We start from the raw sequence: 56454 nt of genomic DNA, 5'->3' as shown, positions 1-56454 counted from the left end.
CTCGATGGCCCCGCGGCTGGCCGCGGAGGGGACGACCATCTCGGCGATCTGCCCGGGCTTCGCCGACACCGCGATCATCGACCGCATCCGCGACCAGTTCACCGCGGCCGGCTTCCCCGTGCTCACCGCCGAGGAGGTCGCCGACGCGATGGTCATGGCCTGGGGGCAGGCCGAGCCGGGTGCGGCGTACGTGATCCAGCCCGGGGTCGGCACGGTGCCCTACAAGTTCAAGGGCGTCCCCAGCGCGAAGACGGCGACCGGCGAGACCGCCGTCGTCCCGGAGGCGCTGCGCCCGCCGTCGATGCGGTAGGACGTCGGGGGCACCCACCGACATCCCGGAGGCATCGGATGCAGCACCCGATCGAGACCGGCATCGACATCGCGGCGCCGCCCGGGACGGTCTGGGCGCACCTGACAGATCTGGCGTCCTACGCCGAGTGGAACCCGTTCATCCCGAGCGCCGCCGGCACCGCCGCGGTGGGGGCTCGGCTGTCGATGCGGTTGCAGCCGCCCGGCGGCCGGGCCCTGCCGATCAGGCCGGAGGTCACCGAGGTGGTCCCGGGCGAGGTGTTCGAGTGGCTGGGGCACCTGGGCGTGCCCGGGCTGTTCGACGGGCGGCACCGCTTCGAGCTGACCGCCGTGCCGTCGGGGACCCGGCTGGTGCAGAGCGAGTCCTTCAGCGGCCTGCTGGTGCGGCCGCTGAAGGGCTTCCTCGACGGCGCCACGCTCGCCGGGTTCAGGGAGATGGACGCCGCCCTGGCCCGCCGGTCGGAGCGGACCGAGCCCGCCCCCTGATCAGCCCTCGACCGGCTCGGTGCAGGCGAGCAGGAACGCCGGCGGGACGTTCCACGGGGTGACCCGCCACTGCACCGACGCGAACCGCTTGCGCAGCTCGGGCAGCAGCAGCGGCGAGTACTGGATGACGACGGTGGTCCCACCGGGGGCCACCGCGCCGGGGAGCACGTCGAGGATCCGCCGCCTCAGGCCCGGCTCGAGCGAGGTGTAGGGGAGCGCCGAGACGACGACGTCGGCGCGCGCGTCGCCCAGGTGGGCGGCGAGGTTCTCCGCCGAGTCGCAGACCACCTGGACCCGCGGGTCGTCGAACCGCTCGTCGAGCAGCTTCGCCAGCCGCGGGTCGATCTCCATGGTGATCAGCCGTGCGCCGGGGCGCAGGCGGGCCAGGATCTCCTGCGTCTGCGCCCCGGTGCCGGCACCCAGCTCGACGACCAGGTCGGCGGCGGGCACGTCGGCCATGTCCAGCATGTCGCGGACGGCCGCGCGCGAGGTCGGCAGCACCGCGCCCACCTGCCTCGGGTGGGCCAGGAACGCACCCAGGAAGCGCAGCCGGTCGGTCACGCGCTCGATCATCGGTTCCCCCTCCCGGGGCCACCAGGAGGGCGACCACCGCTGCGCACCCTGGCACGGCGGACCGCCCGGGGCCAAGCCGCCCCCGTGACGACGGTCACCGGGCATCTGGCAAGGTCGGGCCATGCGTGCATGGCGGGTACACGAACTCGGCGATCCCTCCAAGGTCATGAGCCTCGACGAGGTGGACCGGCCGACACCGGGCGAGGGCCAGGTGCTGGTGAAGGTCCGGGCCGCGGCCCTCAACTTCCCCGACGTGCTCATGGCCATGGGCATGTACCAGGAGAAGCCGCCGCTGCCCTACACACCCGGCGTCGAGCTGTGCGGCGAGATCGTGGAGACCGGCCAGCGGGTGATCGGCTCGCCGGCCGGGGGCCCGGGCGCCTTCGCCGAGTACGCGCTCATGGATGCCGCGGCCGCCTTCCCGGTGCCCGACGAGATGACCGACGAGAAGGCCGCGTCCCTCTACCTCACCTACCAGACCGGCTACGTCGGCCTGCACCGCCGGGCGCACCTGCAGGCGGGGGAGACCCTGCTGGTCCACGCCGGCGCCGGGGGCGTCGGCACCGCGGCGATCCAGCTCGGCAAGGCCGCCGGGGCCACCGTCATCGCCACCGCCGGTGGGGCCCGGAAGACCGAGGTCTGCAAGCAGCTCGGTGCCGACCACGTCATCGACTACACGACCGAGGACTTCGTGCCGATCGTCAAGGAGGTCACCGGCGGCCGGGGTGCCGACGTCGTCTACGACCCGGTCGGCGGCGACGTCTTCGACAAGTCCCGCAAGTGCATCGCCTTCGAGGGGCGCATCGTCGTCGTCGGGTTCACCAGCGGCCGCATCCCCGAGGCCCCGGCCAACCACCTGCTGGTCAAGAATTACAGCGTCGTCGGGCTGCACTGGGGGCTGTACCGCAAGCACGACCCGTCGGTCTTCACCGAGACCCACGAGCAGCTGGTCCGGCTGGTGCAGGAGGGCACGGTCGACCCGCTGGTCGGCGAGGTGCTGCCGCTGGATCAGGCGCCGCAGGCGCTGCTGAAGCTCGCCTCCCGCGACACCGTCGGGAAGGTCGTGCTCGTCCCGTAGGCGGTCGGTGCGTGTGCGCCGGCCCGGTTCTCGTCGGGAGGACCAGGCGTGGGCGCACACGCTCTAGGCTCGACGGCGTCATGCCCCGTCGATCGCTCCCGCTCGCCGACGTCCGCGCGCGCTTGCGGGCGGACTGCTCGCGCTGCGCCGGCCTGTGCTGCGTCGCCCCCGCGTTCGCCGCCTCCGCCGACTTCGCGGTCGACAAGCCGGCCGGGACGCCCTGCGTCCACCTGGCGGACGACTTCCGCTGCGGCATCCACGACCGGCTGCGCGAGCGGGGCTTCCCCGGCTGCACCGTCTTCGACTGCTTCGGCGCCGGTCAGCGGATCACCCGGGAGACCTTCGGCGGGCGGAGCTGGCGGGAGGACCCCGGGCTGGCCCGGGCGCAGTTCGCCGTCCTGCCGGTGGTGCGGCAGCTGCACGAGATGCTCTGGCACCTCACCGAGGCCGCGGAGCTACCGGCCGCGGCAGCGCTGGCCGGCGCGGCGGGGCAGCTGCGCGCGGAGGTCGAGCGCGCCGCGTCAGGGGACGCCGACGAGCTCGCCGCGCTCGACCTGGTCGCCCTGCGCGGGCGGGTCGGGGAGCTGCTCGGCCGGGTCAGCACGCTGGCGCGGGGCGGCAGCCGCGCCCGGGACCGCCGCGGGGCCGACCTGGTGGGCCGCGACCTGCGGCGCACGGACCTCCGCGGGGCCGGGCTGCGCGGCGCCTACCTGATCGGGGCGGATCTCCGCGGCGTCGACCTCGGGACGGCGGACCTGCTGGGCGCCGACCTGCGCGGCGCCGACCTGCGCGGGGCGGACCTGGGCCGGTGCCTGTTCCTCACCCAGCCGCAGGTGTCGGCCGCGCGGGGCGACGGCGGCACGCGGCTGCCCGCGGCGGTGCGCCGACCGGCTCACTGGGCGGCGCGGGTGCCGCCTAGGTGACCGGCTTGGGCAGGTAGGAGAGCCGCGCCCGGCGGCGCAGGATGACCTTGCGGGTCCCGTCGGCGTGCAGCTGGAGGCGGGCGAGCTCCCAGCCGCCGACGTCGGACTGCAGGCTGAGCATCGTGGCCGCTGCGGACCGGGAGGTACCCGGCGGGATCCGCAGCGGCGCGAACTCGTAGTCCCCGGCGGTGTCCATCGGCCCGATTGTGCCTGCCGTTCGCGCGACGGGCACGTGTCCGTCACCTCCCTCACACCGCCCCGGCCTGCCGGGACGGCGCCCGGGCGGCACGATGGGTCAGGAACGCACCCGCTTCTCAGGAGGACGACGTGACCGAGCCCGGTTTCCCGACCGACGTGCCCGACGCCGACCGCGCGGAGCAGGAGGCGTACCTCGAGCCGCCTGCCCCTACCCGCGCCGCGGAGGCGAGCTCCCCCTCCGGCGACGTCCCGGAGGCCGACGCGCTGGAGCAGCAGCTCGCCGCCCGCCCGGGGGAGGCCGGTGCCCCGCGCGGCCCCCTCGGCACGCGCGAGGCCGACGACGCCGACGTCCTGGAGCAGGACGCCGACGTGCCCCTGGACGACGAGGACCAGATCGGCTGAGGCACCCTCCCGCCCCTCGCGCCGCCGGCCCGCGCCCTGCCCGACGGCGCTCGCCGACCCCGTGGGCGAGCCGTCCGCCCGCCGGCCGGGGGCATGGGTAGCGCTCTGCCCACTCCGGAGGGGCAGAGCGCTACCGGCCGCGGGTCAGCACCCGTCGGTGAGGGCGCCGACCCGCAACCGCTCGTTCGCACCCGACGGGTGACATCCGCCGCTCCGACCTGCCGCGCCGGGCGCCTGCCACCAGAGTGGACGGCGGAACGCGGGGAGGAGCACCCATGACGACGGGCAGCGAGGGGCGCACGGTGCACGCCGCCGAGGTGCGTGCGGCCGAGGCCGGTGCAGGCGAGGGACCCGAGGCCGAGGTGCGCGCCGCCGCCGAGCGGTGGGCCCGGGCGGCCGGGCTGCCCGTCTCCGTGCTGGACGAGCCGGCGCGCCCGTCCACGGTCGCCCGCCTCCTCCGCGGGCTGCTGCTCGGGGCGGTCGTCGGGGGCGTGCTGGTGCTCTCGCCTGCGCAGGGCCTGGACGCCGCGCTGTGGGCCGTGCTCGCGCTGCTCGTCGGCCTCCTGGTGGGCCGCATCGCGCGTGACCGCCGCCGCCCGGTGGCCGGGGCGGTGCCCCCGCGCCCCTGAGCGCGCGCGGCCGTGCCATTAGTGCACAAAGCGCCGCTCGGGGAGTCAGGCTGGCTGGCCGACACACCGTTCTTAGGTTAGGCTGCCCTAACTCACCGAGGAGGGGTTCATGCCCAGCAGCCCGACCCACCCCGCAGCCGAGCGCCGCCCGGCGGACACCGGCATGCGGCCGGAGCCGGCCGAGCGCGCCCGCACCGTCGCCACCCGGACCGCGGCGACGATCTGCGCGCCCGGTGTCGAGGGTGGCCGGGTCCTGGCGCACACCGTCACCCGCGCCGGGCAGGTGCTGCTGGTCGTGCCGGCGGACGGGGACATCGCGGCAGCCGTCGAGCAGGCCCCCGACCAGGACCTCTCCGCGCTGCTGCTCGTCAGCGACCACGCGCCGGTGCCGCTGCACCGGCCGCTCCGGGCGCAGCTGTGGCTCTCCGGCTGGGCCACGCCCGTCCGCCCCCAGGACCAGCGCGGCGCACTGCTCGCCTTCGCCGAGACCCGCCCCGCGGAGGTGCTCCTCGACGTCGGCCGCTCCGCGCGGCTGCTCCGGCTCGACCTCGCCGAGGTGGTCCTCGGCGAGGGTGGGGAGGGCGTCGACGTCAGCCCGCAGGACTTCGCCGAGGCCCGCCCCGACCCGCTGGCCGGGGTCGAGGCCGACCACCTGCGCCACCTCGCCGGCAGCCACGCCGACGTCCTCGAGCTGCTGGCCGCACGCGTCCCCGCCGAGGTGGTCGGTCCGGCCGGCGTCGTGCGCCCGCTCGGGCTGGACCGCTTCGGCTTCCGCCTGCGCGTCGAGCGGCCGCTCGGGCACACCGACGTCCGCGTGCCCTTCGCCCGGCCGCTCACCTGCGCCGGGCAGCTCGGGGCCGCCGTCGGGCAGCTCCTCCGCGCCTCGCGGGGGGCCCGGCGGAGCTAGCCGGCTCCCTCGCGCAGCAGCTCGGCCAGCCGCGTGCGCCGCGGCCGGACGTCGACGTCGCGCACCGCCCGGGCCAGGGCCGCCCCGCTGGCGTGGACGACCGACAGGTGCTTCTGCGCCCGCGTGAGCGCGGTGTAGACCAGGGGGCGGGAGAGCATGCCGCCCGCCTCGGGCGGGAGCACCACGACGACGCCGGGCCACTCCGACCCCTGTGCGCGGTGCACCGTGATCGCCCACCCGTGGCGCAGGTCGAACAGCGCCTGCCCGTTCACCGTCACCGGGCCGGAGCTGAAGTCGACGGTCAGCGTGCCGTCGCCGGTGCCGGTGACCACGCCGACCTCGCCGTTGGCGAAGCCCACGGGGTCGAGGTCCATGTGGTTGGCGGTGGCCACCACGCGGTCGCCCGGGTCGAACCCGAACACCGCGCCCTCGCCCGGGTTCAGCTGCGCCTTGAGCGCCCTGTTCAGCTCGATCGTGCCCGCCGGCCCGCGGTGCACCGGGGTCACGACCTGCACCGCGCCGGGGTCGATGCCGAGCGCCCGCGGGATCGAGTCGGTGACCAGCTGCACCACCCGGCGGGCGGCCTCGGCGCTGCCGGTGGCGGGGACGACGACCACCTCGCGGTCGGGGGAGTCCACCGGGGGCAGCTCGCCCCCGCGGACGGCCGACGCCAGCCGGGCGATCGCCCCGCCCTCCGCCTGCCGGTAGAGGGTGGTCAGCTCGGTCACCGGGACCGCCCCCGAGTCGATGAGGTCGCCCAGCACGTGCCCGGGGCCGATCGAGGGCAGCTGCGCCGGGTCACCGACCAGCAGCAGGTGCGTGCCGTCGGGGCAGGCCTCCAGCAGGGCGGCGGTGAGCTCGACGTCGAGCATGGAGGCCTCGTCGACGACGACGACGTCGGCGTCCAGCGGCCACTCCTCGTTGCGGGAGAAGCCGCCCGAGGCGCCCTGCGCGCCGAGCAGCCGGTGCACGGTGACCGCCGGGTGGTCGGTGAGCTCCTCCAGCCGCTTGGCCGCCCGGCCGGTGGGGGCGGCCAGCGCCACGTCGGTGCCCTTGGTCCGCAGCAGCTGCACGATCGCGGCGACGGTGCGGCTCTTGCCGGTGCCCGGGCCCCCGGTGAGCAGGCTGACCCCCGCCGAGAGCACCTGGGCCACGGCCTTCTTCTGCGCCTCGTCCAGCCCCTTGGCCACCGAGCGCACCGAGGCGGGGTCGGCGATCCGCTCCGCGGCGGCGGCCAGCCGGGCCACGTTCTCGGCGACCGCCTCCTCGGCCATGCCGTACCGGGCCAGGGAGAGGCTCCGCAGCGCGGGGTCGGGTTCGGGGAGCTCTGCGTCGTCATCCCCACCCGCCCGGTCCTCGTGGAACTCCGGCTCGGGCGGCTCGTGGTCGAGCACCTCGCCGGAGTCGACGGCGGCCACGATCGCGGCCGCGGGGTCGGCGATGCCCTCGGCCTGCAGCGCCGCGACGACCAGGTCGACGGGCAGCACGGTGTGCCCGTCGCGGGTCGCGGTGCGCAGCGTGAGCCCGACGATCGCCCGCCCGCGCCGGGCGTCCTGCCGGTCGGCACCCTTCAGGACGGCGATCGCCAGCCGGTCGGCGTCGGTGAGCGTCACCCCGGAGAGCCCCAGCAGCGCCCACGGGTCGTCCCGCAGCCGGCGGGCGGCGTCGGGCCCCAGCGCATCGGCGACGCCGGCGGCGAGCTTGGCGGGCAGCCCCGCGCCCACCAGGAGCTCGACCACCTCGTAGGTGGGCGCGGCGGCCAGGAAGCTGGAGAACAGCCGCTCGGCGCGCTGCCGGCCCACCCGGGGCAGCTTCAGCAGCCGGTCGGCGGTGACGTCGTCCGGGGTGGTGATGCCGGCGGCAGGCAGCTCGGCGGCGGCGCGCTTGCCGAGCCCCGGCCACAGCCCGGCGGTGCAGAAGGCGGCGAAGACCAGGTCCGGGCCGGGGCTCGTCGGGTCGGCGCTCACCGGTCCGACCGGCGATCGGGGTAGCTGAAGTGCGGGGCGGAGACGTCCTCCAGCGCCGTGCGGATCGCCGCGGGCAGGCGGACGCTCTCGGCGTCGAGGCTGGCCTGCAGCTGCTGGGCGGTGCGGGCGCCCACCACCGGAGCGGCGACGCCCGGCCGGTCGCGCACCCAGGCCAGCGCCACCGCGAGCGGTGTCGTGCCCAGCCCCTGGGCCGCGGTGATCACCGCCTCGACGATGCGGTCGGAGGTGGCCGAGCGGAGACCGTCGATGAAGCCCTGCCACTGCGCCGAGGCCCCGCGGGACTCCGAGGGCGTGCTGTGCCGGTACTTGCCGGTGAGCAGCCCGCGGCCCAGCGGTGACCACGCGAGCACGCCCAGCCCCAGCGCCTCCGCGGCGGGCACGACCTCGCGCTCGACGCCGCGCTGCAGCAGCGAGTACTCGACCTGGGTGCTCACCAGCGGGGTCCGGCCCGGCCACGCCTTCTGCCAGGTGGCGGCCTGGGCGGTCTGCCAGCCGGTGAAGTTGCTGACGCCGACGTAGCGGGCCCGGCCCGAGGAGACGGCGAGGTCGCAGGCGGCCAGCGTCTCCTCCAGCGGCGTCGTCTCGTCCCAGGCGTGCAGCTGCCAGAGGTCGACGTAGTCCAGGCCCAGCCGCTCCAGCGACGCGTCCAGCGCCGAGACGAGGTGGCCGCGGGAGGCGCCCCGCCCCATCGGTCCGGGCCCGGTGCGCCCGACGGCCTTGGTCGCGACGAGCACCTGCGAGCGGGGGACGACGTCGGCCAGCAGGTGGCCCAGGGTGCGCTCGCTCTCGCCGTGGCAGTAGACGTCGGCGGTGTCGACGAGCGTGCCGCCGGCGTCGACGAACGCCGTCAGCTGCATGGCCGCCTCGTCCTCGTCGGTGTCACCGCCCCAGGTCATCGTGCCCAGCGCGAGCCGGGACACGACCAGCCCGCTGCGCCCCAGCGCCCGTTGCTCCACGACCGGCCAACCTACCGCCGCCGACCGCCCGCCACCCGGGACCACCGGCGGCTGCGGGGCGGCGCGCCGGGCGTCCGGGGCCGACGCCCTAGGGTGGGCACCCGTGCCCGAACGCTCCCGCTCCCGTCCGGCTGCCCGCGTCCTGACCGGGGGGTGCTGAGGTGGGCTGGCTCGAAGCCGTCGTCCTGGGCGTCGTGCAGGGGCTGACCGAGTTCCTGCCCATCTCCTCGAGCGCCCACCTGCGCGTCGTGGGGGAGGCGTTCGGGTGGGAGGACCCCGGCGCCGCGTTCACCGCGATCACCCAGATCGGCACCGAGGCCGCGGTGCTCCTGTACTTCCGCAAGGACATCTGGCGGATCGTCACCGCCTGGGTGGCCTCGCTCGGCGGGCGCCGGAAGGGTGACCCCGACGCGCGCATGGGCTGGCTGATCATCGTCGGGAGCATCCCGATCGTCGTCCTCGGCCTGCTGTTCCAGGAGGACATCGAGACGACCCTGCGCGACCTGCGCCTCGTGGCGTTCATGCTGATCGGCTTCGCGCTGGTCCTGTGGTGGGCCGACCGGGTGGGGGCCAAGAAGCGGGAGCTCGCCGACCTCACGGTGCCCCACGGCATCACCTACGGCTTCGCGCAGGCGATGGCGCTCATCCCCGGCGTCTCCCGGTCCGGCGGCACGATCACCGCCGGCCTGTTCCTCGGCTACTCCCGCTCGGCGGCGGCGCGCTACTCGTTCCTGCTCGCCATCCCGGCAGTGCTCGGCTCGGGGTTCTTCCAGGCGTACGAGGCCCTCAGCGGGGACGTGGCCGGTCCGGGCATCAGCTGGGGGCCGACGATCCTGGCCACGGTCATCGCGTTCGGCGTCGGCCTGACCGTGATCGCCTGGCTGCTGCGCTACCTGGACCGGGGCAGCTTCCTGCCGTTCGTCGTCTACCGCATCGTGCTCGGGCTGCTGATCCTGGCGCTGGTCCTGGCCGGCGTCCTGGACCCGGTGACCCCCGCCGAGGTCGCGCCCACGCCGATCCCGCGCTGACCGCAGCGGCGCCCCGGAGCCGGTCGGGCCCCGGGGCGCCGCGGGTCGTGCGGCTCAGCCCTCCGGGGTGGCGTCGAGGTCCAGCGTCCCGATCATCGCGTCGAGCACCTCGACGTTGCGCGGGTGGTCGAACCGGGGCAACCCCACGGTGTCGGCGACGAGCGTCTGCGGGCCGTCCTCGCCCTCCTCGAGGGCGATGGCGTACCGCGTCGACGGCGTGCCCTCGGGCCAGAACGTCTCCCCGGTGGCGGTCCGCTCGATCCGGACGGCGTCCCGGCCGTCCACGGTGAGCTCACGGCGGTCCTGCTCCCCGGGCTGCTCCTGGACCGCCCGGTCGAAGGCCACCGGCTCGACGGAGAAGGCGATGGCCGCCACGCGGACGTCGGTGGCGTCGGGCACGTCGAAGTCCCTCGGCGAGAACCGGCTGCAGGCCGGCACGGTCTCGCCGGCGTTGACCGACCAGTCCGCGGGGTGGTCGACCGCGAACCCGGCCGGGCTGGTGCACCGCTCGCCCAGCGGCACGCCGTCGGGCTGCCGGTCGAGGACGTCGACGACGATCCGCTGCGGGTCGGACAGCCGGGCGACGGCGAACGGCCGGCGCTCGTCCAGCCCGGCGTAGAAGGAGTACCGCCCCTCGAAGAGGGTGTCGGCGACCAGCGCCTGCAGCGTGCTGGTGCCGGCGATCTCCAGCCGCTCCCGGGCCTCCCACGGCTCGACACCCTCCGGGGCGTCGGGCGGGAGCAGCAGGCCGGACAGCGTGATGCCCAGCGTGGCGTCGCCGGGGACCTCCAGCGGCTCGCCGGAGCCCGCGCTGCGCGGGTCCTCGGTGTAGCCGATCTCGTAACCGGCCTCGCCGTCACCGGCGAGCTCGAACACGATCCGGTCGAAGCCGTCGTGGGCACCCAGCCGGACGTCGGTCAGCACCACCGGTGAGCCGCTGGCGTCGACGTCGACGTCGGTGGTGCCGCCCTCGCCGACCGGCTGGAGGCTGCCGCTGCCGTCGGGCTGGTGCAGGACGTCGACGACGAGCCGCGCCGGGTCGGTGAGGGTGGTCACCCCGAAGGGCACCCGCTCCTCGAGCCCGATCGTCCAGGCCAGCATCGCCTCGAAGTCACCGGTCCGGACCGCCTCGGTGATCACCTGGCCGCCGGGAGCGGTGAGCTGGTCGCGGCCGGTGTAGGTCCGGCGCGGCTGCTCGCCGGACAGGTCGACGCCGCTGGCCGGGCTGACCCGCACCTCGAGGAAGGCCGAGCCGGCCACGCCGACCTCCCGGCCGGATCCGTCCTCGGTGATCGGGGGCTCGACGTAGCCGACCCGGTAACCGGGCACGTCGTCGCCCTCGAACTCGAGGACGAACCGGTCGAAGTCCTCGTGCCCGGCGGCGCGCACGTCGGTCAGGTAGGCCGGGGAGCCCCCGCCGGGGAAGTCGCCCTCCTCCACGGTTCCCGTACCGGGGTCACCGACCGGTGGGAGCGGCGAACCGGCCGCCTGCGGCGTGCCGGGGGGATCGGACAGGGCGGTCGGGGGTGGGACGGTGGCGCCGGCGGTCACCAGCAGGGTGCTGGCGCCCAGCCCGGCGAGCAGCAGTCGCATCATCGCGATCTCGCTTCCGGTCTCGGGGGTCCGGTCCCCCTGGTGCCTGCCCGCCCGCCGCCGCATGCCGAACCCGGCTCGGCCGCTCGTCACCGGATCGTCACGTGCACCCGGGCGGTCCGGCCCGCGCCGTCGGGGTCCCGTCGGCGGGGGCCGGACCGGCGGGCGGCCGGGGGACGCCCCGGCACCGCCTACGCTCGCCCGGTGACCACCGTCATCCTCCTGCGGCACGGACGCAGCACCGCGAACACGGGCGGGGTGCTCGCCGGCTGGACCCCCGGCGTCGAGCTCGACGAGACCGGGCAGGCCCAGGTGCGGGCGGTGGGGGAGCGGCTGGCGCAGGTGCCGCTGGCCGCCGTCGTCAGCAGCCCGCTGGAGCGGTGCCGGCAGACCGCCGGCGCGCTCCTCGCCGGGCGTGACCTGGAGCTGGCCACCGACGACCGCCTCGGTGAGGCCCGCTACGGCGACTGGACCGGAAGGCCGCTCAAGGAGCTGGCCAAGGAGCCGCTGTGGAAGGTGGTCCAGCAGCACCCCTCGGCCGCCGTCTTCCCGGGCGCGGAGGGGGAGGGGCTGGCCCAGACCCAGGCACGGGCCGTCGCCGCCGTCCGCGAGTGGAACGCCCGGCTCGGGCCGGACGCGGTCTGGCTGGCCTGCAGCCACGGCGACGTCATCAAGGCGGTGCTCGCCGACGCCCTCGGGCTGCACCTCGACCAGTTCCAGCGCATCGTCGTCGACCCGGCGTCGATCTCGGTCGTCACCTACACCGAGACCCGCCCGTTCGTGGTGCGGATCAACGACACCGGCGGCGACGTCGCCGCGCTGGTCCCGCCCCCGCGCAAGGGCCGGCGCCGGCGCCGGGCGGGTTCCGACGCCGTCGTCGGCGGCGGGGCGGGCGCGACCGCCTGACCCCGTCCGCGGCGCACGGCGCGCGGGAGGCGGGGTCGTCCCACCGCGTAACCTGGGCGCGTGCCCCGCCAGGTCCATCTCTTCGATCGCCCCAGCCGGTTCGTCGCGGGGACGGTGGGGCAGCCGGGGGACCGCACGTTCTACCTCCAGGCCACCGACGACACCGGGCGCACGGTCAGCGTCGCGCTGGAGAAGAACCAGGTGCAGGTGCTGGCCGACCGGATGAACGACCTGCTCGACGAGGTCAGCGGCCGGGCCGGCACGGTCATCCCGCGGGAGGCCGACGTCGACGACCTCGAGCCGCTCACCGCGCCGGTCGACGAGGAGTTCCGCGTCGCCGCGATGGGCCTGGCCTGGGACGGCACCGAGGAGGCCGTCGTCGTCGAGGCCGTGGCCGCCGGCGAGGAGCCGATCGAGGAGGACGTGATCCTCTCCGACAGCGAGGAGGGACCCGACGCCCTGCGCGTGACCATCACCCCCCTGGCCGCGCGCGCGTTCGTCGCCCGCGCCCGCCGGGTGGTGGCCGCCGGTCGCCCCTCGTGCCCGCTGTGCTCGCTCCCGCTGGACCCCGTGGGCCACGTGTGCCCCCGGCAGAACGGCTACCGCCGCTGAGCGGGGACCCCGCCGAGGACGTCGTCCTCCGGCCGCCCGCCGGGGACGAGGAGGCGCGGCACCTGCTGGTCGAGGGCGAGATCGACCTCGAGGGCCGCATGCTCGACGCGTCGAACGTCACCCTGGTCGGCAGCATCCGGTGCGGCGACGTGGTCGCCGAGTGCGTCTACAAGCCGGTGGCGGGGGAGCGGCCGCTGTGGGACTTCCCCGACGGCACCCTCGCCGGCCGGGAGATCTCGGCCTACCTCGTGTCGGAGGCGACCGGCTGGCGGGTCGTCCCGCCCACGGTGCTGCGCGAGGGTCCGTTCGGCCCCGGGATGGTGCAGCTGTGGGTGGACGGCGACGAGACGGTCGACCTGGCCGCCTTCGTGCGCCGCGACGACCCGGCGCTGCGCCGCATGGCCGTGTTCGACGCGGTGGTGAACAACGCCGACCGCAAGGGCGGGCACATCATCCCGGTGCCCGGTGGCCACGTGCACGGCGTCGACCACGGCATCTGCTTCTCCGTGGACCCCAAGCTGCGCACCCTGCTGTGGCGCTGGGCCGGCAAGCCGCTGACCGGTGAGGCGGTCGAGGTGCTGGAGCGGCTCGGCGACGAGCTGCGCGGCGACCTCGGGGAGCAGCTGCACGAGCACCTGACGCGGACCGAGGTGCGCTGCACCCAGCGGCGGGTGGCCGAGCTGCTGCGGACCGGCCGCCACCCCGAGCCCAGCGGTGAGTGGCCCGCGCTGCCCTGGCCGCCCTTCTAGCGTTCTGCCGAGCGGGGGCCGGAGGCTCCCCGAGCCGTGCCGAGGAGCGGCTCGATGGCGGCCGGGACGGCACGTGGCTGCGGTCGGAGCCCGGAGGGCGGCAAAGATGAGGGATGCCGCATCGCAGCCGTCTGTCGATCCTGCTCCTCGACCTCCCGCCGGAGCACCACGCCGCGGGGACCGCCTTCTGGGCGGGTGCCACGGGCCGCACCGCGCAACCGGACGCCGAGGACGAGACGTGGGCGTCGCTCGGGTCGTTCGCCGGCGGCTGGCACGTGGAGGTCCAGCGGACCGGCGAGGGCACGCCACCGCGCTGGCACGTCGACGTGGAGACCGATGACATCCCGGCCGAGGTGGCCCGACTGGAGGCGCTCGGCGCCACCCGGCACCGGGACATGGGCTCCTTCTGGCAGCTGCTCGACCCGGCCGGCCTGGTGTTCTGCGTCGTCGGCGTCCAGACCGGGGACGAGTTCGACCGCCATGCGGTGACCTGGCCCTGACCTGCGCCGCGGTCGGTGCCAGGATGCCGGCATGCTCGTCGAACCCATCGGCACGGTCACCTCGGCGCGGGCGGAGCCGGTCGACGACGACTGGGACGCGGTCGCGGCGTCGATCACCCTCGACGCCGGGCGGTTCGGCCCGGAGGCGCTGGCCGGGCTCGACGAGTTCTCCCACGTCGAGGTGGTCTACCTCTTCGACCGCGTGGACCCGGCCGCGGTGCAGACCGGGGCTCGCCGGCCGCGCGGCAACCCCGGGTGGCCCGAGGTCGGCATCTTCGCCCAGCGGGGCAAGGGGCGCCCCAACCGGATCGGCGTCACGGTCTGCCGGCTCCTCGGGGTGGACGGTCGGACGCTGCGGGTGCGCGGCCTCGACGCGATCGACGGCACCCCGGTCCTGGACGTCAAGCCGTACATGGCCGAGTTCGGCCCGCGGGGCGAGGTGCGGCAGCCGGCCTGGTCCCACGAGCTCATGGCCGGGTACTGGTCGGCCGCGGGCACCTGAGCGGGCACCCCGTCATTCGAGGCGGACCAGGTCGATCATGGCGGCCGCCTGCAGCCCGTCGCCGTCGACGGTGAGCACCTCCAGCGGCACCCGCCGCCAGACGGCCAGCAGCAGGTCGCCGGCGGTCCCGGTGAGCGCGGCGATGGGGAAGGGCTTCGTGCCGGGGAAGAGGGTGCGCTCGGCGTCGGCGTCCACCGCGTGCAGGACGACGGGGTGCGCGTGCTCGGGCGGGCCGTCGGGGAGCGTGCCGGGGACCATGACCTCCAGCCACTCGTCCAGGCCGTCGAGCGCCACCGCGGTCGGGATGGGCCGCACGTCGCCGAGCACCTGCTCGACGTCGACGGTGTGCACGGTGGCCTCCTGCAGCTGCCGGCGCAGGACGAAGGCGACGTCCTTCCGCGGGGCCCAGGTCCACACCCGCTCCGCGGGGTCCGCGCCGGCCAGCGCCGCCTCCAGCTCCGCGCTCTGGGCGATCACGTAGCCCAGCAGCTCGTCGTCGGCGTGCCGCTCGGGCTCGACGTAGGCGGAGGGGTCCTGGGCCCGGGTGCGCACCACCCAGGCCCAGAAGTGCTGCACCTCGCCCAGGTGCCACACGAGGTCGGCCAGCGTCCAGTCCGGGCAGCCGGGGACACGGGCGCGCCAGCCGTGCGCGAGCACCGCCTCGGCGGCGGCGTCGGCGAACCGGGCGTCGACGCGCCGCAGGGCCGGCAGGTACTCGGAAAGCTCCATCGCTCCTCCTCGTGGACGCCGGGTGCGGTGCGCCGGCGCCTCCGACGTGATGACCCGCACGGGCGTGCGGGCAGGTGCCGTCGGACCACGCCTCTAGGCTCGTGCCGTGCTCTCCTGGCCCGCCCCGCTGCTGCCGACCCTGCCCGGCACCGGCCCCGTCCTCAAGGTCTACGACACCGCCCGCGGCGAGATCGTCGCGACGACGCCGGACCGGACGGCGCGGATGTACGTCTGCGGCATCACCCCCTACGACGCCACCCACCTCGGCCACGCGGCCACCTACCTGGCCTTCGACCTGGTCAACCGGGTGTGGCGCGACGCCGGCCACGCGGTCCACTACGTGCAGAACGTCACCGACATCGACGACCCGCTGCTCGAGCGCGCCGAGCGCGACGGCGAGGACTGGATCGTCCTGGCCATGCGCGAGACGGCGCTGTTCCGCGAGGACATGACGGCGCTGCGGGTGCTCCCGCCCGAGGACTACGTGGGCGCGGTGGAGTCGATCCCGCGGATCGTGGCGCACGTCGAGCGGCTGCTCGACGACGGGCTGGCCTACGTGCTCGACGACGGCACCGGCGACGTCTACCACGACGTCGCGCAGGCGCCCGGCTTCGGCACCGAGTCCGGCTACGACGAGGCCACGATGCTGACCTTCTTCGCCGAGCGCGGCGGCGACCCCGACCGGGCCGGCAAGCGCAACCGGCTGGACCCGATGCTCTGGCGCGGCGAGCGCCCCGGCGAGCCCGCGTGGCCCGGCCCGCGGGGTACGCGCGGACGCCCGGGCTGGCACGTCGAGTGCGCCACCATCGCGCTGGACACCATCGGCATGGGCTTCGACGTCCAGGGCGGCGGCAGCGACCTGGTCTTCCCGCACCACGAGTACTCCGCCGTCCACGCCGAGGCGCTCACCGCCACCAAGCCGTTCGCCCGGGCCTACGTGCACGCGGCGATGATCGGCCTGGACGGCGAGAAGATGAGCAAGAGCCGCGGCAACCTCGTCTTCGTCTCCCGGCTGCGCGGCGAGGGCGTCGACCCGATGGCCATCCGGCTGGCGCTGCTCTCGGGCCACTACCGCACCGACCGCGCCTGGACGGGGGACCTGCTCGCGGAGGCCGAGGAGCGGCTGGCCACCTGGCGGCTCGCTGCCGGCCGGGAGGCCGGAGCACCCGCCGGCCCCGTGCTGCACGGGCTGCGGGAGCGCCTCGCCGACGACCTCGACAGCCCGGGCGCGATCGCCCTGGTCGACGCCTGGGCCGCGCGCACGCTGGCCGGCGGGGAGGACCTCGAGGAGCACGCGCCGCAGGTGGTGGGCGACGCCGTGGATGCGCTCCTCGGCGTGGACCTGCAGGCCGGCTGGTGACCAGCGCCCCCGGCCCCTTCCGGCTGACCGACCGGGTGGCCCGCGAGCGGGCCGAGCAGCAGCTCGCACCCGCCGCCACGCGCGCGGCCGGCACCCGGGGGCGGGCCCGGCCCGAGCCCGAGGACGCGCTGCGCACCGCGTTCGAGCGCGACCGCGACCGCATCCTGCACGCCAAGGCGTTCCGCCGGCTCAAGCACAAGACGCAGGTCTTCCTCCACCCCGACGGCGACCACTTCGTCACCCGGCTCACCCACACGCTGCAGGTGACGCAGGTGGCCCGCTCGCTGGCGCGGGCGCTCGGGCTCAACGAGACGCTCGCCGAGGCGATCGCGCTCGGGCACGACGTCGGGCACTCGCCGTTCGGGCACATCGGGGAGGAGGCGTTCGACCCCTACGTGCCCGGCGGGTGGCACCACGCGGCGCAGGGGGTGCGGATCGTCGAGGTCCTCGAGGACCTCAACCTCACGTGGGAGGTGCGCGACGGCATCCGCGCGCACAGCTGGAAGATCGACCCGCCGCCGGACACCCGCGAGGCCGAGTGCGTGCGGTACGCCGACCGCATCGGCTACCTGTCCCACGATGCCCTGGACGCCGTCCGGGCCGGGGTGATCCGGGTGGCGGACCTGCCCGCCCAGGCCCTCGCCGTCTTCGGGCAGCCGGGCAGCGAGATGGTCGGGTCGATGATCGACGCCGTCGTCGCGGGGTCGATGGCCGACGGCGGCCGGGTCGTCATGGCCCCGGAGCCGCTGGCGGCCATGCACGAGCTGCGCGCCTTCATGTTCGCCCGCGTCTACGCCTCCGACGTCGCCGCGGGGCAGAAGCACCTCGCCATCGACGTCATCCGCCGGCTGGTCGACCACCACCTGGCCCACCCGGAGCTCATCCCGGCCAGCTACCGCGACACCGCGGCCGAGCCGCTGACCCAGGTCGTGGACTACGTCTCGGGGATGACCGACCGGTTCGCCCTCGCGACGCACGACCGGCTGTTCGACGCCGACGCCTCGGCCCAGATGCGCCCGCTGCTCACCGAGCGCTGACGGCCGGGAGCCGCTGCGACGGCCTCCTGCCGGGCGATGAGGTCGTGCAGGTCCGGGTCGTCGAGCCCGGCGGCGATCGCCCGGGCGGCCGCCACCCCGCCCCGGGAGCCGGCCCGGGCCCGGTGCAGGTGCGCCCGGGCGAGCAGGGGCCGCATGCTGCCGTGCGCAGCGATGCCGACCAGCCGGTCGATCCTCGCCCGGTCCGCCTGCCCGGTGCCCGCGGCGGCGGCGCAGGCGGTGTCCAGCAGCCGGGCGTGCGGCCAGAGGTACCACGGGGCGGGGGCCAGGCCCAGGTCGCACCAGCGCCGGGCCCGGTCCGGATCGCCCTCGGCCAGCGCGAGGCGGGCATGCCCGTGGGCGACCGTCGCCATCCAGCAGTGGTCGTCGCTCTCCGCGGCCAGCACCCAGGCGTGGTCGAGCAGGTCCCGTGCGGTGCCGGCATCCCCCAGCCCGATGGCGGCCTCCGCTCGGAACGCCTCCGGCCACGGCAGGAACGCCGGCCAGGAGTCGTCGGCGAGCAGCGCCAGGGCGCGGTCGAGGGCGGGCACCGCGCGGGCGTGGTCGCCGCGCAGCACGTGCACCCGCCCGGCCATCGCCAGCGACCACGCCTGCTGCCGGGTGTCGCCCGCCCGCGCGGCCCGGCCCAGCGACTCGTCCAGGCTGTGCAGCGCCCCGCCGTGGTCACCGCCGTCGGTGAGGCACATGCCGCGCACCCCGAGGGTCCGGGCGGTCTCGCCGTCCCCGTCGGTGGCACGCCGGGCCTCGTCCAGCCACACCAGGGCCCGGTCGTGCTGCCCCCGCTGCACGCCCAGGAAGCCCAGCTCCCGGCACGCCGCGGCGACCAGCTCGCCGGCCTCGGCCGTGCGCGCCAGCGCGGCCGCCTCGTGCAGGAGCCCGCGCACCTCGGAGCCGCGCTCGCCGGCGCCGTGGACCCGTGCGCCCGCCAGGGCCAGGAGGGCGCCGGCGCGGACCGCCGGATCGCCGACACCGGTCGCTGCGGCAGCGGCCCGCTGCAGCTGGTCCAGGCCGCGGTCGACGGCGCCGGCCCGCATCGAGGCCCGTCCGGCGTCGAGGTAGGAGCGCACCGCAGCGGCGCCGGCCACCGGGAGCCGCGGGGAGGTCACCGGCCGGGTGGCCGCGAGGACCTCGACCGGCGGGGCGCAGCCGAGCTCCCGGCGGAACAGCTCGGCGCACCGGACCGCCTGGCGGCGTGCCCCCGCGTGGTCCCCGGCCGCGCCGAGGCTGCGCACCAGGACCGCGTGGTGCCCGGGGTCGAGCGGGTCCAGGGCCACGGCCCGTGCGGCCAGCCGCGCCGCGACCCCCGCCGAGCCCCGGGCGAGCTGGTCGAGGGCGCACTCCACCAGCACCGTCCCGGTGCAGGTGCGGATCCGGCAGCGCTCCGCCGAGAGCCAGGCCTCGAACCCGGGCGCACCCGGCAGGCTCAGGCCCTCCAGGAGCTCCCGGCCGAACCCCGCCAGCTCCAGCGCCCGCGCGGACGGCCCGTCGGTGAGCTGCCGGACGTCGACGACGCTGCCGGGCGCGAGCCGGAGGGTCAGCGGATCGCCGTCCAGGGTGGCGGCGTCGCGGAGGACCCGCCGGAGCTCGCTGGTGTTCCAGCGCAGGGTGCCCGGCGGGTCCTGGGCCTCGGCGAAGAGCAGGTCCACCAGATGCCTCCGGGGGACCGGGCGGTCGGCCAGGGCGAGGTAGGCGAGCAGCGCCCACGCCTTGTTGCCCCGCGGCGGGGCGGCCGGGACGCCGTCCCGGACGAGGTGCGGCCGGCCCAGCAGGGCCACCGCGAGCCCGGCCATGGCCTCGCCTCCTCCGTCACCGGGACGGTAGCGGTCACGACGCCGGGGAGCGGGCGCCGACGAGCGCGATCCGGCGGCGGTCGCGGCCGGGCCGTCCCCGGCGCCGTGCCGTCACGCTCCGGCTGCGGCCAGGGACCGGACGTCGGCGGTCGTCAGGCACTTGCCGCCGATGCCCCAGTCGCCGCTGGCGACCTCCTCGACGACGACCCAGGTGACCCCGCGCATCGCCTCGCCCTCGATGGCGACCATCGCGTCGGTCAGCCGCTCGACGATGGCGTGCTTCTGGTCGGCCGTGAACACGCCCTCGATGACCTTGACGTTGACGAACGGCATGCTTCCTCCTCGGTCTGGCCGGCGGGGATGCCGGCAGGAGGAGGGTCCGGCCCCGGTGTGTGACGCCGCGTGTGACCGGCGGACGGCGGGCGACCTGACGCGTCGCGGTGTCGGCCGGTGCTCCGCGCCGTCGTCCCCACCGCTCGCACCCTCGCGGCAGACGCCGCCCGCCGAGCGCCGACCCGCTGTGCCGAGATCACGTGATCTCGGCGCATCCGGCCGTCCGATGTCCCGAGGTCGCGTGATGTCGGCGGGGGCGAGGGCGGGGCCGGGCGAGCGGTCAGGCTCCGCCGGCGGGGCCGCCGCGGCGGCGCAGGTAGCGCTCGAACTCGCGGGCGATCTGGTCGCCGTTGGCCTGGGAGAGGTCGACCTCGGTGGCCCGCTCCTCCAGCGAGCGCACGTACTCGACGACCTCGGCGTCCTCGCTGGCCATCTCGTCGACCGTCTTCACCCAGTCGTCGGCCTGCTGGGGCAGCGCGCCGAGCGGCACGGTGATCTCCAGGACCTCCTCGACCCGCTGCAGCAGGGCGACGGTGGCGCGCGGCGACGGCGGCTGGGAGACGTAGTGCGGCACGGCGGCCCAGAAGCTGATCGCCGGGAGCCCCGACTGCACGCAGGCGTCCTGGAAGACCCCGAGGATGCCGGTGGGGCCCTCGTAGCGGGAGGTCTCCAGCCCGTAGGCCCGGGCCGACTCGCCGTCGTAGGCCGACCCGGTGACCGGCGTGGGACGGGTGTGCGGGGTGTCGGCCAGCAGGGCACCGAGCGCGACGACGATCGAGGCGTCGAGCTCGTCGAGGATCTCCAGCAGCTCCTCGCAGAAGCTGCGCCAGCGCATGTTGGGCTCGATGCCGCGGATGAGCACGACGTCCCGGTCCAGCCCCTCGGGCCGCGCCACCGAGATGCGGGTGGTCGGCCACTCGACGCGCCGGCTCACCCCGCCGACCAGGGAGACCGTGGGCCGGTTGACCTGGAAGTCGTAGTAGTCCTCGGGGTCCAGGGCGGCCAGGGGCTTGGCGTCCCAGATCAGCTCCAGGTGCTCGACGGCCCCGGTGGCGGCGTCCCCGGCGTCGTTCCAGCCCTCGAACGCCACCACGACCACCGGGTCGGTGAGCTGCGGCAGGTCTTCTGCGTCGGGCTTCGGATCGATCACCTCTGCCAGCCTACGTCGATCCCGCCGTCCCGCCCGGCGCACGCCCGCGGTTCACCCACCGGCGGGGTCCCCGTCCGCGACGCCCGCTGCACCTCGGGTGCCCCGGGTGCGAGAATGGGCGCCGACATCGGGAACGCCCAGGCCTGGGCCAGCCCGCCGGGGTGACGGAGCGCGAGGCCCGCACGCCCATCCAGCAGAACCTCTGGGGATCACCGTGTCCGAGTCACCCGACCTCCGCCCCGATGCGACAGCGGCGCTCACCGCCCTGCTGCAGGAGCGGATCCTGGTGCTCGACGGCGCCATGGGAACGGCGATCCAGCGGGACCGCCCCGACGAGGCCGGTTACCGCGGGGAGCGCTTCGCCGACTGGCCCACCGACGTGCAGGGCAACAACGACCTGCTGAGCATCACCCGGCCCGAGCTGATCGCGGGCATCCACCGCGAGTACCTCGAGGCCGGAGCGGACCTCGTCGAGACCAACACCTTCAACGCGACCACGATCTCACTCGCCGACTACGGCATGCAGGACCTCGCCTACGAGCTCAACGTGGCCTCGGCCCGGCTGGCCCGCCGCGAGGCCGACGCGATGACCGCCCGGACGCCGGGGAAGCCCCGATACGTGGCCGGGGCCATCGGCCCGACCAGCCGCACGGCGTCGATCTCGCCCGACGTCAACGACCCGGGCGCCCGCAACGTCACCTTCGACGAGCTGGTCGCGGCCTACCTCGAGCAGGCGAAGGGTCTGGTCGACGGCGGCGCCGACGTCCTGCTGGTCGAGACCATCTTCGACACGCTCAACGCCAAGGCGGCGATCTTCGCGCTGGAGGAGCTGTTCGAGCAGGCGGGCCGGCGCTGGCCGGTCATGATCTCCGGCACGATCACCGACGCCTCGGGGCGGACCCTGTCGGGGCAGGTCACCGAGGCCTTCTGGCACTCCGTCCGGCACGTGCGGCCGCTGCTGGTGGGGCTGAACTGCGCGCTCGGCGCCGCGGAGATGCGCCCCTACGTCGCCGAGCTCTCCCGGGTCGCCGACACCTTCGTCTCCTGCTACCCGAACGCGGGGCTGCCCAACGCCTTCGGCGAGTACGACGAGTCGCCCGAGCAGACCGCGGCGATCGTCGCCGAGTTCGCCGAGGCCGGGTTCGTGAACCTCGTGGGGGGCTGCTGCGGCACCACCCCGCAGCACATCGCGGCGATCGCCCGGTCGGTGGAGGGCACGGCCCCGCGGACGCCGGCCGGGTCGCGCCCCGCGCTGCGGCTGTCCGGGCTCGAGCCGCTGGTGGTCACCGAGGAGTCGCTGTTCGTCAACGTCGGCGAGCGGACCAACATCACCGGGTCGGCGCGCTTCCGGAACCTCATCAAGGCCGGCGACTACCCGGCGGCCCTCGCCGTCGCCCGCCAGCAGGTGGAGGCCGGCGCCCAGGTCATCGACGTCAACATGGACGAGGGGATGATCGACGGCGTCGAGGCGATGGACCGCTTCACCAAGCTGATCGCCGCCGAGCCGGACATCTGCCGCGTGCCGACGATGATCGACTCGTCGAAGTGGGAGGTCATCGAGGCCGGGCTGAAGAACGTCCAGGGCAAGGCGATCGTCAACTCGATCTCGCTGAAGAACGGCGAGGAGGAGTTCGTCCAGCAGGCGGCGCTCTGCCGCAGGTACGGCGCAGCCGCCGTCGTCATGGCCTTCGACGAGCAGGGCCAGGCCGACACCCTCGAGCGGCGGATCGAGATCTGCCGGCGGGCCTACGACGTGCTCACCGAGCGGGTCGGCTTCCCCGCCGAGGACATCATCTTCGACCCGAACGTCTTCGCCGTCGCCACGGGGATCGAGGAGCACGCGCGCTACGGCCTGGACTTCATCGAGGCGACCCGCTGGATCAAGCAGCACCTGCCCGGCGCGCTGGTCTCCGGCGGGGTCTCCAACGTCTCGTTCTCCTTCCGCGGCAACAACCGGGTGCGCGAGGCGATCCACGCCGTCTTCCTGTTCCACGCGATCGCCGCCGGCATGGACATGGGCATCGTCAACGCCGGTGCGCTCGAGGTGTACGACGAGGTGCCCGCCGAGCTGCGGGAGCGGATCGAGGACGTCGTCCTCGCCCGCCGGCCCGACGCCACCGAGCGGCTGCTGGAGATCGCCGGCGACTACGCCGGCGACGGCGCGGCCAGGGAGATCGCCACCGAGGAGTGGCGCGCCCTCCCGGTGGGCGAGCGGATCACCCACGCCCTGGTCAAGGGCATCGACGCCCACGTCGAGGACGACACCGAGGAGCTCCGCCGGGAGATCTCCGCGCGCGGCGGGCGGCCCATCGAGGTCATCGAGGGCCCGTTGATGGACGGGATGAACGTCGTCGGCGACCTCTTCGGCGCCGGGAAGATGTTCCTGCCGCAGGTGGTGAAGTCCGCCCGGGTCATGAAGAAGGCCGTCGCCTACCTCATCCCGTTCATCGAGGCGGAGAAGCAGCCCGGCGATGCCCAGCGCAGCAACGGCAAGGTCGTCATGGCCACCGTGAAGGGCGACGTCCACGACATCGGCAAGAACATCGTCGGCGTCGTCCTGCAGTGCAACAACTACGACGTCGTCGACCTCGGGGTCATGGTGCCGGGGCAGCGGATCCTGGACGCCGCCAAGGAGGCGGGCGCCGACATCATCGGGCTCTCCGGGCTGATCACCCCCTCGCTGGACGAGATGGTGGGCCTGGCCTCGGAGATGGAGCGGCAGGGCTTCGAGATCCCGCTGCTCATCGGCGGCGCCACCACCTCGCGGGCGCACACCGCCGTGAAGGTGGCGCAGAAGTACCACGGCCCGGTGATCTGGGTGAAGGACGCCTCGCGGTCGGTGCCCGTCGTCGCCGCGCTGCTCTCGGACGAGCAGCGGCCGGTGCTGCTGGCCGAGACCGCGGCCGACTACGCGGCGCTGCGGGAGCGGCACGCCGCCCGCCAGGACAGCCGCAGCCTGCTGCCGCTGGCCCAGGCGCGCGCCGCCGCGACGCCGGTGGACTGGAGCGGTTACACCCCGCCGCGGCCGCGGATGCTGCTGCAGCAGGCCAGGGACGTCTGCGAGGGTCCGGCCTGCGCGCTGGGGGAGGTCACCCAGTTCGTGCGGCACTTCCACGACTACCCGCTGGCCGAGCTGCGGGAGTACATCGACTGGCAGCCGTTCTTCAACGCGTGGGAGATGCGCGGCCGGTTCCCCGACATCCTGCACAACCCGGCGACCGGGGAGGCCGCCCGCCGGCTGCACCAGGACGCCCAGGCGATGCTCGACCGGATCGTCGACGAGCGGTGGCTGCGGGCCAGCGGCGTCTTCGGGCTGTTTCCGGCCAACCGGGTCGGCGGCGAGGACATCGAGGTCTACGCCGACGAGTCCCGCACCGCCGTCCGGGCGACGCTGCACCAGCTGCGCCAGCAGACCGAGGGCCGCGACGGCTCGCCGCGCAAGTCCCTCGCCGACTTCGTGGCGCCGAAGGAGACCGGCCTGCGCGACTACGTCGGGGCCTTCGCGGTGACCGCCGGGCTGGGCTCGGCCGAGCGGGTGGCGGCGTTCAAGAAGGACAACGACGACTACAGCGCGATCATGCTCGAGGCGCTGGCCGACCGGCTGGCCGAGGCCTTCGCCGAGCGGCTGCACGAGCGGGTCCGCCGGGAGTTCTGGGGCTACGCCACCGACGAGTCGCTGGACAACGAGGCGCTGATCGCGGAGAGGTACCGCGGCATCCGCCCGGCGCCGGGCTACCCGGCGTGCCCGGAGCACACCGAGAAGCTGACCATCTGGGACCTGCTCGACGTCGAGGCCGCCACCGGCATCCAGCTCACCGAGAGCCTGGCCATGTGGCCCGGCGCCGCGGTGAGCGGCCTCTACCTCGCCCACCCGCAGGCCCGGTACTTCGTGCTCGGCCGGGTCGGCCGCGACCAGGTCGAGGACTACGCCGCCCGCAAGGGGTGGACCGTCGCCGAGGCCGAGCGGTGGCTCTCGCCCAACCTGGGCTACCGCACCGAGGACGACTGAGGGACCCGGGTCCCCTCGCCCTTCGCAGGCTCAGGGCGGGCCTCTGGACCCGGGCCGTCCTATCGCCTCACCGGACGAGGAGGACGTCGGCGAACGCGGGGGAGTGGCGGCTGGAGAAGGGGTGGGCGCCGGGTTCGGCGGGGGCCGGGAAGGTGGTCAGCGTCCCGGCGGGGACGACGACGTCGAAGGACCCGTCGGCCGCGGTGAGCGTGACCTCCGAGGCGGACGAGTTGAGGACGCTCACCCGGGCCCCCGGCGCGACCGGGCCGGCGACGTGGAAGCGCGCGTCGTCGACGAGCACCCCCACCGACAGCTCGCCGTGGTCGTGCCCGGCCATCGGGTCGGCACCCGCCGCCGGGGCGGCGGTGGACGCGGCCGCGTGCCCGGCGCCCGCCGGCGGCGGTGAGGCCGCCAGCGCGAGGGCCAGCGCCACCGTCGCCAGCATCAGCACGACCTCGCCGGCCGCGAACCGGCGGAACTCCCGGCCGTCACCGGCGTGCAGCCGGGGGAGGGTGTGCCGGCGGTGCAGCGCGCCGAGGACGCCGAGAACGGTCAGCCCGGCGGCCTTGGCCAGCAGCAGGGCGCCGTAGCCGGTGCCCAGTGCCGCCAGCGTGCCGGCGCTCCCGCCGAGCAGCAGCCCCGCGGCGAGCGCCCCCGAGGCGCTGACGGCGAGGAAGCAGACCAGCGCCAGGCGGCTGAACCGGGGCGCCGCCACCCGCGCCGCCGCTCCGTGGGGGGCGTGGACGAGGAGGGCCAGCAGCCCGCCCACCCACGCGGTCGCCGCGACGACGTGGACACCGAGGGTCGTGACCGCCAGGAGGTGGTCCTCCGCCGCGGCGGAGTGACCGGAGAGCGCGACCGGGACGACCAGCGCGGCACCCGCCACGAGCAGCAGCGAGACCGCGGCCGGGACGCCGGCGCACCGGCGCGCGGCCACCCCGACCAGCCCGGCGAGCGCCACCACCAGCAGCGCGGCGCGTCCCGCGCCGGTGTCCTCGAGGAAGACGCGCAGCGGGGCCCAGGTGAGTGCGGCGGGGGCGACCCCGAGCAGCCGGCTCACGGTGAGCAGCGCCCCCAGGGCCGCCGCCGCGGCCCAGACCAGCGCCCAGGACGACGCCGCGCGCAGCGCCCGGAGGGACTCCGCCGGCAGCCCGTCCCGGCCGGGGAGCAGGACGGCGGCGAGCAGCAACGAGCCGACCGTGCCCACCGCGGCCACCCGCCCGACGAGGGTGACCAGCGGCTGCCCCCACTCGACCAGCGCGCCGGCGCCCGCCGACGGGTCCGCGTCCGGTGCCCCGCCGGCGGCCACCAGGGCCCCGGCCAGCAGCGCGATGAGGCCCGCGGCGAGGAGCGCGAACCCGACCCGCGGGGACCGGCCGCGGGTACCCGGCGTGCGCACCGGCACGACGGGCACGGTGCCCGTCACCGGCGCCCGCGCTGCCGGCCCACGAGGAGGACGCCGAGCCCGACCACGGCGACCGCGCCCACGGCGACCCAGATCCCGGCGACCGGGGCGCCCGAGGACGCCGGCCCCACGTCCTGGACCGCAGCCGCGGGCGAGGGCGCGACGGGCTCGGGTGCGGGCGCGGCGGGGGCCGGCGGCTCGGCGGCGGGCGTGCTCGGGGCGGCGACGGCGAAGTCGAAGGAGCCCGTCAGCGCGTGCCCGTCGGAGGAGGTGCTGCGCCACCGGACGTGGTAACCACCGGCCGGCAGCTCGGCGGCGAGCGCCTGGACGACCGTCGTGCCCCGGATCTCCGGGTCCCCCGCGGAGACGACGGCACCGGCGGCGTCCGTCACCTCCACGAGGGTGCCGAGGGGGAGCGGTGCCCCCGTGAACGCCACCTCGACCGTGGCCGGGGGCGCGGGGACGGTGGTCCCGGCCGCCGGGGTGGTGCCCACCAGGCCGTCGTGCGCCAGCGCGGCCGGAGCCGCACCGAGGAGGAGGACGCCGGCCAGCACGGTGAGCAGGAGCGCCGTCCGCCTCGGCCGGCGGACCTGTCGCGAAGCGGTCATGCCCGTCCTTCGTTCCCAGCCGGGTTTCCGGATCCCCGGGCGCGACCAGCCTCCGGCACCGTCCCGTCTCGGTCGGCCACCACCCGCGGGTGCACGGCCTCCCCAGAAGCGGGGTGAACCGATCCGCGGCCGGCCTCCGAATGCAGGTCGTGCAGCGAGCCGCCGGGAGACCGGCGCTGCTGCCCAGGTCCCCGGAACGGGACCACGGCCGGTGCAGAGCGCACCGGCCGGCACGAGGGTGGACGGTCGCCGGCCGCCGCCTCTCTCCGACCACGAGGAGCACACCTTGCGCAAGGCACTCGCACTCCCGACCGTCGCCCTGGCCGCCGCGGCCTTCCCCTTGCTGGCCGTCTCCACCGCCTCGGCGCACGAGGGCACGCACAGCTACCAGGCCGACCTCGCCGCGCTGAACGCGTCCGGTGTCACGGGCACCGGCATGGTGACGCTGGACGGCAGCACCGCGACCGTCATGATCGAGGCCACGGGGCTGCTCGCCGGTTCGCCGCACGCCCAGCACGTCCACATCGGCGCCCAGGGCGCGTGCCCGACCGACGCCGACGACGAGAACGGGGACGGCTTCGTCAGCGTCACCGAGGGCGCCCCCTACTACGGGGCGATCGGGTCGTCGCTGACCACGACCGGTGACACCGGTCCGGACAGCGGTCTGGCCATCGACAGGTTCCCGACCGCCGAGGGTGGCTCGATCAGCTACGAGCGGACGTTCGAGGTCACCGACGACGTCCACCAGGCGTTCGAGGACGGCACCGCCGTCCTCGTGCTCCACGGCGTGGACGCCGACGGTTCGGGCGCCTACGACGGCGACGTCATGAGCGATCTGGACCCGGCGCTGCCCATGGAGGCCACCGCCCCGGCCGCGTGCGGTGCGTTCGAGGCCGCCCAGACGGGTGCCGCTCCGGCGGGCGGTGCCGAGACCGGCGCCGGCGGCACGGCCGGCACCGAGAACCAGGCGGCCATCGGCGTGGGGGCCCTGGCCGCGGCCGGTGCCGTCGCCGCGGGCACCGTCGCCTACCGCCGTCGTCAGGCCGGCCAGGCCTGACCCGGCTGCGGGCCGCGCGGGGGCAGCACGCCCCGGCGCGGCCCGCACCCCGCCCATCAGCACCCCCGGAAGGACCTCCCGTGACCGAGCAGGACACCCGCCGACCCAGCCCCCGCCGGTGGGTCGCGCTCGCCGCCGGCCTGGCCCTCGTCGCCGTCGTGGCCGTGGTCGTGGCCGTGACCGGGCAACGGCAGGCACCCCAGCCGGCGGTGGCCGGGGGTCCCGCACCGGCCGCACCCTCGTCGGCCTCCGCACCGGCCGGCCCGCAGGCGCCGGCCGCCGGACCGCCGGCGGACAGCGTGGCCGAGCCGGTCTCGGTGCGCGTCCCCGCCATCGACGTGACCAGCGACCTGCTGCGGCTCGGCCTGGACGACGACGGCGCCGTCGAGGTCCCGCCGCTCGGCCCCGACGACCGGGCCGGCTGGTACGAGCGCGGACCGGCTCCCGGCGCGGTGGGCCCGGCGGTGCTGCTCGGCCACGTGGACTCCGCCGAGCACGGGCCGGGCGTCTTCTTCGACCTGGGTGCCCTGCAGCCCGGCGACGAGATCGAGGTGGCCCGCGCCGACGGCACGGTCGCCGTCTTCGCCGTCGACCGGGTGGAGCGCCACGCGAAGGACGACTTCCCGACCCTCGAGGTCTACGGCGACACCCTCGACGCGCAGTTGCGGCTGATCACCTGCGGCGGGGACTTCGACTCCTCCGCCCGCAGCTACGAGGACAACGTGATCGCCTTCGCCACCCTCGTGGGGACCCGAGCCGCCTGATCAGCTCCGCCGGGCCGGCCGGCGGTCACCGGGACGCGGCGGCCTCGGGGGAGTCGTCGCTGTGCAGCGCCGCCGCGCCGCGGCCGCCGGCCTTCACCCGGTAGAGCGCCAGGTCGGCGCGGCGCATGAGCTGGGCGGCGGTGTCGCCGGGGCTGCGCTCGGCGACGCCGGCGGAGACGCCGACCTCGGGCACGAGCGCGCACAGGTGCCGGACCAGCGCGAGCGCCGCGGTGCCGTCCAGGCCGGGGAGCAGGAGGGCGAACTCGTCGCCGCCGTGGCGGGCCAGCAGGGCTCCGGCGGGCAGCGCCGGCCACCAGCTCCCGGCGACCCGGCGCAGCAGGTGGTCGCCGGCCTCGTGCCCGTCGGTGTCGTTGATCTGCTTGAAGTGGTCGAGGTCGAGCAGCGCCGCGGACAGCGCGACGTCGGGGCGGCGGGTGTGCTCACCGAGCGCCTCGTCGAAGGCCCGCCGGTTGGCCAGCCCCGTGAGGGAGTCGCTGCCCGCATCGGAGGCGCGCAGGACCAGCGCCCGGGTGACGCAGGCCAGGGTGCTCACGACGACCGCCAGGGCCGCGGCGGTCACGGCCGACGCGTCACCGCGGAGCAGCAGCGCACCCGTGGTGACGCCGACGACGGTCGAGACGTGCGCCACGGCCACCCGGCGGTCGGCGAAGAAGCAGGCGATGACGCCGACGAACGCGCTGATCGACGCGCAGATGACAGCGGTGGCGGCATCGGGCGAGAGGACGACGACGGTGCCGATGAGGCAGCTGCCCGCCGTCACCAGCCCGCCGAGGACCACCCGCGGGGGCACGACGTCCCAGCGGAAGATCCCAGCGCCCACCACCACGGCGAGCAGGCCGATCCCGGCGACCAGCCAGCGGCTCCCGGGGTGGTCGCTCCCGCCGCCCGCGGCCAGCACGGCCGTGCTCCCGCCGGCGACGTAGAAGAGCGCCAGCGTCCGGGCCATCACCCGCGGCGAGGTGACGTCCCGCGGGAACGGCTCGGCCGGCACTGCGCTCACCCGGTCCCCATCGGTGCCCGCCCGGAGCTGCTGGAGCGATCCCGGCCGGTCTGCCCCCGACGAGGGGGTCGGCTGCGGGGCACCGTCCGTCCCGGTCCGGCGGGCTGGGAGACTGGCACCCGCGGAACACCCACCGCGTGGACGCCTGCCGGGGACGGTCGAGGCCTCGTCCACCCGTCCCCGCCGTGCGCCTCGCGCACCCGGGGCCCACCGCGAAGGAACGTCGCAGCCTGATGCCGAACGAGCTCGCCGCCGTCCTGTTCGACATGGACGGCACCCTGGTGCAGACCGAGGAGTACTGGGGCGAGGCGATGTTCGAGCTCGCCGCATCGCTGGGCGGCCGCATGTCGCCCGAGGCGCGCGCACGGACGGTCGGGACGAGCATGCGCCGCTCGATGCAGGTGCTGCACGCCGACCTGGGACTCCTCCGCACCGAGGAGCAGCTGCAGGCCGACGCCCGGTGGGTGGAGGAGCGGGTAGCCGAGCTCATGGGCGCCGGGATCACCTGGCAGCCGGGAGCCCGGGACCTGGTGGCGGCGGTCCGGGCCGCGGGGCTGCGCGCCGCCCTGGTGACGACGACGCCGCGCCGGCTCGCCGACATCGTGCTGGGCCGCATCGCGGCCGACCTGGGCGGCAGCCCCTTCGACGTCACCGTGTGCGGCGACGAGGTCCCCGCCCGCAAGCCCGACCCGGCGCCCTACCTCCAGGCGGCCGCCGCGCTGGACGTGGTGCCGTCCGCCTGCGTGGTGGTCGAGGACTCGCTGGTCGGCGTCACCGCCGGGCTGGCCGCCGGGATGGCGGTGCTCGGGGTGCCGGCGATGCAGCCGGTGCCGCCCGCGCCCGGGCTCACGCTGGTGGAGACGCTGACCGGTATCGGCGTGGACGAGCTGGCGGAGGTGCTGGCGGCGGCGCCGGTCGAGCTCGCCGAGCGCTGACGCGCCCCGCGGGCCGCAGCCCGGACCGGCCGGCCGGAGTCACACCGGGGTGACCGGCAGCGTCGTCCGCCAGCCGGCCGCCGCAGCGGCGTCGGCCGGGAACGGCGGGGGAGTGCCACCGAACTCCGGGCACAGCGCCTGGTGGTCGCACCAGCCGCACAGCCGGCTCTTGTTCGGCCGGAACTCGCCGGTGGCCACCGCCCGCTCGATGGCCGACCAGATGGCCAGGAGGGTCCGCTCGAAGCGGACCAGCTCCGCCTCCTCCGGCGCGTAGGTCAGCGCGTCGCCGTCGCCGAGGTAGAGCAGCTTCAACTGCGCGGCGACGACCCCGCGGGTGCGCCACAGCACCAGCGCGTAGAACTTCATCTGGAACAGCGCCTTGGACTCGAACGCCTCGCGCGGCATGGAGCCGGTCTTGTAGTCGACCACCCGCAGCGCACCGTTCGGGGCGACGTCCAGCCGGTCGACGTAGCCGCGCAGCAGCAGCCCGTCGGGCAGGGTGACCTCGACGAGCTCCTCGCGGCCGGCCGGCTGGATGCGGCGCGGGTCCTCCAGCGCGAAGTACTTCTCGACCAGCTTCCCGGCCGAGGCCAGCCAGGCCGCCACGGACTCCGGGGCGTTGGCGTCGCTCTCGGCGCCGTCCTCCTGCCCGGTCTCGAAGAGCTCGGCGATGCCCGGCTCGTCCCGCAGTTCGGCCCAGGCCGGCTCCACCAGCTCCAGGGCGCTCTCGGGGGTGCGCTGCGCCGGGGGCAGGTCGTAGAGGCGCTCCAGCACCGAGTGGACGAGCGTGCCGCGGACGGCCGCGAGGCTCTTGCGCTCGGGCAGGCGGTCGATGGTGCGGTAGCGGTACAGCAACGGGCAGGTCTTGAAGTCCGCCGCGCGGCTGGGGGAGAGGGAGGGGCGGCGCGGGGCGGCCTCCTCGGCCGGCGCGACCGCTGCCGCGGAGCCGTCGGTCGTCGGGTCGGTCTGCACCATCGCCGTCATGGTCCCGAGGCTAGGTGGCCCCTCCGACAGTTCGGAGCGCCCGCGCCGCATCGGCGTCCGGGGTCGGGGGACGCCGTCCGTAGGCTGACCGCCCGTGACCAGTGAGCAGGAGCCCGGGACCGACGTCGTCGACGAGGCGCCGACCGCGCCGGAGGACGCGCCCGGGGAGGTCCCCGCGCAGCGGGCCGAGCCCGTCGAGGGCGCGTTCGCGGCCGGCGACCGGGTGCAGCTGACCGACCCCAAGGGCCGGTTGCACACGATCGTCCTGACGCCCGGGAAGCAGTTCCACACCCACCGCGGCGCGATCGAGCACGACGACCTCATCGGGGCGCCGGAGGGATCGGTGGTCCACTCGACGGCCAACACCGGCTACCTGGCGCTGCGGCCGCTGCTGGCCGACTACGTGCTCTCCATGCCCCGGGGCGCCCAGGTCATCTACCCGAAGGACGCCGCCCAGATCGTCGGCTTCGGCGACGTCGGGCCGGGGATGCGGGTGCTGGAGGCCGGCGCCGGGTCGGGCGCCCTGAGCTGCTCGCTGCTGCGCGCCGTCGGCTCCGAGGGCTCGCTCACCAGCTACGAGCGGCGCGAGGACTTCCTCGACGTGGCGCGGGCCAACGTCGGCGCCTTCTTCGGGGAGGTGCCGGCCAACTGGAGCCTGCGGCAGGGCGACCTGGCCGACCACCCGGCCGAGGAGGTCGTCGACCGCGTCGTGCTCGACATGCTGGAGCCCTGGGCGGTGCTGCCCACGGTCGCCGCGGCGCTGCGCCCGGGCGGCGTGCTGGTCGGCTACGTGGCGACGGTGACCCAGCTGTCCACCTACGTGGAGGCGCTGCGCGCGCAGGGGGTGTGGACCGAGCCCTACGCCTGGGAGAGCCTGCTGCGGCCGTGGCACGCCGTCGGCCTGGCCGTCCGCCCCGAGCACCGCATGGTCGCCCACACCGCGTTCCTCGTCACGGCGCGCCGCCTGGCCGAGGGCACGGTCGCCCCGGTGCGGCAGCGCCGCGCGCAGAAGCACTGACCCGCCCGGGAGGAGACCAGCCGTGACCGACCCCGCGCCCGGCGCCGCGCGCCCCGACGCCCCGGACGACGCCGCCCTGCGGGAGATCGAGCAGCGGGTGCTGTGGCTGGCGACGGCGATCGTCGACCACGCCAACCGCGTCCGGCCCAACCCCTCGGGCCTCAAGGTCGGCGGTCACCAGGCGTCCAGCGCCTCGATGGTCACGATCATGACGGCGCTGTGGCTGGAGCAGCTGACCGCCGAGGACCGCGTCTCGGTCAAGCCGCACGCCAGCCCGGTGCTGCACGCCCTGGAGTTCCTGCTCGGGCAGCTCGACGCCTCGTGGCTGACCACGCTGCGCGAGTTCGGCGGCCTGCAGTCCTACCCGTCCCGGCTGAAGGACCCCGTCCCGGCCGACTACTCGACCGGCTCGGTCGGCATCGGGGCCACCGCGCCGATCTGGGGGGCGCTGGCCCGCCGCTACGTCAACACGCAGTTCGGCGCGGGCGGCACCGGGCGCCAGTGGTCGCTGGTCGGCGACGCCGAGCTCGACGAGGGCGCCGTCTGGGAGGCCGTGCTCGACCCGATGGTCGCCGAGCTCGGCGAGGTGAACTGGGTCGTCGACCTCAACCGGCAGTCGCTGGACCGGGTCGTCCCCACCATGGGCGCCACCCGGCTGCAGGGCATGTTCACGGCGGCCGGCTGGCAGGTGCTCACCGTCAAGTACGGGCGGCTGCTCGAGGAGCTGTTCACCCGGCCCGGCGGCGCGGAGCTGCGCGACCGGATCGACGGCATGAGCAACGCCGAGTACCAGCGGCTGCTGCGCCGCACCGCCGACGAGGTCCGCCGCGAGCTGCCGGGGGAGGGGCCGGGGGCGGCCGCGGTCTCCGGGCTGGTCGCCGACGTCCCCGACGCCGACCTGCTCGCCGCGGTGCGCAACCTCGGCGGCCACGACCTGACCGCGCTGCGGGCGGCCTTCGCGCAGATCGACGACACCCGCCCCACCGTCGTCATCGCCTACACGCTCAAGGGCTACGGCCTGGCCACCGAGGGCCACCCGCAGAACCACTCCGCGCTGCTCACCGAGGCCCAGCTGCACGAGCTCGCCGCTCGCGTCGGCGTCGACCCGGCCGAGCCGTGGGCCGGCTTCCCGCCCGGCAGCGCTCCGGCCACGCTGCTCGCCGGCGCCGCCGCGCGCCTGGCCCGCCCCCCGGTCGACGACGGCGGCGCACCGGCCGTCCCCGTCGACCTGGGCCGCACCCCCTCGGGGACGGCGACGACGCAGGCGGCGCTGGGGCGCACGCTGCTCGACCTCAACCGGGCCGCGCCGGAGGTGGGCCGGCGGGTGGTCACCGTCAGCCCCGACGTGTCCAGCTCGACCAACCTCGGCGGCTGGGTCAACAAGGTCGGCGTCTGGTCCCACGAGGACCGCCGCGACTGGTTCGCCGACGACGCCGAGACGATCCTGCACTGGCGCGAACGGCCCTCGGGCCAGCACGTGGAGCTCGGCATCGCCGAGACCAACCTCGTCGGCGCCATCGGCGAGCTCGGGGCGACCTGGTCGCGGTGGGGGCAGCCGCTGCTGCCGATCGGCGTCCTCTACGACCCGTTCGTCGAGCGGGCGCTGGAGCCGTGGTCGTTCACCATCTACGCCGGCGGCCAGTCGCTGCTGGTCGGCACCCCGTCCGGGGTGACGCTGGCGCCCGAGGGCGGCGCCCACCAGTCGATCACGACCCCGTCGATCGGCCTGGAGCAGCCCGGCTGCCTGTCCTACGAGCCCGCGTTCGCCCTCGACACGGAGTGGTGCCTGCTCGCGGCGCTCGGCCGGATGGGCCGGCCGGGCGGGCAGTCGGCCTACGTGCGGCTCTCCACCCGCCCGGTCGACCAGGCGCTCGCCGCCGTCCCGGCCGACCCGGCCGCCCGCGAGCGGCGACGTCGCCAGGTGGTCGCCGGCGCCTACCCGCTGCGACGGGTGCCCCGCCCGGCGGTCACGCTGGCCGCGATGGGCGCGGTCGTCCCGGAGGCGCTGGCGGCCGCCGAGCGGCTCGACGGGCTGGGCTTCCCGGCCGACGTCGTCGTCCTGACCAGCCCGGGGCTGCTGTTCCGGGCCGCGCAGGCCCGGCGGGGGCTCGACGAGGCGTCGCCGTGGGTGCTCGACAGCGTCTTCCCGGCCGACCGCGCCACCCCGCTGGTCACCGTCCTCGACGGGCACCCGCACACGCTGGCGTTCCTCGCCGGCGTCCGGGGCGCACCGGCCGCGCACCTGGGCGTGACCCGCTTCGGGCAGAGCGGTGACCTGGACAGCGTGTACCGGTACCACGGTCTGGACGTCGACTCGCTGGTCGGCGCGGCGCTCGACCTGGTCGACTGAGGGGACGTGCCGTCCGCCGGCGCACCGGCGCGGGCACCGACCCCTCGCGCGGCACCCGTGGCGGCGTCCCGCAAGTGCCGTTAGCAGGCGGTCGCGACCTCCGCGAGCCCACGGCGAACTGTCCGCCCGCGTGTATAGATTTGCGTCCTGGCTCCCCCGACAGTGCGGAGGTGCGTGATGGGCCTGGGTCCTGACGAGCTGAAGGCGCGGCGTGAGCGTGACGTCGCCTCGCTGCTCAGCCAGATCTCCTACCTCGAGGAGGAGGTCGGCCTGCTCCGCCGCAAGGTGGCCGACAGCCCGCGCCAGGTGCGCGCGCTGGAGGAGCGGATCGCCGAGGCGGAGGGCCGGGCGGCCTTCCTCTCCGAGCGCAACGACAAGCTGGCCGGCACGCTGCGGGACGCCCGCGAGCAGCTGGTCACGCTGAAGGAGGAGGTCGACCGGCTGGGCCAGCCCCCGTCGGGCTACGGCGTCTTCCTCACCTCCTACGAGGACGGCACGGTCGACGTCTTCACCGGCGGCCGCAAGCTGCGGGTCTCCGTCTCGCCCAACGTCGAGGTGGAGGGCCTGCGCGCCGGGCAGGAGGTCATGCTCAACGAGGCGATGAACGTGGTCGAGGCGCGCGACTTCGAGCGCCAGGGCGACGTCGTCATGCTCAAGGAGCTGCTCGAGCCGGTCGACGGCGTCACGCCGCGCGCGCTGGTCATCGGGCACACCGACGAGGAGCGCGTCGTCTACCTCGCCGACTCGCTCACGGGGCAGCCGCTGCGCGTCGGCGACTCCCTGCTGCTGGAGAGCCGGTCGGGCTACGCCTACGAGCGGATCCCCAAGAGCGAGGTCGAGGAGCTCGTCCTCGAGGAGGTCCCCGACATCGACTACGCGGACATCGGCGGCCTCTCCCGGCAGATCGAGCAGATCCGCGACGCCGTCGAGCTGCCGTTCCTGCACGCCGACCTGTTCCGCGAGTTCCAGCTGCGCCCGCCGAAGGGGATCCTGCTCTACGGCCCGCCCGGGTGCGGCAAGACGCTCATCGCCAAGGCGGTGGCCAACTCGCTGGCCAAGAAGGTCGCCGCGGTGCGCGGCGAGGGCGTGAACCAGGCCAAGTCCTACTTCCTGAACATCAAGGGCCCCGAGCTCCTGAACAAGTACGTCGGGGAGACCGAGCGGCACATCCGCCTGGTGTTCCAGCGCGCCCGCGAGAAGGCCAGCGAGGGCACGCCGGTCATCGTGTTCTTCGACGAGATGGACTCGATCTTCCGCACCCGCGGCTCGGGGGTCTCCTCCGACGTCGAGTCGACGATCGTGCCGCAGCTGCTCAGCGAGATCGACGGCGTCGAGGGGTTGGAGAACGTCATCGTCATCGGCGCCTCCAACCGGGAGGACATGATCGACCCGGCGATCCTGCGCCCCGGCCGGCTCGACGTGAAGATCAAGATCGAGCGGCCCGACGCCGAGGCCGCCCGCGACATCTTCAGCAAGTACCTGGTGCCCGACCTGCCGCTGCACGCCGACGACCTGGCCGAGCACGGCGGCAACCGGGAGTCGACGATCGCCGGGATGATCCAGAGCACCGTCGAGCGGATGTACACCGAGAGCGAGGAGAACCGCTTCCTCGAGGTCACCTACGCCAACGGTGACAAGGAGGTCCTCTACTTCAAGGACTTCAACTCCGGCGCCATGCTGCAGAACATCGTCGACCGCGCGAAGAAGATGGCGATCAAGGAGCGGCTGGAGACGGGCACCGGCGGGCTGCGCGTCGGCCACCTCATGCAGGCGTGCCTCGACGAGTTCAAGGAGAACGAGGACCTGCCCAACACGACCAACCCGGACGACTGGGCCCGGATCTCGGGCAAGAAGGGCGAGCGGATCGTCTACATCCGCACGCTGATCAGCGGGAAGGGCAACGAGGCCGGCCGCGCCATCGACACGGCCACCAACACCGGCCAGTACCTCTAGCCACGACGCCCCGGAGGCCCGGCCACCTGCGCGGTGGCCGGGCCGCCCGTCTGTCCGCGGCCGCCCCGAGCCGGCGGCTCGCTGATGATCAGGTGACCTGATCATCAGGGGTCCTGGCTCACGATCGGTGGTGAGCCAGGACCCCTGGTGCTGAGCCAGGACGGCGACGGGCCTCAGCCCAGGCGGAGCACCTGGCCGGGGTGGATGAGGCCGGGGTCGGCGCCGATGACGTCGCGGTTGGCGTCGTAGACGGCGGTCCAGTCCAGGCCGGTCGATGCGGCGATCCGCGACAGGGTGTCCCCGGCCTGGACGGTGTACTGCTGCCCGGCGTCGGCCGGCGCGGGAGCGGGTGCCGGGGCCGGTGCCGGGGCCGGGGCCGGTGCCGGGGCCGGTGCCGGTGCCGCGGCACTACCTGCCTTGTCGGCCTCGGTGAGCCCGAGCTTCGCCGAGCATGCCGGCCAGGCGCCCCAGCCTTGCGCGGCGAGGGTCTTCTCGGCGACCGCGATCTGCTGCTCGCGGGTCGCCAGGTCGGCGCGCGAGGCGTACTCCAGGCCGCCGAACGCCTCCCAGGTGGGCTGGTAGAACTGCAGGCCGCCGTAGTAGCCGTTGCCGGTGTTGATCGCCCAGTTGCCGCTGCTCTCGCAGTCCGCGAGGCGGTCCCACGTGGCGCCGTCAGCGGCCGCGGCCGTGCCGGCGCCGAGGAACGGGGCGACCAGCGCGGCCCCGGCGACGGCGACGCCGGCGGCAGTGCGGCGGATGGTGCGGGTGGACGTGCGGGTGGTGCTGCGCTCGGTCATGGTCCTCTCAGAACGGCGGGCGCCCGGACGGCCGGGCCAACGGAGGGCACGGCGCGCTCCACCCACGGAGCCGGATCGACGGAGGAGGCGCGGCCGCTGGGCGGAGAGGGCGCGCGGCGCGTCCTGAGCCTGCGGCGGACCGGCTCGACGGCCGTGATCCGCGCAGGACCCCGATGACCGCTCGGTGCGGCCGGGGCACGACCGAGGCTACGGAACCGTTCCGGCATGTGCCAGGGCACCGGTGCGGCACCCGGGGGGTGGGCGGCCGCGGCCTAGGGTTGGGCCATGAGCGTGCGGCGGGTCATGGGCACCGAGGTCGAGTACGGCATCTCGGTGCCGCGGCAGCCGGGCGCCAACCCGACGACGCTGTCCAGCCTGGTGGTGAACGCCTGGGCGGTGGCCGAGGCGCCCACGCCGCGCCGGCCCCGGTGGGACTTCGAGGAGGAGTCGCCGCTGCGCGACGCCCGCGGCTTCGACCTGACCCCGGCGCAGGCGCTGGACCACAACGACCTCGACGAGGACACCGGGATGGCCAACGTCATCCTGACCAACGGCGCCAGGCTGTACGTGGACCACGCGCACCCGGAGTACTCGACGCCGGAGGTCACCACCCCGCGCGACATCGTGCTGTGGGACAAGGCGGGGGAGCGGGTGATGGCCGAGGCCGCCCGGCGGGCCGCGCAGGTCCCCGGCACGCAGCCCATCCAGCTGTACAAGAACAACACCGACGGCAAGGGCGCCTCCTACGGCGCCCACGAGAACTACCTGATGGACCGGCGGACCCCGTTCATCGACATCATCCGCGGGCTGGTGCCGTTCTTCGTGACCCGCCAGGTGTTCGCCGGGTCGGGCAAGGTCGGCATCGGGGTGGAGAGCCGGACGCCGGGCTTCCAGCTCTCGCAGCGCGCCGACTTCTTCGAGGTCGAGGTCGGCCTGGAGACGACGCTGAAGCGCCCGATCATCAACACCCGCGACGAGCCGCACGCCAACCCCGACGAGTACCGCCGGCTGCACGTGATCATCGGTGACGCGAACCTCGCGGAGCTCTCGACCTACCTGAAGGTCGGGACGACGTCGCTCGTGCTGGCCATGATCGAGGGGCGGGCGCTCCCGCCGGACCTCGCCGTCGAGGAGCCGGTGGCCGAGCTGCAGGCGGTGAGCCACGACCCCTCGCTCACCCACAAGCTGCGGCTGCGCGACGGCCGGCGGCTGACCGCGATCGAGGTGCAGCGGCTGTACCTGGAGCGCGCCGAGCGCTTCGTCGAGACCCGCGGGGAGCGCGACGAGCAGACCGACGACGTGCTGCGTCGCTGGGCCGCGGTGCTCGACGACCTCGAGGCCGACCCGATGCGCCTGGCCGACCAGCTGGACTGGCCGGCCAAGCTGCGCCTGCTGGAGGGCTACCGGTCGCGCGACGGCCTCGAGTGGACCGACTCGCGGCTGCAGATGGTGGACCTGCAGTACTCCGACGTCCGGCCGGACAAGGGGCTGTACAACCGGCTGGTCGCGCGCGGGGCGATGCAGCGCCTGCTCACCGACGAGGAGGTGGCCCGGGCCGTGCTCGCGCCGCCGTCGGACACCCGGGCGTTCTTCCGCGGCGAGTGCCTGCGCCGCTTCCCCGCGCAGATCGCCGCGGCCTCGTGGGACTCGGTGGTCTTCGACCTGGGGCGGGAGAACCTGGTGCGCATCCCGACGATGGAGCCGCTGCGCGGCACACGGGAGCACGTGGGGGCCCTGTTCGAGGCCTCGGCGACCGCGCAGGAGCTGGTGGACACGATCACCGGCCCCTGACCGGCCGTCCACGGGCACCTCGGCGTCCACCGCGCCCGGCCGGTGGCCGCCGGATGTCGGCTGCTGCGGGTAGCTTCTCGATCAGCACCAGCCACGAGAAGGACCGGAGGGCAGCATGGCCACCAGGGACACCGGCGGGCAGCAGAAGGCGACGCGGTCGCGCGAGGAGAACGAAGAGATCGAGGCCTCGGTCGACTCCGACGTCGCCGAGCGCCACGAGAAGATGTCCGAGGACGTCGACTCGCTCCTGGACGAGATCGACGACGTGCTCGAGGAGAACAGCGAAGAATTCGTGCGTGCTTACGTCCAAAAGGGCGGCCAGTGATCGACCTCGTTCCGTAACTGCTGCTGATGGACACGAGGTTCTGTCGCGATTGCGGCCGGCATCGTCCGGCCAGCGCATCCACAGCGAACAAGCATTCTCGCGACCGCCTCGCGTTCTACTGCCGGAGCATCTCGCCGATCGGCCCGCGCGCAGCCGGGACGCGCGGCGGGTGAAGCCGCGCGTCAACCGACGCGCACCGGACGGCCTGGTGGTGGTCCCGAGCGAGCTCGAGTGGTTACGCGACCTACTGCCCGCCCTGCCACAACCAGCGGGGCAGGGCGTCACGGGCGAAGGTCGGTGGATCTCGCACTCATCACTTGTCCCGTCGGCACGGGACCACTGCCCCCGAGGCTGACCTCATGCTCGAGTCGCAGGGCGGGGTGTGCGCCATCTGCCGCACCGCGTCGCCGACGCACGTCGAGCACGACCACGCGACCGGCGCCGTTCGCGCGCTGCTGTGCTTCACCTGCAACGGCGGCCTCGGTCAGTTCCGCGACGACCCAGTGCTCCTCCACATGGCCGCCTTCCACGTCGAGCACCACGAGCAGCAGCAGGCGATGGCTCTCCTCCAGGAAGCCATCACGGAGGACCCGGACGGCCGAGCCGACGTCAGCGGCCGCCGGTAGGGTCGCTGACGACGTCCGGGACCGCGTCCGAGCAGCACGGAGCGGTACCCGGCAGGCTGCGGTGCACGCCGGCGGGAGCAGGCGGGAGAGGCGGATGGGTGAACGAGTCGTCAGCTGGCCGGAGCGGGTTCCCGCCCGCCTACCTGGACCGGGTGGGTTCCTCGTTCACCGACTTCCTGGCCGCGTCCGCGCCCGACCTGCTGCCCGGCCGGCGCCCGGTCCCGCAGCTGCCCGTGGGTGACGTCGCACCGCACGGCACCACGATCGTGGCGGCCACCTACGAGGGCGGCGTCCTCATGGGCGGCGACCGGCGCGCCACCATGGGCAACCTGATCTCCAGCCGCGACATCGAGAAGGTCTACCCGGCCGACTCCTACAGCGTCATCGGCATCGCCGGGGCCGCGGGCATCGCCATCGAGATGGTCAAGCTCTACCAGGTCGAGCTCGAGCACTACGAGAAGATCGAGGGCCTCACCCTCAGCCTCGACGGCAAGGCCAACCGGCTCGCCCAGATGATCCGCGGCAACCTCGGCGCGGCGCTGCAGGGCCTGGCCGTCGTCCCGCTGTTCGCGGGCTTCGACCTCGACGCCGCGCCCGGCGAGCTCCCGGGCCGCATCTTCAGCTACGACGTCACCGGCGGGAACTACGAGGAGCGTGGCTACTCCGCCGTGGGCTCCGGCTCGCTGTTCGCCCGCAACAGCCTCAAGAAGACCTGGCGCCGCGGCCTGGACGCCGCAGAAGCGACCCGCACCGTGGTCGAGGCCCTCTACGACGCCGCCGACGACGACTCCGCCACCGGCGGCCCCGACCCGGTGCGGCGGCTCTACCCGATCGTCTACCGGGTGGACGCCGAGGGCACCGTCCGGCTGACCGACGCCGAGGTCGCCGCCGTCGCGGACGCCATCGTCGCCGAGCGCGCCGCCGCCGAGCGCCAGAACTCCGCCGGGGAGGCCTGAGCCATGACCATGCCGTACTACGCCTCAGCCGAGCAGGTCATGCGCGACCGCTCGGAGTACGCCCGCAAGGGCATCTCCCGCGGCCGCAGCGTCGCCGTCGTCACCTACGCCGACGGGGTCCTGTTCATCGCCGAGAACCCCAGCTCCACGCTGCACAAGGTCGGCGAGATCTACGACCGCATCGGCTTCGCCGCCGTGGGCCGCTACAGCGAGTTCGAGAGCCTGCGGGTCGCCGGCGTCCGCCTCGCGGACGTGCGCGGCTACTCCTACAACCGGCGCGACGTCACCGGCCGGGTCATCGCCAACGCTTACGCCCAGACCCTCGGGGCGATCTTCACCGAGCAGATGAAGCCCTACGAGGTCGAGCTCTGCGTCGCCGAGGTGGGCGAGAGCCCCGAGCGCGACCAGCTGTACCGGCTCACCTTCGACGGCTCGGTCGTCGACGAGCCCGACTTCGTGGTGATGGGCGGGCAGGCCGACACCGTCACCACCCACCTGCGCGAGAACTTCCACCGCGGCATGGGCCTGGCCGACGCGCTCCGGGTCGGCGTCGACGCGCTCTCGGCGGTCAGCCCGGCCACCGCCGGGGCCGGTGACGGCGGCCCCACGCGGCTGACCGCCCAGCAGCTGGAGGTCGCCGTCCTCGACCGCCGGCGGCCCAAGCGGGCGTTCCGCCGCGTCGTCGGCGCCGCGCTGCACACCCTGCTCGGCGACGGCCAGACCGGCGAGACGGAGGCACCCCCGCCCGGGCACGTGCCCAGCCACCCCGCGCCGGGCACGCCCGCCGGTCTGGGTGATCCGGCGGCGCCCGACACCGCCGGTGGCACGCCCGACACCGGCGACGGGCACCCGCAGAGCGATCGGTGAACGCCGTCGGTGACGGGTAGGGGAGCGGGCATGCCGGACTACGAGCTCAACGACGACGCGGTCACCCGGGCGAAGAAGCTGATCGACGACGGCGCGTTCGACGACCGGACCGAGTGGTCCGACGCCGCACCGTCGGCCGACGACGGCAACGCCGAGATCGACGCGCACGGCTGGGAGGGCTACGCCGCCTGGCACCTCGCCGTCGACCCGGACGCCGGGGAGCAGACCAAGAAGCGCTACCACTTCCCGTACGGCGACTTCTCGAAGGTCAACCGGGCGGCGCTGATCCACGGCAAGCAGCGGGCGTCGCAGAACGGGCACGACGAGATCGAGCGCGCCTTCGACGGGCTCCTGCAGCGGCTCGACGCGAAGCGGTAGCGCTCCCGCGGTCCGGCGGCGGGCCGCTGTCGCTCCCGGCGCCTAGTCTCGAACCGTGGAACGACGGATCTTCGGCATCGAGACCGAGTACGGCGTCACGTGCACCTTCAAGGGGCAGCGGCGGCTCTCGCCGGACGAGGTCGCCCGCTACCTGTTCCGCCGGGTCGTGTCGTGGGGCCGCAGCTCCAACGTGTTCCTGCGCAACGGCTCGCGGCTCTACCTCGACGTCGGCAGCCACCCCGAGTACGCCACAGCGGAGTGCGACGACCTCGGCGAGCTCGTCGTCCACGACAAGGCCGGCGAGCGCATCCTCGAAGGGCTGCTGGTCGACGCCGAGCAGCGCCTGGCCGAGGAGGGCGTCACCGGCGACATCTACCTGTTCAAGAACAACACCGACTCCGCCGGCAACAGCTACGGCTGCCACGAGAACTACCTCGTCGGCCGGCACGGCGAGTTCGGCCGGCTCGCCGACGTCCTGATCCCGTTCCTGGTCAGCCGGCAGATCGTCGTCGGCGCCGGCAAGGTGCTGCAGACCCCGCGCGGGGCCCTGTACTGCGTCAGCCAGCGCGCCGAGCACATCTGGGAGGGCGTCTCCAGCGCCACCACCCGGTCCCGGCCGATCATCAACACCCGTGACGAGCCGCACGCCGACGCCGAGCGCTACCGCCGCCTGCACGTGATCGTCGGAGACTCGAACATGAGCGAGACGACGACGCTGCTCAAGGTCACCATGACCGACCTCGTGCTGCGCATGATCGAGGCGGGCACCCCGATCCGGGACATGACGCTGGAGAACCCGATCCGGGCGATCCGCGAGATCAGCCACGACATGACCGGACGGCGCAAGGTGCGGCTGGCCGGCGGACGCGAGATGTCGGCGCTGGAGATCCAGTCGGAGTACCACAGCCGGGCCACCGAGTTCGCCGACCGCGAGGGCGCCACCCCCGTGCACCGCCAGATGCTCGAGTTGTGGGGGCGGGTGCTCAAGGCCGTCGACAGCGAGGACCTGAGCCTGATCGACCGCGAGATCGACTGGGCCATCAAGTACAACCTGCTCGAGCGCTACCGGGCCAAGCGCGACCTGCCGCTGTCCTCCCCGCGCATCGCCCAGATGGACCTCGCCTACCACGACATCAGCCGCACCCGCGGGTTGTACTACCTGCTCGAGCGCAACGGCCAGGTCGACCGCGTGGCCCACGAACCGCGCATCTTCGAGGCCAAGAACGTGCCCCCGCAGACCACCCGGGCCCGGCTGCGCGGCGAGTTCATCCGCAAGGCGCAGGAGAAGCGGCGCGACTTCACCGTCGACTGGGTGCACCTCAAGCTCAACGACCAGGCCCAGCGCACCGTGCTGTGCAAGGACCCGTTCAAGTCCGTCGACGAGCGCGTCGAGAAGCTCATCGCGTCGATGTGATCTGCGGTCCTCCGGACCGCACCGCGGCCAGGTGCCGTCCCGGCCTGCGTGGAGCCGCTGCTTCGCGCCTGCGCGGGACCCTCCGGGCCCCACTCGGCGCGATCTCACTCGCCGGGGGCGGTCCCTCCCGTCTCCACGGCCGCAGGCGCGGTCTCGAGGTCCACGGGCACCTGGAGGGCGGCGTAGCGGCCGGCGGCGGCCGCCGCCAGGAAGTAGGCGCGCTCCTCGGGGTAGCCGCGGCCCATCGTGCTCAGCGGCACCGGCGAGAGCCCCAGCGCCGTCTCCAGCCCGTCGGTGTCCACCCAGACGACGGTGTTGCGCTCCGGCTGGCTCGCGAGGTCCTCGTCGACCTGCCCGCCGAGCTCGGAGGAGAGCCCCCGCGGCGCCACCAGCGTCACGCCGCCCAGCGCGACCCGCCCGAACGCGGTCAGCGAGTGGTGCGAGACGCCGCGGTGCCGCGGGCGGGGGTCGGCGTCGGAGATGCGCAGCGCCCCGACGGGCACCCCGCCGAGCACGCTGACGGCGTTGCACGCCTCACCGGCGGCCACCCCCGAGAAGCCCCACGGCGTCCCCGTGCCCAGGTTCCCGGGCCCCTGGGTGACGATCGCCAGGTCGGCGCCCAGTACGTGCCGGGCGGCCAGCAGCCCGGTGTGCAGGGTGACCGCCTCCAGGTCGCCCCCGAAGGCCTGGCCCACGGTGACCACGCCGGCCAGCGAGTTCTTCAGCGCGCCCACCGTGCGGGAGAACGCCGCGGGCAGCGCCCCGCCGTCGGTCATCACGTAGGCGACCTTCAGGTCCGGGTCGGTGGCGAGCATCCCGATCAGCACCGCCGGCAGCGCCGAGTGCAGGTCCGCCACGACCACCGGCATCCCGTCGAGGTCCTCGGCGTCGGCGATCGTCGCGTGGTGCTCGGTCTCCTGCTCGTCGACGCCCTGCACCATCACCTGCAGCGGCGTGTACCGGGCCTTCACCAGGTGCCCGGGGCCCTCCGGGTCCGGCGGCAGCCGGTCGGGGACGGCGACCACGAGGGCGTAACCGCCGGTGCCCAGGCCCCGGGCCAGCGCCGTCGTGTTGAGCAGCACGTCGTCGCCCACCTCGGGCACGCCCACCAGCGAGGGGTACGCCAGCGCCCGCAGCTCGCCCTCGCCGGCCACCTCGGCGGTCAGCTCCAGCGCATCCCGCCAGGAGCGACCGGTCGCGGTGACCCGCCCGCGCCGCCAGCGGATCCGGGACGCGGGCGCGGGGGGAGCAGCACTGGTCATACCCGCAGGCTATCCAGGGGGCCGGCGCGCGGCCGGGCGGCAGCGGGCCCGCGGCGGCCTGACTAGCCTGAGGGCCATGGCGGCCAAGCGGGCGGAACGACTGGTCAACCTGGTCATCGCGCTGCTGAGCACCCGGCAGTACGTGACGGCGGCGCGCATCCGCGCCACCGTGCCGGGCTACGAGGCCGACGACGGCACCGACCGGGCCGACGAGGCGTTCAAGCGCATGTTCGAGCGCGACAAGGCCGAGCTGCGCGAGATGGGCGTGCCCCTGGAGACCGGCCGCACCAGCGTCTTCGACACCGAGGACGGCTACCGCATCGCCCGGGCCGACTACGAGCTCCCCGAGATCCACCTGACCGGCGAGGAGGCCGCCGCCGTCGGCCTGGCGCTGCGCTTCTGGGAGTCCGCGCAGCTCGCCGGCGCCGCGCAGAGCGCCCTGGTCAAGCTGCGCGCCGCCGGGGTCGACGTCGACTCCTCCCGCACGCTGCCGATCAAGCCCCGGATCGACCGCGGCGAGGCCGCCTTCGAGCCCTGCTACGCCGCGGCACGCGACCGGCGCCGGCTCCAGTTCGACTACCGGCGCCCCGACGAGGACACCGCCGTCCGCCGCGACGTGCAGCCGTGGGGCGTCGTCGCCTGGCGCGGACGCTGGTACATGGTCGGCCAGGACCTCGACCGCCAGGCACCGCGGGTGTTCCGGCTCTCCCGCGTCGTCGGCCGGCCCGCGGCCGTGGGCCCGGCCGGGGCCTTCGAGCCGCCGGCCGACCTCGACCTGACCGCGGTCGTCGCCGGGCAGCAGGTGCAGAGGGAGGAGCAGCTGGTGGTGGTGCGGGCCCGGCCCGGCACCGCCGTGGGGCTGCGCCGGCACGCCACCTCGCTCGGCCCGGCCGACGACGGCAGCGGCGGGGTGGAGGACCGGCTGGAACTCCGCACCACCGAGCCCCGGGCGCTGGCCGACCAGATCGCCGCCCACGGCCCCGACGTGGTCGTGGAGGCGCCGACCTCGATGCGGGACGCCGTCGTCGCCCGGCTGACCCGCCTGGCCGCGCTGGAGGTGCGCGCGTGACCGCCACCGGCACCACCGACCGGATGACGCGGCTGCTGGCCCTCGTCCCGTACCTCACCGCCCGCCCCGAGGGGGTGGCGGTCGCCGAGGCCGCGCGCGACTTCGGCGTGCCGGAGCGGCAGCTGCAGCGCGACCTCGAGCTGCTGTGGATGTGCGGCCTTCCCGGCTACGGCCCGGGCGACCTGATCGACGTCGCCTTCGAGGGCGACCGGGTGCGGGTCACCTTCGACGCCGGGATGGTGCGCCCGCTGCGGCTGACCACCGACGAGGCCGTCGCGCTCGTCGTGGCGCTGCGCACGCTGCTGGAGCTGCCCGGCCTGGCCGAGCGCGACGCGGTGAGCCGGGCGCTGGCCAAGGTATCGGCGGCGGCCGGGGACGCCGCGGCCCGGATGGCCCCGCTGGCCGTGAGCGTCGACGCCCGCGAGGAGACCCTGGCGATCGCCCGCCGCGCGCTCCAGGACGGGCGGGCGGTGCACCTGCACTACTACGTGCCGGCCCGCGACGAGCGCACCGAGCGCACGGTGGACCCGATGCAGCTGCTGTACGTCGACGGCCACTGGTACCTGGAGGCCTGGTGCCGCCGGGCCGAGGGCGTCCGGCTGTTCCGGCTGGACCGGGTCGACGAGGCGACGGTCCTGGACGAGCCGGCCGCGGCACCGCCCCAGGCCACCAGCCGCAGCATCGACGACGGCCTGTACCAGCCCGGGCCCGGCACCCCCGCCGTCCGGCTCCGGCTGGACCGCAGCGCCCGCTGGGTCGCCGACTACTACCCGACCGAGGACGTCACCCCCGTGGACGACCCGCCCGGCGGGCTGGCCGTCACGGTCCGCACCGCGGACCTGGCCTGGGCGCGGCGGCTGGTCGCCCTGCTGGGCGGCAGCGCGGTGGTGGAGGAGCCGGCCGAGCTCGGGGCGCAGGTGGCCGCCGAGGCGCGGGCCGCCCTGGCCCGGTACGGGCTCGCGTCCGGCGACGCGGGCTAGGGTGCGGCCGTGGTGTTCTGGATCGTGCTCGGCGTGGTCGTCGTCCTGGCGTTCGCCGTCCTCGGCGTGGTCGTCCACGGGGTGCTCGGGGCCGTCGGCCGGCTCACGCGGGAGCTGGCCGCAGCCGAAGCGGAGGTCGCCCCCGTGCGCGCCGGGCTGCAGGACTCCGCCGACCGGGCCGCGCGGCTGCGCGACGCCCGGGCGTCGGTGGGCTGAACGCCCGACGAACCCGCGCGCAGGCCTCTGGGAATCGGCGCCCGGCGGCGTAGCATCGCCGCAGCACCCACACCTCTGGAGGACGCGCCATGGCCGGACTCGGCCCCCTGGAGATCGGCCTGATCATCCTGGCCATCCTGCTGCTCTTCGGCTACAAGAAGCTGCCCGACGCCTCGCGCTCGCTCGGCCGCTCGCTGCGCATCTTCAAGGGCGAGATGAAGGGCATGAAGGACGACGACGTCCGCAGCAAGGACGCCGCGCGCACCACGCCGGTGCGCGGGGAGATCGTCGCGCCCGCGTCGCCGGCCTCGGACGACCAGGCCGCGCGGCTGCAGGAGGAGGCGCGCCAGGCCGAGCTGCGGGCCGCGGAGCTGCGGGCCCAGGCCGACCAGGCGCGCGCCGCCGACCGCACCCGCTGACCGCACCGCACCTGGGGGGACGGCGGTGAGCGAGGCGACCCGTGGCGCACGGCGGCGTCGGCGGCCACCCCGCGACGCCCAGGCGACGATGAGCCTCATCGCGCACCTGACCGAGCTGCGCAACCGCATCCTCAAGGCGGGGCTCGCGATCCTGGTCGCCACCGCGATCGCCTTCTGGTGGTACGGCCACGGGCTCGGCGAGTTCATCCGCGCCCCGTACTGCGGCCTGCCCGAGGACCTCCGGTACGCCGGGGACGACGCCGGCGGCTGCGGGCTGCTGATCACGAACGTCTTCGGCGGCGTCTTCATCCGGCTCAAGGTGTCCTTCCTCGCCGGGGTGGTGCTCTCGGCGCCGTTCTGGCTCTACCAGCTGTGGGCGTTCATCACCCCGGGCCTCAAGCGCAACGAGAAGCGCTACGGCGTCGGCTTCGTCGCGGTCTCCTCGACGCTGTTCGCCCTCGGCGCCGTGCTGGCCTACGTCTCGCTGTCGGCGGGGCTGGAGCTGCTGCTGAGCCTGGCCGGCGACGGCGTGGTCGTGGCGCTCACCGCGCAGGACTACATCGGCTTCGTGCTGTCGCTGCTGGTCGCGTTCGGGGTCAGCTTCGAGGTGCCGCTCATCGCCGTGGCGCTGAACCTCGCCGGGGTGCTCAGCTACGAGGTGCTGTCCAAGAGCCGCCGGTGGATCTTCTTCCTCACGATCGTCTTCGCCGCCTTCGTCACCCCCACGCAGGACCCGTTCACCATGCTGCTGATGGCCGGGCCGATGATCGTGCTGTTCGAGCTGGCCATCCAGCTCGCCCGGATCGTCGACCGGCGCCGGGCCCGGCGCGCCGCCGCCGAGCACTTCCACGACCTGGACGACGACGTCGCCTCGCCGCTGGACGCCACGCCGTCCCGGCTGGACGCCCAGCCCTCGCAGCTGGACGAACCGGCCGAGCGCGCGCCGTCGGCCCGCAGCTGACGGCGGTGCAGGCCGCGGTCCTGGTCAGCCCGGCGGCCGGGCGGGGCCGCGCCCGCACCGTGGCCCGGGCCGTCCTCGACGCGCTCCGCGCGGAAGGCGTCGCGCCCCGGGTGCTGGACGCGACCACCCGGTCCGACGCGGAACGCCAGGCGGCGGAGGCGGTCGCGGAGGGCGCCGGCGCGGTCGTCGCGGTCGGCGGTGACGGCGCGGCGCACGCCGGGCTGCAGGCGGTCGCCGGGACGGCGGTCCCGCTCGCCGTCGTCCCCGCCGGCACCGGCAACGACCTCGCGCTGGCGCTGGACGTCCCGACCGACCCGGTGACCGCTGCCCGCGCGGCCGCGGCCGACCTGCTGGCCGGGCGTTCCCGGGCGCTGGACGCGGGCCGCACCGCCGGCCGCTGGTGGGCGACCGTGCTGTGCTGCGGCTTCGACTCGGCCGTCACCGACCGCGCCAACCGGCTGCGCTGGCCCCGTGGCCGCCGGCGGTACGACCTCGCCGTCCTGGCCGAGCTGGCCCGGCTGCGCCCCTACGAGGTGACGCTGGCGCTGGACGGCGTCACCCGCACCCTGCCCGCCACGATGGTCGCCGTCGGCAACACCGCCTGGTACGGCGGGGGTCTGCGGATGTGCCCGGGCGCCGACTACGCCGACGGGCTCTTCGACGTCACCGTCGTGGGGCCGGTCTCGCGCCGGGAGCTGGTGCGCACGCGCCCCCGGCTGGCCGACGGCACGCACGTCGAGCACCCCGCCGTGACGGTGCACCGCGCCGCCCGCGTGGAGCTCTCCTGCGCCGGGGTCAGCACCTACGCCGACGGGGAGCTCGTCGCGCCGCTGCCCGCCGTCACGGAGTGCGTGCCGGGCGCGCTCACCGTCGTCGGCGGCGGCCCCGCCTCGATCCGCTGAGCTGATCGTGCGGTGTCCTCCCTCGGCGTGGGCGGTGAGGGAGGGCCCCCGGTGGTCAGGGGAGCTGATCGCCGCCAACCGCCGTGGCGCGCCGTCCCGCGGGCGCGCGCCTAACGTGGAGGCATGTCCAGCCCCGCTGAGCGGTACGCCGCTGCCCGGCGGCGGACCTCCCACCCGACGCTGGCCGACTTCACCGCCGAGCTCGGCTTCTCCCTGGACCCGTTCCAGGTCGAGGCGTGCGAGGCGCTGGAGGAGGGCTCCGGCGTCCTGGTCTGCGCGCCGACGGGCGCCGGGAAGACCGTGGTGGGCGAGTTCGCCGTGCACAAGGCTCTCGCCGAGGGGCGCAAGGCCTTCTACACGACGCCGATCAAGGCGCTGTCCAACCAGAAGTACAACGACCTCGTCGAGCGCTACGGCGCCGACCGGGTCGGCCTGCTGACCGGCGACAACGCCGTCAACGGCGACGCCCCCGTGGTGGTGATGACCACCGAGGTCCTGCGCAACATGCTCTACGCGGAGTCCCCGGCGATCGCCGGCCTGGGCTACGTGGTGATGGACGAGGTCCACTACCTCGCCGACCGGTTCCGCGGGGCGGTGTGGGAAGAGGTCATCATCCACCTCCCGCAGTCGGTCACCCTGGTCTCGCTCTCCGCGACGGTGAGCAATGCCGAGGAGTTCGGTGAGTGGCTGGTGACCGTGCGCGGCCACACGAAGGTCGTGGTCAGCGAGGTCCGTCCGATCCCGCTCTGGCAGCACATGCTCGTCGGCAACCGGGTGTTCGACCTCTTCTCCCTGCGCCCCGCCGCGCACGCGGGCGAGCACGGGGAGGGGCCGCGGCCGCTGTCCACGCGGGAGCGCGGGGCCTCCGTCGTCGACCCGGAACTGGTCCGCTTCGTCCGGGAGCAGGAGCGCCGGCTCGACAGCTGGGGCGGCTCCGGCCGCCGCGAGGGCCACCACCGGCCCCGGTACCGGCCCCCGGCCAGGTCCGACGTCGTGGAGCGCCTCGACCGGGCGGGGCTGCTGCCGGCGATCACCTTCGTGTTCAGCCGCAACGGCTGCGACGCCGCCGTGCACCAGTGCCTGCTCAGCGGCCTGCGCCTCACCGACGAGGCCGAGCGCGCCGAGATCGCCGCGATCATCGACGAGCGCACCGGCTCGCTGCCGGAGGAGGACCTGCACGTCCTGGGCTTCTGGGAGTGGCGCGAGGGGCTGCTCGCCGGCCTCGCCGCCCACCACGCCGGCCTGGTCCCGGCCTTCAAGGAGACCGTCGAGGAGTGCTTCGTCCGGGGCCTGGTCAAGGCCGTCTTCGCCACCGAGACGCTGGCGCTGGGCATCAACATGCCGGCGCGCACCGTCGTCCTCGAGCGGCTGGTGAAGTGGAACGGCGAGGCGCACGTCGACGTGACGCCGGGCGAGTACACCCAGCTCACCGGCCGGGCCGGGCGGCGGGGCATCGACGTCGAGGGGCACGCCGTCGTCGTCTGGGCGCCCGGCATGGACCCGAGCGTCGTCGCCGGGCTGGCCAGCACCCGCACCTACCCGCTGCGGTCCTCCTTCCGGCCCAGCTACAACATGGCGGTCAACCTGGTCAGCTCCTTCGGCCGCGCCCGCGCCCGGGAGCTGCTGGCCAGCTCGTTCGCGCAGTTCCAGGCCGACCGCTCGGTCGTCGGGCTGGCCCGCGCAGCGGCCCGCCACGAGCGGGACGCCGAGCAGTTCGCGGCGGAGATGCACTCCGACCGCGGCGACGTGGGCGCCTACGCCCAGCTGCGGCGGGAGATCGCCGAGCGGGAGAAGGAGCTCTCCCGCGACTCCCAGGCCAAGCGCCGGCTCGAGGCCGCCGACGCGCTGGCCGCCCTCCGCCCGGGCGACGTCATCCGCGTGCCCAGCGGCCGGCGGCAGGGGCTGGCCGTCGTGCTCGACCCCGGCATCACCGACCTGGCCGATCCGCGGCCGCTGGTGCTGACCGAGGACAAGTGGGCGGGCCGGCTGGGGTCGGTGGACTTCCCGACCCCGGTGCAGGTCCTGGCCCGGGTGAAGGTGCCCAAGAACTTCAACCACCGCAGCCCGCACGCGCGCCGCGATCTCGCCTCGACCCTGCGCAACGCCCGGGTGGAGCACGACCTGGGCGCGCGCCGGGTGACGAAGGGCCGCTCCGCGGCGGCGGACGACCCGGTGCTGGCCGACCTGCGCCAGGCGCTGCGGCACCACCCCGTGCACCAGCTGCCCGACCGCGAGGAACGGGTGCGGGTGGCCGAGCGCTGGCTGCGCGCGGTGCGCGAGGCGGAGTCGTTGCAGCGCACGATGGCCGAGCGCACCGGCTCGCTCACCCGCCAGTTCGACCGGACCTGCGACGTCCTCGAGGAGCTGGGCTACCTGGTCCCGGAGGCCGCACCGCTGGTGCCGGCCGACACCGAGGTGGCCGGGGCCCTGGACGACGTGCCGGTCATCACGGACGACGGCCGGCGGCTGGCCCGCATCTGGTCGGAGGCCGACCTGCTCACCGCCGAGTGCCTGCGCGCGGGCGTGTGGCGGGGCCTGAACCCCGCCGAGCTGGCGGCCGCGGTCTCCACGCTGGTCTTCGAGGCGCGGCGGGACATGCCCGGGCTGCCCGCGGTGCCGGCGGGCAAGGTCGGCGCCGCGATCGGGGCGATGCGCGGCATCCGCTCCCGGTTGCAGGACGTCGAGCTCGACCACGGCGTGCCCGCCGGCCGCGACCTGGACCTGGGGTTCGCCTGGGCCGCGTACCGCTGGGCCGACGGGCAGAGCCTGGACCGGGTGCTGGCCGGCGCGGAGCAGGCCGGCACCGAGCTCTCCGGCGGGGACTTCGTCCGCTGGGCGCGGCAGCTGCTGGACCTCCTCGACCAGCTCGGCAAGGTCGCCGACGACCCGGTCGCGCGCACGGCGCGGGCCGCCGTGGACCGCATCCGACGCGGGGTCGTGGCCGTCGCCGTCGGCGGCTGACCGGCGGGTCGCCGCCCGCGGCGCGGCCGGCGGGTGGGGCAGAATTCGATCGGCCCCGACGGGGCACCCACCGACCCGGGAGCGACGATGACCCAGCCGCCCTACGGCGACCGGCCGCAGGAGGGGCCCGGGCCCTCCGGTCCGCCCGCGTACGGGCCGCCCCGCGCCCCGCAGCGGCCCGGCTGGTCGCCTCACGGCGGCTCGCCGCCGCAGTCCACGCGTCCGGTGCCGTACCCCGCACCCGCGCCGCACGGCGTCCCCGGCTACGGCCCGCCCGGCTACGGCCCTCCGGCGCCGCGGTCGTCAGGGAGCCGGCGCCGCGCGGGCCTGCTCCTGCTGCTCGCCGCCGTCGCACTCGCGCTGGTCGCCGGGGTGGCGCTCCTGGCGGCGACGACCGGGCCGACCGTCCTCTCCCGCTCGGCCGTCGAGCGGGATGTGGCCGAGCAGTTCCAGCAGCGGGAGGGTGTCGCCGTCGACCTGGACTGCGAGCAGGAGATGCACGTGGAGCCGGGGGCCACCTACGAGTGCACCGGCGTCACGGCCGACGAGGAGCAGGTCACCCTGCGGATCGAGATCACCGACGCCGACGGCGCCCGCTACACCTGGAGCGAGCCCTGACCGGCGGCTGAACCCGGATCAGCCCACCGCGTCGGCCGGCCAGCCCAGCGCCGCGCCCAGGCGCCCGAGCGAGGACTGCAGGCCGTGCCGCTCGGCGAGGGCGGCCAGCGCCGCGGGATCGGCGGGGGAGCGGGGGAGCGTCCCCTCCACGGCCGGCAGGTCGACGTCGCGCGCCACCGCGACCACCACCGGGGCGGCGTCGAGGTAGCCCGCAGCCGCGTGCAGCTTCTTGAGCACCGCGGCGGTCAGCGGGGGGGACGGGACGACGGTCCGTGCCACGGCCGCGCGGATCCCCGCCAGGTCGCCGAACTCGCCGATCAGCGCCGCCGCGGTCTTCGCGCCCACCCCGGCGACGCCCGGCAGCCCGTCGCTCGGGTCGCCGCGCAGCACCGCGAAGTCGGCGTAGGCGCGGCCGGGGATGCCGTACTTGGCGGTGACGGCGGCCTCGTCCACGTACTCCAGGTCGGAGATCCCGCGGGCGGTGTAGAGGACGCGCACACCCCGCGCGTCGTCCACGAGCTGGAACAGGTCGCGGTCGCCGGTGACGACGTCGACCGGGCCGCGGGCCCGGGTGGCGAGCGTGCCGATCACGTCGTCGGCCTCGTAACCGGGGGCGCCGACGCGGGCGATCCCCGCTGCGGCCAGCACCTCGACCAGGACCGGCACCTGGGGCCCCAGCTCGTCGGGGGTCTCCTCGCCGCCGTCGGGCGCCAGGCGGTGCGCCTTGTAGGAGGGCAGCGCCTCGACCCGGAAGGCCGGCCGCCAGTCGTCGTCCCAGCAGGCGACCAGCCGGTCGGGGGCGTGCGCGGTGACCAGCCGGGCCGTCATGTCCAGGAAGCCGCGGACGGCGTTGATCGGCCGCCCGTCGGGCGTGGTGACGCTGGTGGGGACGCCGTAGAAGGCCCGGAAGTACAGCGACGCGGCGTCCAGCAGCATGGTGGTCACGCCTGCGCACCCCCGACACCACGTGCCGTCGTCCGCCCGTGCCTCGCGCGCTCGCCCACGTCCGCGGACGGTAGCGGTACGGCAACGATTCGGGAGCACCCCCGTCCCGCCTGGCTACTCTGCGCCGGTGGGAAACGCGCCAGAACCCGGATCCGGCCCGCTCGTGACGCTCGACCGGCTGCACGCCGCCCGCGCCGTCGCCGGGGAGCTGGGCATCGACCTGCTCGTGCTCACCCCGGGTGCCGACCTGCGCTACCTGTGCGGGTACGCCGCCCACGCGATGGAGCGGCTGACCGCCCTGGCGGTGCCGCGCCGCGGCGAGCCGTTCCTGGTCGTGCCGCGGCTGGAGGCCCCGATGGTCGACGCCGGCCCCGCGGGCACGCTCGGGCTGGAGGTGCTCGCGTGGGACGAGACCGACGACGCGTTCGCCGTCCTGGCCGGGGCGTCGGTCAGCCGACTCGGCGCGGCCCCCGCCCGCGTCGCCGTCGGGTCGCGCACCTGGGCCGAGCACGCCCTCGGCGTCCAGCGGGCGCTCCCCGGCGCCGCCCTGGAGCTGGCCTCACCGGTCGTCGACCGGCTGCGCATGGTGAAGACCCCGGCCGAGGTGGAGGAGCTGGCCCGGGCGGGCGCGGCGATCGACCGGGTGCACGCCCGGATGGGGGAGTGGCTGACCGTCGGGCGCACCGAGGCCGAGGTGGGGGCGGACGTCGCCGCGGCGATCCTGGCGGAGGGGCACGTCGCGGTCGACTTCACCATCGTCGGGTCGGGCCCGAACGGGGCCAGCCCGCACCACGAGCTCTCCGACCGCGTCGTCGAGGCCGGTGACCTGGTGGTGGTCGACATCGGCGGCGAGACCTCGACCGGCTACCGCTCCGACTGCACCCGCACCTACGTCGTCGGGGGCCGCCCGGACGCCGAGGTCGCCGAGTGGTACGCGGTGCTGCACGCCGCGCAGCAGGCGGCGACCGCCGCGGTGCGCCCGGGCGTGCCGGCCGAGGAGATCGACGCCGCCGCCCGCTCGGTCATCACCGGTGCCGGCTGGGGCGGGTACTTCATCCACCGCACCGGCCACGGCATCGGGCTGGACTCCCACGAGGCGCCCTACATCGTGGCCGGCAACGGGCTGCCGCTCGAGCCCGGCATGGCCTTCTCCGTGGAACCGGGCATCTACCTGCCCGGCCGCCACGGCGCCCGCATCGAGGACATCGTCGTCTGCACCGACGACGGTGTCCGCGTGCTCAACAACGGTCCCCGTGAGCTCGTCGAACTCCCCGGCTGAGCCAGGCGCGGTCGACGTCGACCGGGCGCTCATGGCGGCACTGGCGCGCGACGGGCGGGCCAGCTTCACCGAGCTGGCCGACCGGGTCGGCCTGTCGGTCTCGGCGGTCCACCAGCGGGTGCGCCGGCTCGAGCAGCGGGGCCTGATCACCGGGTACCGGGCCACGCTGGACGCGACCCAGATCGGGCTGCCGCTGACGGCGTTCGTGTCCATCACCCCGACCGACGTGCAGACCGACGACGCCCCCGCGTTGCTGGCGCACCTCGACGCCATCGAGGAGTGCCACGCCGTCGCCGGGGTGGAGAGCTACATCCTCAAGGTGCGGGTGGCCTCGCCCGACGCGCTGGAGAACCTGCTCAAGGAGATCCGGTCGGCCGCGAACGTCACCACGCGCACCACCGTCGTGCTCTCCACCTCCTACGAGGCCCGACCGCCGATCTGACGCAGCTGGACACCGGTTCGAACGTGTGTTCGGATGGGGTCATGCGGTGGGACGCGCAGCGGCTGGACCTCGACGAGCCCGGGGCGCTGCCGGGCATGCCCAGCATCCGGGGCCTCCTGCGCAGCGTGCAGGTGCAGGAGTTCCCGGGGCTGACCTTCCACGAGGTGCGATCGAAGAGCGCGCTGAACCGCGTGCCGGGGGAGTCGGCGATGCCCTTCCCGTGGACGATCAACCCCTACCGGGGCTGCAGTCATGCCTGCCGCTTCTGCTTCGCCCGGCGGACGCACGAGTACCTGGAGTTCGACAGCGGGCGCGACTTCGACCGTCAGATCGTGGTGAAGACCAACCTGGTGGAGGTGCTGCGGCGGGAGCTGGGCCGGCCGTCG

At 75.2% G+C, this 56454-nt stretch carries 56 protein-coding genes (2 of these 56 cut by a window edge); 40 read left to right on the top strand and 16 right to left on the bottom strand.

The features are described 5' to 3' along the window. On the top strand, nucleotides 1–310 hold the 3' portion of the coding sequence (locus E9565_RS03375; RefSeq protein WP_236827790.1) for an SDR family oxidoreductase. Its footprint begins 500 nt before the window's first position; only the last 310 of its 810 coding nucleotides appear in the window; its start codon lies off the left edge, out of view; the stop codon is at nucleotides 308–310. Between the two features lie 38 nt (nucleotides 311–348). After that, on the top strand, nucleotides 349–795 hold the full coding sequence (locus tag E9565_RS03370) for an SRPBCC domain-containing protein (protein WP_236827789.1): 447 nt from the start codon (nucleotides 349–351) through the stop codon (nucleotides 793–795). Here E9565_RS03370 and E9565_RS03365 read toward each other — a convergent pair whose 3' ends face one another. Continuing rightward, the gene (locus E9565_RS03365; protein ID WP_236827788.1) at nucleotides 796–1368 is read right to left on the bottom strand and encodes a class I SAM-dependent methyltransferase; all 573 of its coding nucleotides are present in this window, start codon (nucleotides 1366–1368) and stop codon (nucleotides 796–798) included. It abuts the gene before it with no gap. 166 nt (nucleotides 1369–1534) lie between these two features. On the opposite strand from E9565_RS03365, the gene E9565_RS03360 reads away from it, so the two are divergent. After that, nucleotides 1535–2446 (top strand): NADPH:quinone oxidoreductase family protein, encoded by a 912-nt coding sequence (locus E9565_RS03360; RefSeq protein WP_236827787.1) that lies wholly within the window; start codon nucleotides 1535–1537, stop codon nucleotides 2444–2446. A gap of 80 nt (nucleotides 2447–2526) precedes the next feature. Beyond that, complete coding sequence (locus E9565_RS03355; protein WP_236834062.1) at nucleotides 2527–3369, top strand: pentapeptide repeat-containing protein; 843 nt, start codon at nucleotides 2527–2529, stop codon at nucleotides 3367–3369. Here the strand turns inward: E9565_RS03355 and E9565_RS03350 are convergent. Then, nucleotides 3362–3565: a DUF5703 family protein gene (locus E9565_RS03350; protein ID WP_236827785.1), complete on the bottom strand. Its 204-nt coding sequence runs from the start codon at nucleotides 3563–3565 to the stop codon at nucleotides 3362–3364. The two genes, E9565_RS03355 and E9565_RS03350, sit on opposite strands and share 8 nt — an antisense overlap. Before the next feature lie 131 nt (nucleotides 3566–3696). Between E9565_RS03350 and E9565_RS03345 the strand changes: the two genes are divergently transcribed. The 3 genes from E9565_RS03345 to E9565_RS03335 all read left to right on the top strand — a co-directional run bounded on the left by E9565_RS03345 (nucleotide 3697) and on the right by E9565_RS03335 (nucleotide 5505). Further along, the gene (locus E9565_RS03345; RefSeq protein ID WP_236827784.1) at nucleotides 3697–3969 is read left to right on the top strand and encodes a hypothetical protein; all 273 of its coding nucleotides are present in this window, start codon (nucleotides 3697–3699) and stop codon (nucleotides 3967–3969) included. A 275-nt stretch (nucleotides 3970–4244) separates the two neighbouring features. Then, entirely contained in the window at nucleotides 4245–4598 is a 354-nt protein-coding gene (locus tag E9565_RS03340; protein ID WP_236834061.1) for a hypothetical protein, read from the top strand. A gap of 109 nt (nucleotides 4599–4707) precedes the next feature. Then, on the top strand, nucleotides 4708–5505 hold the full coding sequence (locus tag E9565_RS03335; protein WP_236834060.1) for a DUF2470 domain-containing protein: 798 nt from the start codon (nucleotides 4708–4710) through the stop codon (nucleotides 5503–5505). On the opposite strand, the gene E9565_RS03330 is transcribed toward E9565_RS03335, so the two are convergent. Together E9565_RS03330 and E9565_RS03325 are read right to left on the bottom strand one after the other, a co-directional pair. Next, nucleotides 5502–7472 (bottom strand): AAA family ATPase, encoded by a 1971-nt coding sequence (locus E9565_RS03330; RefSeq protein ID WP_236834059.1) that lies wholly within the window; start codon nucleotides 7470–7472, stop codon nucleotides 5502–5504. The two genes, E9565_RS03335 and E9565_RS03330, sit on opposite strands and share 4 nt — an antisense overlap. Then, nucleotides 7469–8449 carry an aldo/keto reductase gene (locus E9565_RS03325; protein WP_236834058.1) on the bottom strand — a complete coding sequence of 327 codons (981 nt, stop codon included), beginning with the start codon at nucleotides 8447–8449 and terminating at the stop codon, nucleotides 7469–7471. Before E9565_RS03325 ends, E9565_RS03330 begins: the two co-directional genes overlap by 4 nt. A gap of 161 nt (nucleotides 8450–8610) precedes the next feature. On the opposite strand from E9565_RS03325, the gene E9565_RS03320 reads away from it, so the two are divergent. Continuing rightward, a complete protein-coding gene (locus E9565_RS03320; protein ID WP_236827779.1) occupies nucleotides 8611–9477 on the top strand; it encodes an undecaprenyl-diphosphate phosphatase in 867 nt (288 codons plus the stop codon). 54 nt (nucleotides 9478–9531) lie between these two features. Here the strand turns inward: E9565_RS03320 and E9565_RS03315 are convergent, their stop codons facing one another. Beyond that, nucleotides 9532–11073: a hypothetical protein gene (locus E9565_RS03315; RefSeq protein ID WP_236834057.1), complete on the bottom strand. Its 1542-nt coding sequence runs from the start codon at nucleotides 11071–11073 to the stop codon at nucleotides 9532–9534. Nucleotides 11074–11274: 201 nt separating this feature from the next. Between E9565_RS03315 and E9565_RS03310 the strand changes: the two genes are divergently transcribed. From E9565_RS03310 to E9565_RS03290, 5 genes are all read left to right on the top strand, one after another. Beyond that, nucleotides 11275–11976 (top strand): histidine phosphatase family protein, encoded by a 702-nt coding sequence (locus E9565_RS03310; RefSeq protein ID WP_236834056.1) that lies wholly within the window; start codon nucleotides 11275–11277, stop codon nucleotides 11974–11976. 60 nt (nucleotides 11977–12036) lie between these two features. Then, nucleotides 12037–12588: a DUF3090 family protein gene (locus E9565_RS03305; RefSeq protein ID WP_236828657.1), complete on the top strand. Its 552-nt coding sequence runs from the start codon at nucleotides 12037–12039 to the stop codon at nucleotides 12586–12588. Further along, a complete protein-coding gene (locus E9565_RS03300; protein WP_236828658.1) occupies nucleotides 12558–13337 on the top strand; it encodes an SCO1664 family protein in 780 nt (259 codons plus the stop codon). Before E9565_RS03305 ends, E9565_RS03300 begins: the two co-directional genes overlap by 31 nt. Nucleotides 13338–13450: 113 nt before the next feature. Then, a complete protein-coding gene (locus E9565_RS03295) occupies nucleotides 13451–13837 on the top strand; it encodes a VOC family protein (RefSeq protein WP_236828659.1) in 387 nt (128 codons plus the stop codon). A gap of 31 nt (nucleotides 13838–13868) precedes the next feature. After that, nucleotides 13869–14339 carry an SAM-dependent methyltransferase gene (locus tag E9565_RS03290; RefSeq protein WP_236828660.1) on the top strand — a complete coding sequence of 157 codons (471 nt, stop codon included), beginning with the start codon at nucleotides 13869–13871 and terminating at the stop codon, nucleotides 14337–14339. Between the two features lie 12 nt (nucleotides 14340–14351). Here the strand turns inward: E9565_RS03290 and E9565_RS03285 are convergent, their stop codons facing one another. Beyond that, entirely contained in the window at nucleotides 14352–15068 is a 717-nt protein-coding gene (locus tag E9565_RS03285) for a maleylpyruvate isomerase family mycothiol-dependent enzyme (RefSeq protein WP_236828661.1), read from the bottom strand. A 106-nt stretch (nucleotides 15069–15174) separates the two neighbouring features. Here E9565_RS03285 and mshC point away from each other — a divergent pair, with 106 nt between their 5' ends. Both mshC and E9565_RS03275 read left to right on the top strand, forming a co-directional pair. Next, a complete protein-coding gene (mshC, locus tag E9565_RS03280) occupies nucleotides 15175–16428 on the top strand; it encodes a cysteine--1-D-myo-inosityl 2-amino-2-deoxy-alpha-D-glucopyranoside ligase (protein ID WP_236828662.1) in 1254 nt (417 codons plus the stop codon). Then, nucleotides 16425–17465 (top strand): HD domain-containing protein, encoded by a 1041-nt coding sequence (locus E9565_RS03275; protein WP_236828663.1) that lies wholly within the window; start codon nucleotides 16425–16427, stop codon nucleotides 17463–17465. The genes mshC and E9565_RS03275 overlap by 4 nt, the downstream gene beginning before the upstream one ends. Here the strand turns inward: E9565_RS03275 and E9565_RS03270 are convergent. The 3 genes from E9565_RS03270 to E9565_RS03260 all read right to left on the bottom strand — a co-directional run bounded on the left by E9565_RS03270 (nucleotide 17363) and on the right by E9565_RS03260 (nucleotide 20756). Further along, entirely contained in the window at nucleotides 17363–19273 is a 1911-nt protein-coding gene (locus E9565_RS03270; RefSeq protein ID WP_236834055.1) for a tetratricopeptide repeat protein, read from the bottom strand. The two genes, E9565_RS03275 and E9565_RS03270, sit on opposite strands and share 103 nt — an antisense overlap. 111 nt (nucleotides 19274–19384) lie before the next feature. Continuing rightward, nucleotides 19385–19606, bottom strand: a complete 222-nt coding sequence (locus E9565_RS03265; protein ID WP_236828665.1) for a 4-oxalocrotonate tautomerase family protein — start codon at nucleotides 19604–19606, stop codon at nucleotides 19385–19387. A 280-nt stretch (nucleotides 19607–19886) separates the two neighbouring features. Continuing rightward, the gene (locus tag E9565_RS03260; RefSeq protein ID WP_236833490.1) at nucleotides 19887–20756 is read right to left on the bottom strand and encodes a PAC2 family protein; all 870 of its coding nucleotides are present in this window, start codon (nucleotides 20754–20756) and stop codon (nucleotides 19887–19889) included. Between the two features lie 214 nt (nucleotides 20757–20970). Between E9565_RS03260 and metH the strand changes: the two genes are divergently transcribed. Then, entirely contained in the window at nucleotides 20971–24765 is a 3795-nt protein-coding gene (gene metH / locus E9565_RS03255; RefSeq protein ID WP_236834054.1) for a methionine synthase, read from the top strand. 67 nt (nucleotides 24766–24832) lie between these two features. On the opposite strand, the gene E9565_RS03250 is transcribed toward metH, so the two are convergent. Together E9565_RS03250 and E9565_RS03245 are read right to left on the bottom strand one after the other, a co-directional pair. Next, complete coding sequence (locus E9565_RS03250) at nucleotides 24833–26170, bottom strand: copper resistance D family protein (RefSeq protein WP_236834053.1); 1338 nt, start codon at nucleotides 26168–26170, stop codon at nucleotides 24833–24835. Between the two features lie 17 nt (nucleotides 26171–26187). Beyond that, entirely contained in the window at nucleotides 26188–26778 is a 591-nt protein-coding gene (locus tag E9565_RS03245; RefSeq protein WP_236834052.1) for a copper resistance CopC family protein, read from the bottom strand. A gap of 286 nt (nucleotides 26779–27064) precedes the next feature. Here E9565_RS03245 and E9565_RS03240 point away from each other — a divergent pair, with 286 nt between their 5' ends. Both E9565_RS03240 and E9565_RS03235 read left to right on the top strand, forming a co-directional pair. Next, entirely contained in the window at nucleotides 27065–27835 is a 771-nt protein-coding gene (locus E9565_RS03240) for a hypothetical protein (RefSeq protein ID WP_236827567.1), read from the top strand. A gap of 80 nt (nucleotides 27836–27915) precedes the next feature. Continuing rightward, complete coding sequence (locus tag E9565_RS03235; RefSeq protein ID WP_236827565.1) at nucleotides 27916–28599, top strand: class F sortase; 684 nt, start codon at nucleotides 27916–27918, stop codon at nucleotides 28597–28599. A gap of 25 nt (nucleotides 28600–28624) precedes the next feature. On the opposite strand, the gene E9565_RS03230 is transcribed toward E9565_RS03235, so the two are convergent. Further along, nucleotides 28625–29620 (bottom strand): GGDEF domain-containing protein, encoded by a 996-nt coding sequence (locus E9565_RS03230; RefSeq protein WP_236834051.1) that lies wholly within the window; start codon nucleotides 29618–29620, stop codon nucleotides 28625–28627. 233 nt (nucleotides 29621–29853) lie between these two features. On the opposite strand from E9565_RS03230, the gene E9565_RS03225 reads away from it, so the two are divergent. After that, nucleotides 29854–30555, top strand: coding sequence for an HAD family phosphatase (locus E9565_RS03225; protein ID WP_236827563.1), 702 nt, complete (start codon nucleotides 29854–29856; stop codon nucleotides 30553–30555). Between the two features lie 39 nt (nucleotides 30556–30594). Here E9565_RS03225 and E9565_RS03220 read toward each other — a convergent pair whose 3' ends face one another. Next, entirely contained in the window at nucleotides 30595–31539 is a 945-nt protein-coding gene (locus E9565_RS03220; protein ID WP_236834050.1) for a PD-(D/E)XK nuclease family protein, read from the bottom strand. 94 nt (nucleotides 31540–31633) lie between these two features. Between E9565_RS03220 and E9565_RS03215 the strand changes: the two genes are divergently transcribed. The 3 genes from E9565_RS03215 to arc all read left to right on the top strand — a co-directional run bounded on the left by E9565_RS03215 (nucleotide 31634) and on the right by arc (nucleotide 36860). Then, on the top strand, nucleotides 31634–32557 hold the full coding sequence (locus E9565_RS03215; protein ID WP_308113112.1) for a tRNA (adenine-N1)-methyltransferase: 924 nt from the start codon (nucleotides 31634–31636) through the stop codon (nucleotides 32555–32557). A gap of 22 nt (nucleotides 32558–32579) precedes the next feature. After that, the gene (locus tag E9565_RS03210) at nucleotides 32580–34907 is read left to right on the top strand and encodes a hypothetical protein (protein WP_236834049.1); all 2328 of its coding nucleotides are present in this window, start codon (nucleotides 32580–32582) and stop codon (nucleotides 34905–34907) included. Between the two features lie 177 nt (nucleotides 34908–35084). Continuing rightward, on the top strand, nucleotides 35085–36860 hold the full coding sequence (gene arc / locus E9565_RS03205) for a proteasome ATPase (RefSeq protein WP_236834048.1): 1776 nt from the start codon (nucleotides 35085–35087) through the stop codon (nucleotides 36858–36860). 173 nt (nucleotides 36861–37033) lie between these two features. Here the strand turns inward: arc and E9565_RS22890 are convergent, their stop codons facing one another. Then, a complete protein-coding gene (locus E9565_RS22890) occupies nucleotides 37034–37657 on the bottom strand; it encodes a transglycosylase family protein (protein WP_304505875.1) in 624 nt (207 codons plus the stop codon). A 285-nt stretch (nucleotides 37658–37942) separates the two neighbouring features. Here E9565_RS22890 and dop point away from each other — a divergent pair, with 285 nt between their 5' ends. From dop to pafA, 7 genes are all read left to right on the top strand, one after another. Next, entirely contained in the window at nucleotides 37943–39448 is a 1506-nt protein-coding gene (gene dop / locus E9565_RS03190) for a depupylase/deamidase Dop (RefSeq protein WP_255715235.1), read from the top strand. A 115-nt stretch (nucleotides 39449–39563) separates the two neighbouring features. Beyond that, complete coding sequence (locus E9565_RS03185) at nucleotides 39564–39773, top strand: ubiquitin-like protein Pup (protein WP_091932414.1); 210 nt, start codon at nucleotides 39564–39566, stop codon at nucleotides 39771–39773. A gap of 317 nt (nucleotides 39774–40090) precedes the next feature. Continuing rightward, complete coding sequence (locus tag E9565_RS03180; protein WP_255725599.1) at nucleotides 40091–40399, top strand: endonuclease VII domain-containing protein; 309 nt, start codon at nucleotides 40091–40093, stop codon at nucleotides 40397–40399. Between the two features lie 98 nt (nucleotides 40400–40497). Beyond that, nucleotides 40498–41355 carry a proteasome subunit beta gene (prcB, locus tag E9565_RS03175; protein ID WP_236827554.1) on the top strand — a complete coding sequence of 286 codons (858 nt, stop codon included), beginning with the start codon at nucleotides 40498–40500 and terminating at the stop codon, nucleotides 41353–41355. 3 nt (nucleotides 41356–41358) lie between these two features. After that, nucleotides 41359–42222: a proteasome subunit alpha gene (prcA, locus tag E9565_RS03170; RefSeq protein ID WP_236834046.1), complete on the top strand. Its 864-nt coding sequence runs from the start codon at nucleotides 41359–41361 to the stop codon at nucleotides 42220–42222. Between the two features lie 30 nt (nucleotides 42223–42252). Further along, on the top strand, nucleotides 42253–42600 hold the full coding sequence (locus E9565_RS03165; protein WP_236834045.1) for a hypothetical protein: 348 nt from the start codon (nucleotides 42253–42255) through the stop codon (nucleotides 42598–42600). Nucleotides 42601–42655: 55 nt separating this feature from the next. Further along, the gene (gene pafA / locus E9565_RS03160) at nucleotides 42656–44014 is read left to right on the top strand and encodes a Pup--protein ligase (protein WP_236827549.1); all 1359 of its coding nucleotides are present in this window, start codon (nucleotides 42656–42658) and stop codon (nucleotides 44012–44014) included. Between the two features lie 104 nt (nucleotides 44015–44118). Here pafA and E9565_RS03155 read toward each other — a convergent pair whose 3' ends face one another. Beyond that, nucleotides 44119–45276, bottom strand: a complete 1158-nt coding sequence (locus E9565_RS03155; protein WP_236827547.1) for a DUF3866 family protein — start codon at nucleotides 45274–45276, stop codon at nucleotides 44119–44121. Nucleotides 45277–45352: 76 nt separating this feature from the next. Between E9565_RS03155 and E9565_RS03150 the strand changes: the two genes are divergently transcribed. The 8 genes from E9565_RS03150 to E9565_RS03115 all read left to right on the top strand — a co-directional run bounded on the left by E9565_RS03150 (nucleotide 45353) and on the right by E9565_RS03115 (nucleotide 53402). Continuing rightward, nucleotides 45353–46345: a YafY family protein gene (locus E9565_RS03150; protein WP_236834044.1), complete on the top strand. Its 993-nt coding sequence runs from the start codon at nucleotides 45353–45355 to the stop codon at nucleotides 46343–46345. After that, on the top strand, nucleotides 46342–47325 hold the full coding sequence (locus E9565_RS03145) for a YafY family protein (protein ID WP_236834043.1): 984 nt from the start codon (nucleotides 46342–46344) through the stop codon (nucleotides 47323–47325). The genes E9565_RS03150 and E9565_RS03145 overlap by 4 nt, the downstream gene beginning before the upstream one ends. Before the next feature lie 9 nt (nucleotides 47326–47334). After that, complete coding sequence (locus E9565_RS03140; protein ID WP_236827542.1) at nucleotides 47335–47541, top strand: hypothetical protein; 207 nt, start codon at nucleotides 47335–47337, stop codon at nucleotides 47539–47541. 89 nt (nucleotides 47542–47630) lie between these two features. After that, nucleotides 47631–47960 carry a Sec-independent protein translocase subunit TatA gene (gene tatA / locus E9565_RS03135; RefSeq protein ID WP_236827541.1) on the top strand — a complete coding sequence of 110 codons (330 nt, stop codon included), beginning with the start codon at nucleotides 47631–47633 and terminating at the stop codon, nucleotides 47958–47960. 25 nt (nucleotides 47961–47985) lie between these two features. After that, nucleotides 47986–48921, top strand: a complete 936-nt coding sequence (gene tatC / locus E9565_RS03130) for a twin-arginine translocase subunit TatC (protein ID WP_236827539.1) — start codon at nucleotides 47986–47988, stop codon at nucleotides 48919–48921. Nucleotides 48922–48926: 5 nt separating this feature from the next. Beyond that, on the top strand, nucleotides 48927–49823 hold the full coding sequence (locus tag E9565_RS03125) for a diacylglycerol kinase family protein (protein WP_236833489.1): 897 nt from the start codon (nucleotides 48927–48929) through the stop codon (nucleotides 49821–49823). Nucleotides 49824–49946: 123 nt separating this feature from the next. Further along, nucleotides 49947–52784, top strand: coding sequence for an RNA helicase (locus E9565_RS03120; RefSeq protein WP_236834042.1), 2838 nt, complete (start codon nucleotides 49947–49949; stop codon nucleotides 52782–52784). Nucleotides 52785–53009: 225 nt separating this feature from the next. After that, complete coding sequence (locus E9565_RS03115) at nucleotides 53010–53402, top strand: DUF4333 domain-containing protein (protein ID WP_236833488.1); 393 nt, start codon at nucleotides 53010–53012, stop codon at nucleotides 53400–53402. Between the two features lie 18 nt (nucleotides 53403–53420). Here the strand turns inward: E9565_RS03115 and E9565_RS03110 are convergent, their stop codons facing one another. Further along, nucleotides 53421–54338 carry a 5'-3' exonuclease gene (locus E9565_RS03110; protein ID WP_236827579.1) on the bottom strand — a complete coding sequence of 306 codons (918 nt, stop codon included), beginning with the start codon at nucleotides 54336–54338 and terminating at the stop codon, nucleotides 53421–53423. A 136-nt stretch (nucleotides 54339–54474) separates the two neighbouring features. On the opposite strand from E9565_RS03110, the gene E9565_RS03105 reads away from it, so the two are divergent. The 3 genes in view from E9565_RS03105 to E9565_RS03095 are tightly spaced (at most 41 nt apart) and all read left to right on the top strand, a layout consistent with a single transcriptional unit that may run on beyond the window. Beyond that, nucleotides 54475–55626: a Xaa-Pro peptidase family protein gene (locus E9565_RS03105; RefSeq protein WP_236834041.1), complete on the top strand. Its 1152-nt coding sequence runs from the start codon at nucleotides 54475–54477 to the stop codon at nucleotides 55624–55626. Then, a complete protein-coding gene (locus E9565_RS03100) occupies nucleotides 55601–56068 on the top strand; it encodes an Lrp/AsnC family transcriptional regulator (protein WP_308113111.1) in 468 nt (155 codons plus the stop codon). Before E9565_RS03105 ends, E9565_RS03100 begins: the two co-directional genes overlap by 26 nt. Nucleotides 56069–56109: 41 nt before the next feature. Further along, a protein-coding gene (locus tag E9565_RS03095) for an Rv2578c family radical SAM protein (RefSeq protein ID WP_236834040.1) crosses the window boundary here: on the top strand, nucleotides 56110–56454 show its start. The gene runs 747 nt beyond the window's last position; 345 of the gene's 1092 nt are visible here — the first part of the coding sequence; its start codon is at nucleotides 56110–56112; its stop codon lies beyond the right edge, outside the window.

This window comes from Blastococcus sp. KM273129 (genome assembly GCF_021698995.1).
In the GTDB taxonomy this organism is placed as follows: Bacteria; Actinomycetota; Actinomycetes; order Mycobacteriales; family Geodermatophilaceae; genus Blastococcus.
This window is presented reverse-complemented; position numbering and strand designations above follow the sequence as displayed.

Excerpts from the sequence above, each read along its gene's own strand:
- E9565_RS03370 (WP_236827789.1), top strand. The coding sequence starts at position 349 with ATGCAGCACCCGATCGAGACCGGCATCGACATCGCGGCGCCGCCCGGG.
- E9565_RS03365 (WP_236827788.1), bottom strand. The coding sequence starts at position 1,368 with ATGATCGAGCGCGTGACCGACCGGCTGCGCTTCCTGGGTGCGTTCCTG.
- E9565_RS03360 (WP_236827787.1), top strand. The coding sequence starts at position 1,535 with ATGAGCCTCGACGAGGTGGACCGGCCGACACCGGGCGAGGGCCAGGTG.
- E9565_RS03355 (WP_236834062.1), top strand. The coding sequence starts at position 2,527 with ATGCCCCGTCGATCGCTCCCGCTCGCCGACGTCCGCGCGCGCTTGCGG.
- E9565_RS03350 (WP_236827785.1), bottom strand. The coding sequence starts at position 3,565 with ATGGACACCGCCGGGGACTACGAGTTCGCGCCGCTGCGGATCCCGCCG.
- E9565_RS03340 (WP_236834061.1), top strand. The coding sequence starts at position 4,245 with ATGACGACGGGCAGCGAGGGGCGCACGGTGCACGCCGCCGAGGTGCGT.
- E9565_RS03335 (WP_236834060.1), top strand. The coding sequence starts at position 4,708 with ATGCCCAGCAGCCCGACCCACCCCGCAGCCGAGCGCCGCCCGGCGGAC.
- E9565_RS03315 (WP_236834057.1), bottom strand. The coding sequence starts at position 11,073 with ATGATGCGACTGCTGCTCGCCGGGCTGGGCGCCAGCACCCTGCTGGTG.
- E9565_RS03295 (WP_236828659.1), top strand. The coding sequence starts at position 13,451 with ATGCCGCATCGCAGCCGTCTGTCGATCCTGCTCCTCGACCTCCCGCCG.
- E9565_RS03290 (WP_236828660.1), top strand. The coding sequence starts at position 13,869 with ATGCTCGTCGAACCCATCGGCACGGTCACCTCGGCGCGGGCGGAGCCG.
- E9565_RS03285 (WP_236828661.1), bottom strand. The coding sequence starts at position 15,068 with ATGGAGCTTTCCGAGTACCTGCCGGCCCTGCGGCGCGTCGACGCCCGG.
- E9565_RS03270 (WP_236834055.1), bottom strand. The coding sequence starts at position 19,273 with ATGGCCGGGCTCGCGGTGGCCCTGCTGGGCCGGCCGCACCTCGTCCGG.
- E9565_RS03265 (WP_236828665.1), bottom strand. The coding sequence starts at position 19,606 with ATGCCGTTCGTCAACGTCAAGGTCATCGAGGGCGTGTTCACGGCCGAC.
- E9565_RS03245 (WP_236834052.1), bottom strand. The coding sequence starts at position 26,778 with ATGACCGCTTCGCGACAGGTCCGCCGGCCGAGGCGGACGGCGCTCCTG.
- E9565_RS03225 (WP_236827563.1), top strand. The coding sequence starts at position 29,854 with ATGCCGAACGAGCTCGCCGCCGTCCTGTTCGACATGGACGGCACCCTG.
- E9565_RS03220 (WP_236834050.1), bottom strand. The coding sequence starts at position 31,539 with ATGACGGCGATGGTGCAGACCGACCCGACGACCGACGGCTCCGCGGCA.
- arc (WP_236834048.1), top strand. The coding sequence starts at position 35,085 with ATGGGCCTGGGTCCTGACGAGCTGAAGGCGCGGCGTGAGCGTGACGTC.
- E9565_RS22890 (WP_304505875.1), bottom strand. The coding sequence starts at position 37,657 with ATGACCGAGCGCAGCACCACCCGCACGTCCACCCGCACCATCCGCCGC.
- dop (WP_255715235.1), top strand. The coding sequence starts at position 37,943 with ATGAGCGTGCGGCGGGTCATGGGCACCGAGGTCGAGTACGGCATCTCG.
- E9565_RS03185 (WP_091932414.1), top strand. The coding sequence starts at position 39,564 with ATGGCCACCAGGGACACCGGCGGGCAGCAGAAGGCGACGCGGTCGCGC.
- prcA (WP_236834046.1), top strand. The coding sequence starts at position 41,359 with ATGACCATGCCGTACTACGCCTCAGCCGAGCAGGTCATGCGCGACCGC.
- E9565_RS03165 (WP_236834045.1), top strand. The coding sequence starts at position 42,253 with ATGCCGGACTACGAGCTCAACGACGACGCGGTCACCCGGGCGAAGAAG.
- E9565_RS03155 (WP_236827547.1), bottom strand. The coding sequence starts at position 45,276 with ATGACCAGTGCTGCTCCCCCCGCGCCCGCGTCCCGGATCCGCTGGCGG.
- E9565_RS03150 (WP_236834044.1), top strand. The coding sequence starts at position 45,353 with ATGGCGGCCAAGCGGGCGGAACGACTGGTCAACCTGGTCATCGCGCTG.
- tatA (WP_236827541.1), top strand. The coding sequence starts at position 47,631 with ATGGCCGGACTCGGCCCCCTGGAGATCGGCCTGATCATCCTGGCCATC.
- E9565_RS03120 (WP_236834042.1), top strand. The coding sequence starts at position 49,947 with ATGTCCAGCCCCGCTGAGCGGTACGCCGCTGCCCGGCGGCGGACCTCC.
- E9565_RS03110 (WP_236827579.1), bottom strand. The coding sequence starts at position 54,338 with ATGCTGCTGGACGCCGCGTCGCTGTACTTCCGGGCCTTCTACGGCGTC.